This is a genomic window from Halomonas tibetensis (genome assembly GCF_042643535.1).
In the GTDB taxonomy this organism is placed as follows: Bacteria; Pseudomonadota; Gammaproteobacteria; order Pseudomonadales; family Halomonadaceae; genus Halomonas; species Halomonas tibetensis.
The window spans coordinates 55,096-108,977 of the sequence record NZ_JBHRSQ010000017.1; the positions used below are offsets into that span (position 1 = coordinate 55,096).

The 53,882-nt window shown below is 59.8% G+C and carries 61 protein-coding genes, 1 tRNA gene and 2 pseudogenes (2 of these 64 only partly in view); 48 read left to right on the plus strand and 16 right to left on the minus strand.

Annotated features, from left to right (window positions below; translation table 11 throughout):
• Positions 1-76, minus strand: the 5' portion of a protein-coding gene (locus ACFODV_RS12880) for an OmpW family outer membrane protein (RefSeq protein WP_379760078.1). The gene continues 329 nt to the left of window position 1, outside the view; only the first 76 of its 405 coding nucleotides appear in the window; its start codon is at positions 74-76; its stop codon lies off the left edge, out of view.
• A 283-nt stretch (positions 77-359) separates the two neighbouring features.
• Between ACFODV_RS12880 and ACFODV_RS12885 the strand changes: the two genes are divergently transcribed.
• Positions 360-656 carry a hypothetical protein gene (locus ACFODV_RS12885; protein ID WP_379760080.1) on the plus strand — a complete coding sequence of 99 codons (297 nt, stop codon included), beginning with the start codon at positions 360-362 and terminating at the stop codon, positions 654-656.
• Positions 657-726: 70 nt separating this feature from the next.
• On the opposite strand, the gene ACFODV_RS12890 is transcribed toward ACFODV_RS12885, so the two are convergent.
• Together ACFODV_RS12890 and ACFODV_RS12895 are read right to left on the minus strand one after the other, a co-directional pair.
• Positions 727-1,101, minus strand: a complete 375-nt coding sequence (locus ACFODV_RS12890) for a hypothetical protein (RefSeq protein ID WP_379760082.1) — start codon at positions 1,099-1,101, stop codon at positions 727-729.
• A gap of 292 nt (positions 1,102-1,393) precedes the next feature.
• Complete coding sequence (locus tag ACFODV_RS12895; RefSeq protein ID WP_379760084.1) at positions 1,394-1,837, minus strand: helix-turn-helix domain-containing protein; 444 nt, start codon at positions 1,835-1,837, stop codon at positions 1,394-1,396.
• Between the two features lie 112 nt (positions 1,838-1,949).
• On the opposite strand from ACFODV_RS12895, the gene ACFODV_RS12900 reads away from it, so the two are divergent.
• Genes ACFODV_RS12900 through ACFODV_RS12940 form a run of 9 tightly spaced genes read left to right on the plus strand, consistent with a single transcriptional unit; the run spans position 1,950 to position 7,463 of the window.
• The gene (locus ACFODV_RS12900; protein WP_379760086.1) at positions 1,950-2,147 is read left to right on the plus strand and encodes a helix-turn-helix domain-containing protein; all 198 of its coding nucleotides are present in this window, start codon (positions 1,950-1,952) and stop codon (positions 2,145-2,147) included.
• Entirely contained in the window at positions 2,147-3,181 is a 1,035-nt protein-coding gene (locus ACFODV_RS12905) for a helix-turn-helix domain-containing protein (RefSeq protein WP_379760088.1), read from the plus strand. The genes ACFODV_RS12900 and ACFODV_RS12905 overlap by 1 nt, the downstream gene beginning before the upstream one ends.
• Entirely contained in the window at positions 3,123-3,440 is a 318-nt protein-coding gene (locus ACFODV_RS12910) for a hypothetical protein (RefSeq protein ID WP_379760090.1), read from the plus strand. Before ACFODV_RS12905 ends, ACFODV_RS12910 begins: the two co-directional genes overlap by 59 nt.
• Positions 3,437-3,937: a VRR-NUC domain-containing protein gene (locus tag ACFODV_RS12915; RefSeq protein ID WP_379760092.1), complete on the plus strand. Its 501-nt coding sequence runs from the start codon at positions 3,437-3,439 to the stop codon at positions 3,935-3,937. Before ACFODV_RS12910 ends, ACFODV_RS12915 begins: the two co-directional genes overlap by 4 nt.
• The gene (locus ACFODV_RS12920; RefSeq protein WP_379760094.1) at positions 3,934-4,212 is read left to right on the plus strand and encodes a hypothetical protein; all 279 of its coding nucleotides are present in this window, start codon (positions 3,934-3,936) and stop codon (positions 4,210-4,212) included. Before ACFODV_RS12915 ends, ACFODV_RS12920 begins: the two co-directional genes overlap by 4 nt.
• Positions 4,209-4,841, plus strand: a complete 633-nt coding sequence (locus ACFODV_RS12925) for a hypothetical protein (protein ID WP_379760096.1) — start codon at positions 4,209-4,211, stop codon at positions 4,839-4,841. The genes ACFODV_RS12920 and ACFODV_RS12925 overlap by 4 nt, the downstream gene beginning before the upstream one ends.
• Complete coding sequence (locus tag ACFODV_RS12930) at positions 4,787-5,728, plus strand: ATP-binding protein (protein WP_379760098.1); 942 nt, start codon at positions 4,787-4,789, stop codon at positions 5,726-5,728. The genes ACFODV_RS12925 and ACFODV_RS12930 overlap by 55 nt, the downstream gene beginning before the upstream one ends.
• Positions 5,728-6,852, plus strand: coding sequence for a metal-dependent hydrolase (locus tag ACFODV_RS12935; protein ID WP_379760100.1), 1,125 nt, complete (start codon positions 5,728-5,730; stop codon positions 6,850-6,852). The genes ACFODV_RS12930 and ACFODV_RS12935 overlap by 1 nt, the downstream gene beginning before the upstream one ends.
• A gap of 5 nt (positions 6,853-6,857) precedes the next feature.
• Positions 6,858-7,463: a thermonuclease family protein gene (locus ACFODV_RS12940; protein ID WP_379760102.1), complete on the plus strand. Its 606-nt coding sequence runs from the start codon at positions 6,858-6,860 to the stop codon at positions 7,461-7,463.
• A gap of 238 nt (positions 7,464-7,701) precedes the next feature.
• On the opposite strand, the pseudogene ACFODV_RS12945 reads toward ACFODV_RS12940, so the two are convergent.
• A pseudogene (locus ACFODV_RS12945) lies at positions 7,702-9,120 on the minus strand (IS1380 family transposase).
• A 453-nt stretch (positions 9,121-9,573) separates the two neighbouring features.
• On the opposite strand from ACFODV_RS12945, the gene ACFODV_RS12950 reads away from it, so the two are divergent.
• The 7 genes from ACFODV_RS12950 (at position 9,574) to ACFODV_RS12980 (ending at position 17,067) form a co-directional block, all read left to right on the plus strand.
• Positions 9,574-10,668, plus strand: a complete 1,095-nt coding sequence (locus ACFODV_RS12950) for a DNA adenine methylase (RefSeq protein ID WP_379760104.1) — start codon at positions 9,574-9,576, stop codon at positions 10,666-10,668.
• The gene (locus tag ACFODV_RS12955) at positions 10,665-12,896 is read left to right on the plus strand and encodes an Eco57I restriction-modification methylase domain-containing protein (protein WP_379760106.1); all 2,232 of its coding nucleotides are present in this window, start codon (positions 10,665-10,667) and stop codon (positions 12,894-12,896) included. The genes ACFODV_RS12950 and ACFODV_RS12955 overlap by 4 nt, the downstream gene beginning before the upstream one ends.
• A complete protein-coding gene (locus ACFODV_RS12960) occupies positions 12,889-13,482 on the plus strand; it encodes a hypothetical protein (RefSeq protein ID WP_379760108.1) in 594 nt (197 codons plus the stop codon). The genes ACFODV_RS12955 and ACFODV_RS12960 overlap by 8 nt, the downstream gene beginning before the upstream one ends.
• Positions 13,472-14,608, plus strand: coding sequence for an AAA family ATPase (locus tag ACFODV_RS12965; RefSeq protein WP_379760110.1), 1,137 nt, complete (start codon positions 13,472-13,474; stop codon positions 14,606-14,608). The genes ACFODV_RS12960 and ACFODV_RS12965 overlap by 11 nt, the downstream gene beginning before the upstream one ends.
• A 3-nt stretch (positions 14,609-14,611) precedes the next feature.
• The gene (locus ACFODV_RS12970) at positions 14,612-15,919 is read left to right on the plus strand and encodes a 5-methylcytosine restriction system specificity protein McrC (RefSeq protein ID WP_379760112.1); all 1,308 of its coding nucleotides are present in this window, start codon (positions 14,612-14,614) and stop codon (positions 15,917-15,919) included.
• 450 nt (positions 15,920-16,369) lie between these two features.
• Complete coding sequence (locus ACFODV_RS12975) at positions 16,370-16,726, plus strand: IS110 family transposase (protein WP_379760114.1); 357 nt, start codon at positions 16,370-16,372, stop codon at positions 16,724-16,726.
• Positions 16,690-17,067: an SOS response-associated peptidase family protein gene (locus ACFODV_RS12980; protein WP_379760116.1), complete on the plus strand. Its 378-nt coding sequence runs from the start codon at positions 16,690-16,692 to the stop codon at positions 17,065-17,067. The genes ACFODV_RS12975 and ACFODV_RS12980 overlap by 37 nt, the downstream gene beginning before the upstream one ends.
• On the opposite strand, the gene ACFODV_RS12985 is transcribed toward ACFODV_RS12980, so the two are convergent.
• Entirely contained in the window at positions 17,040-17,252 is a 213-nt protein-coding gene (locus ACFODV_RS12985; RefSeq protein WP_379760118.1) for a hypothetical protein, read from the minus strand. The two genes, ACFODV_RS12980 and ACFODV_RS12985, sit on opposite strands and share 28 nt — an antisense overlap.
• Positions 17,253-17,394: 142 nt before the next feature.
• On the opposite strand from ACFODV_RS12985, the gene ACFODV_RS12990 reads away from it, so the two are divergent.
• Together ACFODV_RS12990 and ACFODV_RS12995 are read left to right on the plus strand one after the other, a co-directional pair.
• Positions 17,395-18,447: a helix-hairpin-helix domain-containing protein gene (locus ACFODV_RS12990; RefSeq protein ID WP_379760120.1), complete on the plus strand. Its 1,053-nt coding sequence runs from the start codon at positions 17,395-17,397 to the stop codon at positions 18,445-18,447.
• Positions 18,448-18,703: 256 nt separating this feature from the next.
• Entirely contained in the window at positions 18,704-19,117 is a 414-nt protein-coding gene (locus tag ACFODV_RS12995) for a phasin family protein (protein WP_379760122.1), read from the plus strand.
• 140 nt (positions 19,118-19,257) lie between these two features.
• On the opposite strand, the gene ACFODV_RS13000 is transcribed toward ACFODV_RS12995, so the two are convergent.
• Positions 19,258-21,303 (minus strand): sensor domain-containing diguanylate cyclase, encoded by a 2,046-nt coding sequence (locus tag ACFODV_RS13000; RefSeq protein ID WP_379760124.1) that lies wholly within the window; start codon positions 21,301-21,303, stop codon positions 19,258-19,260.
• Between the two features lie 556 nt (positions 21,304-21,859).
• On the opposite strand from ACFODV_RS13000, the gene ACFODV_RS13005 reads away from it, so the two are divergent.
• The 3 genes from ACFODV_RS13005 to ACFODV_RS13015 all read left to right on the plus strand — a co-directional run bounded on the left by ACFODV_RS13005 (position 21,860) and on the right by ACFODV_RS13015 (position 25,242).
• Positions 21,860-22,318: a LexA family protein gene (locus ACFODV_RS13005; protein WP_379760126.1), complete on the plus strand. Its 459-nt coding sequence runs from the start codon at positions 21,860-21,862 to the stop codon at positions 22,316-22,318.
• A complete protein-coding gene (locus tag ACFODV_RS13010) occupies positions 22,315-23,589 on the plus strand; it encodes a Y-family DNA polymerase (RefSeq protein WP_379760128.1) in 1,275 nt (424 codons plus the stop codon). The genes ACFODV_RS13005 and ACFODV_RS13010 overlap by 4 nt, the downstream gene beginning before the upstream one ends.
• A gap of 798 nt (positions 23,590-24,387) precedes the next feature.
• Complete coding sequence (locus ACFODV_RS13015) at positions 24,388-25,242, plus strand: DUF4417 domain-containing protein (protein ID WP_379760130.1); 855 nt, start codon at positions 24,388-24,390, stop codon at positions 25,240-25,242.
• 433 nt (positions 25,243-25,675) lie between these two features.
• Here ACFODV_RS13015 and ACFODV_RS13020 read toward each other — a convergent pair whose 3' ends face one another.
• From ACFODV_RS13020 to ACFODV_RS13035, 4 genes are all read right to left on the minus strand, one after another.
• Entirely contained in the window at positions 25,676-27,982 is a 2,307-nt protein-coding gene (locus tag ACFODV_RS13020; RefSeq protein ID WP_379760132.1) for a hypothetical protein, read from the minus strand.
• 145 nt (positions 27,983-28,127) lie between these two features.
• Positions 28,128-28,433, minus strand: coding sequence for a hypothetical protein (locus tag ACFODV_RS13025; protein WP_379760134.1), 306 nt, complete (start codon positions 28,431-28,433; stop codon positions 28,128-28,130).
• Between the two features lie 179 nt (positions 28,434-28,612).
• Positions 28,613-29,626 (minus strand): helix-turn-helix transcriptional regulator, encoded by a 1,014-nt coding sequence (locus ACFODV_RS13030; RefSeq protein ID WP_379760136.1) that lies wholly within the window; start codon positions 29,624-29,626, stop codon positions 28,613-28,615.
• 65 nt (positions 29,627-29,691) lie between these two features.
• On the minus strand, positions 29,692-30,390 hold the full coding sequence (locus ACFODV_RS13035) for a DUF2201 family putative metallopeptidase (RefSeq protein WP_379760138.1): 699 nt from the start codon (positions 30,388-30,390) through the stop codon (positions 29,692-29,694).
• A gap of 205 nt (positions 30,391-30,595) precedes the next feature.
• Here ACFODV_RS13035 and ACFODV_RS13040 point away from each other — a divergent pair, with 205 nt between their 5' ends.
• The 7 genes and pseudogenes from ACFODV_RS13040 to ACFODV_RS13070 all read left to right on the plus strand — a co-directional run bounded on the left by ACFODV_RS13040 (position 30,596) and on the right by ACFODV_RS13070 (position 35,385).
• Positions 30,596-30,859, plus strand: coding sequence for a hypothetical protein (locus tag ACFODV_RS13040; RefSeq protein WP_379760140.1), 264 nt, complete (start codon positions 30,596-30,598; stop codon positions 30,857-30,859).
• Positions 30,856-31,515 carry a hypothetical protein gene (locus ACFODV_RS13045; protein ID WP_379760142.1) on the plus strand — a complete coding sequence of 220 codons (660 nt, stop codon included), beginning with the start codon at positions 30,856-30,858 and terminating at the stop codon, positions 31,513-31,515. Before ACFODV_RS13040 ends, ACFODV_RS13045 begins: the two co-directional genes overlap by 4 nt.
• A gap of 71 nt (positions 31,516-31,586) precedes the next feature.
• On the plus strand, positions 31,587-32,696 hold the full coding sequence (locus ACFODV_RS13050; RefSeq protein WP_379760144.1) for an ADP-ribosylglycohydrolase family protein: 1,110 nt from the start codon (positions 31,587-31,589) through the stop codon (positions 32,694-32,696).
• A gap of 16 nt (positions 32,697-32,712) precedes the next feature.
• Positions 32,713-33,660, plus strand: coding sequence for a metallophosphoesterase (locus ACFODV_RS13055; protein WP_379760146.1), 948 nt, complete (start codon positions 32,713-32,715; stop codon positions 33,658-33,660).
• A complete protein-coding gene (locus ACFODV_RS13060; protein ID WP_379760148.1) occupies positions 33,660-34,127 on the plus strand; it encodes a DUF1643 domain-containing protein in 468 nt (155 codons plus the stop codon). Before ACFODV_RS13055 ends, ACFODV_RS13060 begins: the two co-directional genes overlap by 1 nt.
• Before the next feature lie 245 nt (positions 34,128-34,372).
• Positions 34,373-34,668: pseudogene (locus ACFODV_RS13065) on the plus strand (transposase); the annotation flags it as partial.
• A gap of 156 nt (positions 34,669-34,824) precedes the next feature.
• Positions 34,825-35,385 (plus strand): YqiA/YcfP family alpha/beta fold hydrolase, encoded by a 561-nt coding sequence (locus ACFODV_RS13070; RefSeq protein ID WP_379760150.1) that lies wholly within the window; start codon positions 34,825-34,827, stop codon positions 35,383-35,385.
• Here ACFODV_RS13070 and ACFODV_RS13075 read toward each other — a convergent pair.
• Positions 35,342-35,689 carry a hypothetical protein gene (locus ACFODV_RS13075; protein WP_379760152.1) on the minus strand — a complete coding sequence of 116 codons (348 nt, stop codon included), beginning with the start codon at positions 35,687-35,689 and terminating at the stop codon, positions 35,342-35,344. The two genes, ACFODV_RS13070 and ACFODV_RS13075, sit on opposite strands and share 44 nt — an antisense overlap.
• Positions 35,690-35,746: 57 nt before the next feature.
• A complete protein-coding gene (locus tag ACFODV_RS13080) occupies positions 35,747-36,040 on the minus strand; it encodes a hypothetical protein (protein ID WP_379760154.1) in 294 nt (97 codons plus the stop codon).
• Positions 36,041-36,132: 92 nt separating this feature from the next.
• On the opposite strand from ACFODV_RS13080, the gene ACFODV_RS13085 reads away from it, so the two are divergent.
• From ACFODV_RS13085 to ACFODV_RS13095, 3 genes are all read left to right on the plus strand, one after another.
• Entirely contained in the window at positions 36,133-36,387 is a 255-nt protein-coding gene (locus ACFODV_RS13085; RefSeq protein ID WP_379760156.1) for a hypothetical protein, read from the plus strand.
• Between the two features lie 604 nt (positions 36,388-36,991).
• Positions 36,992-37,951, plus strand: coding sequence for a hypothetical protein (locus ACFODV_RS13090; protein WP_379760158.1), 960 nt, complete (start codon positions 36,992-36,994; stop codon positions 37,949-37,951).
• Between the two features lie 273 nt (positions 37,952-38,224).
• On the plus strand, positions 38,225-39,166 hold the full coding sequence (locus ACFODV_RS13095; RefSeq protein WP_379760160.1) for an SEL1-like repeat protein: 942 nt from the start codon (positions 38,225-38,227) through the stop codon (positions 39,164-39,166).
• A gap of 241 nt (positions 39,167-39,407) precedes the next feature.
• Here the strand turns inward: ACFODV_RS13095 and ACFODV_RS13100 are convergent, their stop codons facing one another.
• On the minus strand, positions 39,408-40,478 hold the full coding sequence (locus tag ACFODV_RS13100) for a tetratricopeptide repeat protein (protein WP_379760162.1): 1,071 nt from the start codon (positions 40,476-40,478) through the stop codon (positions 39,408-39,410).
• A gap of 305 nt (positions 40,479-40,783) precedes the next feature.
• Here ACFODV_RS13100 and ACFODV_RS13105 point away from each other — a divergent pair, with 305 nt between their 5' ends.
• From ACFODV_RS13105 to ACFODV_RS13165, 13 genes are all read left to right on the plus strand, one after another.
• On the plus strand, positions 40,784-41,428 hold the full coding sequence (locus ACFODV_RS13105; RefSeq protein WP_379760164.1) for a hypothetical protein: 645 nt from the start codon (positions 40,784-40,786) through the stop codon (positions 41,426-41,428).
• A 51-nt stretch (positions 41,429-41,479) separates the two neighbouring features.
• A complete protein-coding gene (locus ACFODV_RS13110; protein ID WP_379760166.1) occupies positions 41,480-42,679 on the plus strand; it encodes a phospholipase D-like domain-containing protein in 1,200 nt (399 codons plus the stop codon).
• 131 nt (positions 42,680-42,810) lie between these two features.
• Positions 42,811-43,566 (plus strand): DUF3883 domain-containing protein, encoded by a 756-nt coding sequence (locus ACFODV_RS13115; protein ID WP_379760168.1) that lies wholly within the window; start codon positions 42,811-42,813, stop codon positions 43,564-43,566.
• A gap of 593 nt (positions 43,567-44,159) precedes the next feature.
• Positions 44,160-44,465 (plus strand): hypothetical protein, encoded by a 306-nt coding sequence (locus tag ACFODV_RS13120; protein ID WP_379760170.1) that lies wholly within the window; start codon positions 44,160-44,162, stop codon positions 44,463-44,465.
• The gene (locus ACFODV_RS13125; RefSeq protein ID WP_379760172.1) at positions 44,450-45,007 is read left to right on the plus strand and encodes a hypothetical protein; all 558 of its coding nucleotides are present in this window, start codon (positions 44,450-44,452) and stop codon (positions 45,005-45,007) included. The genes ACFODV_RS13120 and ACFODV_RS13125 overlap by 16 nt, the downstream gene beginning before the upstream one ends.
• A 207-nt stretch (positions 45,008-45,214) precedes the next feature.
• Positions 45,215-45,424, plus strand: a complete 210-nt coding sequence (locus ACFODV_RS13130) for a hypothetical protein (RefSeq protein ID WP_379760174.1) — start codon at positions 45,215-45,217, stop codon at positions 45,422-45,424.
• A gap of 12 nt (positions 45,425-45,436) precedes the next feature.
• Positions 45,437-45,709 carry a hypothetical protein gene (locus ACFODV_RS13135; RefSeq protein WP_379760176.1) on the plus strand — a complete coding sequence of 91 codons (273 nt, stop codon included), beginning with the start codon at positions 45,437-45,439 and terminating at the stop codon, positions 45,707-45,709.
• A gap of 109 nt (positions 45,710-45,818) precedes the next feature.
• A complete protein-coding gene (locus tag ACFODV_RS13140; protein WP_379760178.1) occupies positions 45,819-45,950 on the plus strand; it encodes a hypothetical protein in 132 nt (43 codons plus the stop codon).
• Positions 45,951-46,014: 64 nt separating this feature from the next.
• Complete coding sequence (locus ACFODV_RS13145; RefSeq protein WP_379760179.1) at positions 46,015-47,112, plus strand: YqaJ viral recombinase family nuclease; 1,098 nt, start codon at positions 46,015-46,017, stop codon at positions 47,110-47,112.
• A complete protein-coding gene (locus ACFODV_RS13150) occupies positions 47,109-48,152 on the plus strand; it encodes a hypothetical protein (protein WP_379760180.1) in 1,044 nt (347 codons plus the stop codon). The genes ACFODV_RS13145 and ACFODV_RS13150 overlap by 4 nt, the downstream gene beginning before the upstream one ends.
• Positions 48,153-48,235: 83 nt before the next feature.
• Positions 48,236-48,745, plus strand: coding sequence for a hypothetical protein (locus tag ACFODV_RS13155; protein ID WP_379760181.1), 510 nt, complete (start codon positions 48,236-48,238; stop codon positions 48,743-48,745).
• A gap of 56 nt (positions 48,746-48,801) precedes the next feature.
• A complete protein-coding gene (locus ACFODV_RS13160) occupies positions 48,802-49,248 on the plus strand; it encodes a hypothetical protein (RefSeq protein WP_379760182.1) in 447 nt (148 codons plus the stop codon).
• 37 nt (positions 49,249-49,285) lie between these two features.
• Complete coding sequence (locus ACFODV_RS13165; RefSeq protein WP_379760183.1) at positions 49,286-49,504, plus strand: helix-turn-helix transcriptional regulator; 219 nt, start codon at positions 49,286-49,288, stop codon at positions 49,502-49,504.
• Here the strand turns inward: ACFODV_RS13165 and ACFODV_RS13170 are convergent.
• The 3 genes from ACFODV_RS13170 to ACFODV_RS13180 form a co-directional block, all read right to left on the minus strand.
• On the minus strand, positions 49,501-50,763 hold the full coding sequence (locus ACFODV_RS13170; protein ID WP_379760184.1) for a tyrosine-type recombinase/integrase: 1,263 nt from the start codon (positions 50,761-50,763) through the stop codon (positions 49,501-49,503). The genes ACFODV_RS13165 and ACFODV_RS13170 overlap by 4 nt on opposite strands.
• A 163-nt stretch (positions 50,764-50,926) precedes the next feature.
• Positions 50,927-51,000 (minus strand) — tRNA-Gly (locus ACFODV_RS13175).
• 376 nt (positions 51,001-51,376) lie between these two features.
• Complete coding sequence (locus ACFODV_RS13180) at positions 51,377-51,793, minus strand: CBS domain-containing protein (RefSeq protein ID WP_379760185.1); 417 nt, start codon at positions 51,791-51,793, stop codon at positions 51,377-51,379.
• 175 nt (positions 51,794-51,968) lie between these two features.
• Between ACFODV_RS13180 and ACFODV_RS13185 the strand changes: the two genes are divergently transcribed.
• The 3 genes from ACFODV_RS13185 to ACFODV_RS13195 all read left to right on the plus strand — a co-directional run.
• Positions 51,969-52,478, plus strand: a complete 510-nt coding sequence (locus ACFODV_RS13185; protein ID WP_379760186.1) for a YqaE/Pmp3 family membrane protein — start codon at positions 51,969-51,971, stop codon at positions 52,476-52,478.
• Between the two features lie 107 nt (positions 52,479-52,585).
• Positions 52,586-53,455 (plus strand): carboxylate/amino acid/amine transporter, encoded by an 870-nt coding sequence (locus ACFODV_RS13190; protein WP_379760187.1) that lies wholly within the window; start codon positions 52,586-52,588, stop codon positions 53,453-53,455.
• 77 nt (positions 53,456-53,532) lie between these two features.
• On the plus strand, positions 53,533-53,882 hold the beginning of the coding sequence (locus tag ACFODV_RS13195) for an NAD(+) kinase (RefSeq protein WP_379760188.1). It continues 571 nt past the right edge of the window; only the first 350 of its 921 coding nucleotides appear in the window; its start codon is at positions 53,533-53,535; its stop codon lies beyond the right edge, outside the window.

Here is a 53,882-nt window from a genome sequence, read left to right on the forward strand (position 1 = left end):
GGGCCAGGGCCATTTGGCTCACGACCACATAGCCGGCGGCGATCACGGTAACGGTCAGGAGGTTGGGCGTTTTCATCAGGGCGTTCCTCTCGTCTATCGTAGCGGACTCGTGGAGCCTAAAGAGGCAAAACTTGTACAAAAAGTACTATATAAACGATATTTGCAAAAGTCTTGTAAAGATTTCCGATGACGCCCATAGCCCTTGCTGCCTGAGATTCCTATAAGGCATTGGCATTTGACCGCAAAAAAAGCCGCGCCTGTCGAGCATGGTGTACAACTGTTAATGCGGTGCAGCGTGAGCAGCTCGCAAGATCGCCAGGAATCGTCTTGACTGAGGGGAACTGACAAGGAGAGCGGAGATGAGACTTGCAATGTCCCTTCGACAGCGGTGGTGGAGCGAGGCCGTGACCCTGCTTGTCGGCGGCGTCCTGGCAATCTGGCTGCTGCTGCAGCCGAACTTGATTCAGGGGCTGCCGTTCACGTTGCGCTTGCCGGCCGTGCTGCTGGGGGTCTGGGCATTGGGCGCCGCCTTCCTTCGGCCGCTGGCGCTGGATCTTCCTCGATCAATGTTGTGTCGGGCACTGTCGCCAGTCTGGAACCACTTGGCCCTTGCTTGCTTTGCCTTGCTGATCGTGGTCCGTGCACTGCTGGCCTGAGGATGGGGCCTGCTTCACTCTATAAGGATAAGGCAACGTGAAAGCGCCTGACTCGACCTAAGGATTTCGGTCATTTGACGTTTTGTTGGCGTTCCTTGATGGCCAGATGTCGGGACAGGTGATCACGCAGGGCAGTAAGCTCTTCCTGGCCGGTGGCGTCGAGCAAAGGCTTGCCGCGAGTGACGCGGCCATGGTTTCCGTGATCGTCTACCAGCCGCTGGGCTCGGCGTCGGATGTCATCAAGGGTATCGTCGTGTCGGATGGGATAGCCGATGATGGCGTTCCACTCGGTTTCGCTGACCTGGCTCTGCAGGGCGCGATCGATCAGCTCGAGCAACTGGGTGGGCTCGGTGCGGTAGCGGGGTGTACTGGATAGCAGCAGCAGGCCTACCATGCCGCCGAATATCAGCAGACAGACAATGAAGACAAGCAGGAAGAGAGCCATGGGCGTAACCAGACAATTGATCCCATGCCAGAACAGGTTCTGGACCCACGTAGAAAATGAAGGAAAGTATTTGGGATACGTGGAGCGGGTGAAGGGAATCGAACCCTCCAATCATTTCAACACGTTACTACCAATATCACGCCTCACCATACATACCACCATACAAGAGATATCACGCTGTACGAGGTTTGAGGTGGGGCCGTGCCCTCCACCGAGGTCCATCAGGCAGCTCTGGTCGGGATCTGAAAGAGACTACATATTCTCCGTACGCTATCAGAGCCCCCTCGACCTGTCATTTGCAGATCGCCCGGAGGGTATACAACAACTGCACGTAACCATCCTTGGTGGCCTCGCCAGGCAGCACGACGGAGGACAACGCATGCCATTCATCCTCGCGGACATTCAGTGCCTGGACAAGCGACTGGTCCATGGCCAGCTCCCGCAAGCCAGCCGGTGTGGCGTAGCTGCCCATGATCTCCTGACGCGAACCACCAGCGGGTTCGGACTGGGCACCATATTTTCCGGTCCTGTCGCCCACGTCGACACCGGCCAGGTACTCCATGGTGACCCCGAGGGCGTCGGCGGCCTTCCTCAGCAGCTCGGGCGACAGCCCGCGCGTACCTCTCTCGACGTGCGAGATATGACTCTGTTCAATGCCGGTGCGCTGGGCGAGCTCTTGCTGGGTCAGCCCCTTGGCGTGCCGCGCAGCCCGGAACCGCGTAGATACCACTGCCATGGATTGGCCATGTCGTTGGATGGATGACACCCATTATGAAGGAGGCGCATTTTTTTGTCTGCGATTATGACTATATGACTTCGGATATGACCCAATGTGCGGAGGATTGGTGATGAATATCAGGAAAGCCCGCAAGGCGGCCGGCCTCACCCAGATCGAACTGGCAGAGCGGGTCGGCTGCGACCAGAGCATGATCAGCCGTATCGAGCAGGGCAAGCGCCCGGTGACGGTGGACATGCTCAAGGTCATCGCTCAGGCGGTTGGTATGCCGCCCCATGCCTTGCTTGCCGACGATCCCGAGGTGGCCTGATGACTGCCCCGGCCTTCGCATGGATGCCGATGTCGGCCTTCACGGACAGGCGACTGGGCGCCAGGGATCTGCGCGTGCTCGGCGTGCTGTATGCCCATGCGGGGGTCGATCGCACGTGCTGGCCGGCGGTGTCGACCCTGGCCGAGTTGACCGGTATCGATCGGCGCGATGTGCAGCGCACGATCCGGCGCCTGGAGGAGTTCGGCTGGCTGACGGTCGAGGTCGGGGGCGGACGCTCCTCCTCCTCGCGCTATCGGCTGTACTCGGGCGCTGCCACCGATCATGCCGAAAGGGCGGGTGATTCCACCGCGGGTGATTTGCCACAAACGGCGGGTGAACCACCCGCGGTAAGCCAGCAAAGGGCGGGTGATTCAACCGCGGGTGATTTACCACAAACGGCGGGTGAATCGCCCGCTGAATCATCGGAAAGGGCGGGTGATTCACCCCCGAAAGGGCGGGTGATTTACCACGAAAAGGCGGGTGATTTACCCGCCCGAACATACCAGAACATACCAGAGAACATAAAACCCCTCTCTTGCGCATCGGCTGCGCCGAGCGCGAGCGGGAACGACACCTGCGATCTGCTCGGTGATCCGGAGGCGAAACCGCAGGCCAGCGGCGAGAGCAGCGAAGCTGCTCGGATGGGGGACTTCGCGGAGTTCTGGGAGGCCTATCCCCGGCGGCGAGGCAAGGCGGATGCGCGGAAGGCGTGGCAGGCACTGAAGCCCGATGCCGCGCTGCGGGAACGGATCCTCGCCGCCCTGGCGCAGGCCCGAGCCTCGCCGGACTGGCGCCGCGAGGGGGGCCGGTTCATTCCGTACCCCGCGACCTGGCTGCGTCGCCGCGGGTGGGAGGACGAGCTGGAACCCGACATCGAACCGCTGCCGGCGGATGGCGCCTCACGCCACGGCGAGGGGCAACGTATCAACGGCACCCTGGCCGCGCTGGATTCCCTGTTTCGAGGAGGACAGGCCCATGCAGAACACGACCTTTCAGACCGGCATGGCGTACCTGTCAGCCGCCTATGGCACTGAGCTGTGCCGGGAGCGACTGGCGGTCTACTGGGATCAGCTCCATCCCCTGGAGGACGACGCGTTCCTGGCGGCCGTGAAAACCCATGTGGCGGTCGGGCAGCGCTTTCCGACCGTAGCCGAGCTGCGCGAGTTGTACCGCCAGCAGTGCCTGCCGCAGTCGCGGGTGCACCGGCTGCCGCCGCCGCGCCGCGCCGATGCCGAGCAGGCCCGCCGGGTGCTGGACGATCTCAAGGGCCAGGTGAGGAGGAAGCAGCCATGACGGTCAGCGAGCACCAGGAGCAGGTTGCGCTGTTCAAGTGGGCCGAGTACGCCGTCGGACGCTGGCCGGTGCTCGAGTTGCTCTACGCGATTCCCAATGGCGGCATGCGACCCGCCAAGGAACGCACCGACAAGCGCGGCCGCCGGGTGCGCTACTCGGTGGAGGCGCAGAAGCTGCGCGCCGAGGGCGTGAAGACCGGCGTACCGGACATCTGCCTGCCGGTGGCGAGCGGTGCGTTCCACGGCCTGTACATCGAGATGAAGACCCGCACCGGCAGCCCGTCGGAGGCTCAGCGTTGCTGGATCGCCGCGCTGATCCGGCAGGGCTATCGCGCCGAGATCTGCCACGGCTGGGAGCAGGCGCGAGCCGTCATCGAAGACTATCTGGGGTCGGCGTCAAGCGCCGTCCCCCCCACACCGCCGGGTGACCCGGCGGATTATCCCGCCCCGCGCCCCGAGCGACTGGGCGCCCGCGAAGCCGAGAGGATGACACCATGACCACCCACACCACCCCCGATGCCGCCCGTGGCGACGCCGCCATGATCCACATCAGCGCCGACGGCCAGACGCTCCCGGTCGACGCCCGGGTCGAAGACCTGACCACCAAGGTTAAGAAGATCACCACCACCGACGAAGGCAAGCTGCAGATCGTCCTCGAGGCCGAGGGCATGGACCACGATGCCCTGGCCCAGGTGAAGGAGCTGCTGGTCCTGCAGCAGTCCTCCCTGGTGCTGGTGAGCATGATGCCGGTGCAACGGGAGCTGTTCGGATGATCCGGTGCGCGGCGCTGGCCGCCGCCGTCACCCTGTGCGCCCCGAGTGCCGTGCTGGCCGCACCGCTCGATGACGCCATCGCCCTGGTCCAGCGCGCCCACCCGGTGCTGCAGGCCCAGCAGGCGCAGTACCGCGAGACGACGCGGCAACGCGACTGGTCGAGCGACATCACACTGGGCTGGACGCAGCGCGGCACCGCCGAGGGCGGCGCCGCCGGACCCAACGCCGGTATCCGGGTGTCGATTCCGCTGTTCGACCGCAGCCATGAACTGCGCTCCGCCGAGGCGCGCAGTGGCTGGATGCTTTCCCGGGATGGCGTGCTCACCGGCTTCCTGGCCAGCGTGGCGGAGCTGGAGGCGTTGATGTTCGAGCGTCACGAGGCCGAGCGCATGCGTGACTTCCGACGCGATCGGCTGGAGTACCAGCAGCGCCAGGTCGAGGAGGGCATCGCCGAGCCGGACACCCTGTGGCCGGTGGCCGAGGCCATGGAGCAGGCCGACCTGGCCTACGCCGAGCGTCACCGCCGAGGTGACGCCCTGCGCGAGCGCATCGCACGCGAGTTCGGAGGTGGCCAGTGGACGACGTTACGGGATTTGTTGGCCGATCACGCGAATCGGATGCGGCCCTGACGGCGATCCGGCGCGGCGCCAATGTGCTGATCCATGGCCGCGCCGGCATCGGCAAGTCAGCTTTCCTGCGCCACCTGCGTGGCCAGCTGGCAGATAGCGAGCCCCCGGTGGTGTTCGTGCCCGCCGGCACCACCAAGTCATCGTTGCTCGAACTGGCCCGGCAGATCCACGAACGCTGCGGCCTGGCGGTGCCCGAGGCGCTTCTGCCACCGAGGACCCTGGCCCGCGCCCGGCGCGAGGGCAGCCTGCCGTGGAACGATCTGGTGCGCCCGCTACGTCGGCTGCCGGTGACCGACACAGTGGCGCTGCTGGAGAACAGCCTGCGACGACGACGCTTCCTGGTGCTGCTGGAGACCCTGGAGGTGCCGCCTAGCCAGGCCGAGCTGTTCGCGGTGATCCTCGACTGCGCCCAGGTGGTCGCCTGCATGGACGACAGCAACCGCCGGGTGCGCATCGACCGGCTGCTGTGGCGCTTCCAGGCACAGGTGGAGCTCAAGCCGCTGCCGCTGGAGGAGAGCCGCACCCTGGCCGAACGCTGGATCGCCGACAACCCGCTGCGCTTCGCCGACGAGGCCACCCGCGACCGCTTCCTGCGCCACATCGCCCAGGCCAGTGGCGGCGTGCCGGCGGCGATCCGCGGCATGCTCGAGGAGGCCGGCAAGGAACGCGAGATCACCCCGGCCAAGGCGCGCAGCCTCTACCACAGCGCAGCGCTGCAGTACGTCGACATGACCCCGCTGGTGGTGGTGCTGCTGGTGATCGCCATTGCCGGCCGCTACATCAGCCGCGGCCTGGGCGACACCGAGATGCTCGTGCTCTCCGGCGTGGCCACCGCGATCTTCATGGGCCTGCGGTTCTTCTTCTTCCAGATGCGGAGCCGGCGCTGATGCTGGCACCCACGCATCTAATCGCAGGTCAGGCGGCGTTCATCGCCGTGAGCCTGAGCGTGGGTCACGCGCCGACACTGCCCGAGGCCTGGTTGGCCGCCGCCGCCGCGCTGCTGCCCGATCTCGACATGCGTCACGGCGTCGTCGGGCGGCTGTTTCCGTGGCTCTCCGAGCCGCTGGAGTACCGCTTCGGCCACCGCACCCTGACCCACTCCCTGCTGGTGTGCGTGGCCCTGGCGCTGCTGCTGTGGCCGCTCCTGCCGCACGGGATCTGGCTGGCCCTGGTCGCCGGGTATGCCTCGCATCCGGTGGCCGACATGATGACGCCGGCCGGGGTGGAGTGGTTCTGGCCGGCGCGGTGGCGATGCGTGCTGCCCGGCAACGAGCGCTTCCGTATGCGGGCGATGGGCTGGGGAGAACTGATCTTCGCGGCACTGCTGGGGGCGGCGACGATTCCGCTGCTGGGCATGGCCCAGGCCAAACCCGGCACCGGCAGCGTGATCGCCGCTGCCATCGGCGACATCGGTGCCGCGCGTGCCCGCTACGACGCCGAGAAAGGTACCAACCGCTGGATGCTGCGCCTCGAGGGGCGCGACAACCTCACCCATGCCGATGTCAGCGGCGACTACCCGATCATCGGCCCCTGGCAGGCGAGCGGCTTTCTGATCGACACACCGGCGGGGCCGCAAAGCGTCTGCCGCACCGGCGACTGCGGCTGGTACGCCGACAGTGCCGTGGCCGTGAAACAGGAAGCGCTGGCCACTACTACCCGCCACATCAACACGCCCCACACCTCCCCGGCGGCGCTCAGCGCCGCCCTGGTGGAGATGCAGGCCATGGGCGAGACCTACCTGATCGGCAGCCTCACCGCCCGCGGCATTGCCCCGCAGGCCCCTACCGTTTCTGTCAGCGGCGACACCGTGAGCCTGACCTACGCCAGCCCCGAGGTCCTAGAGGCCTGGGGGCATCGCGCGCTGCGCGACCTGCTGCTGACCGTGCAGGTGCGCCATGCCCCGGATGAGCCGGTACCTGCCATCGAGCTGAACCAGGCAACCGGCAGCGTGATACCCGCAGAGATCCGCCCCTGGCTGCACGAACATGACAGGATTTCTCGTCATAGGTAGGGAAGATGAAAATAACGCAAGTAATATCGAGAGTGGTCGCCTCCCTGGCCTGGCGGGAGGTGAGTCGTGGGCTGAGCCGGCTAATCCGCAAAGCGCGCCACAACCGGATGTCGCTGTTCTGGCTGATGGCAATGGTGGCGTTATTCCTGCCCTGGATGTGGACCGGCATCGGCGGGTTCGGCTGGCCGGGCCAGTCAGCCAGTGGGCAAAGAGGGGAGGTGTGCCGCGTACTCAATATCTACGACGGTGATACCGTCACCGTGAACTGCAGCGGACAGCGCGAGCGGGTGCGGCTGTACTGCATCGACGCCCCGGAGATGGATCAGGAGCCATGGGGCCGTCAGAGCCGCGACTACCTGCGACGCATCACACCGGCCCAGGTCAGCATCGTCACCCATGACCGTGACCGCTATGGCCGTGTGATCGGTGAGCTGTTCGACGGCCATCGCAGCCTCAACCTGGCCCTGGTCGAGGCGGGGGAAGCGGTGGTCTACCCGCAGTACTGCAGCGAGCGGCGTTACTCGCATGCAGAGCGGATGGCGCGGCAGGCAGGGCAGGGCGTGTGGGCACAGCCGGGGCTGCAGCAGAGGCCGTGGGAGTGGCGGCGCTAGGGTTATCCCGCCTCATTCACGAGGGCCCTGATCGGGCGGCTTGAAGTGGCTGGCCGTTGGCTTTTCTCATCAGGATCGATATCTACGCCGTGAAGGCCCGCCGGGTCATGCCCAAATGTTGCTCTTCTGCCGTCTGTCTATAACGTTAAGGAATCAATCGCCGCCGTTAAAGCAGCCGTGATCGTCCGCCGCCACTGCGGTCGCTCTATTCTTGGTGCTGTGGTGGTCTTACCGAGTGTCAGCTCAGGGCGATTTGTCTCGACAGCCCCTTCAGCAACGTCGGCCACCACGTATCGACGGCAGCGCCGTGGTGAACGATGATGCGCCTTGCGTGCAGTGGCAGCGTGGCGGCAACCTTGAATACCTGCTCGCGTATCCGGCTGAGGATCCAATCTTGTCGGGTTTGCCTCTCCAGGAGGCAGCGAAGGCCATGCAGGATCTGATAGGCGTAGAGGCGAAGCAGCAGGCTCACCACGTTGAGAGCCATCACGTCCTGGACGGTAGAGTCGCCGCGATCCGACGAGAAAAGGTACACATCGAGCGCCGACTTCACCTAGCCCATGTGGGCTTCGGCTCTGCCGCGCTTGCGGTATAGCTCCAAGACCTTCTCCGATGGCCAGTCGGCCTTACCGAGATGGGTGTCCAGGAAAAAGGCATGCAGCAGCAGGTCATCCGGACGTTCCTGTACGACCAACACCACACGCTGCGGTGTTGGCCATGAGCCCGCCTGATAGGTCAGGTTGTGGCACCATACCTGCGGCTGGTCCGGCGGGCGGCCCGGTTGGCCCTTCAGGTACGGTGCTGCCAGCTTTTGCAGACCCGCGTGGTTGCGCAGGCGCCCCAGGTATTCGATGCCGCTGTCTTCCAGGGCTTCCAGGGTGGCGTTGTCGGTGAAGCCAGCATCGATGCGCACGCGAACCTCGGCACCGGTGCCTTCGTTGAGCCGTCGCACCAGGTGCGGAATACAGGTGTCGGCGTTCTCGGCCGGGCCGGCATTGCCCTCGCGTAGCAGACCGCCCACCATATCGCCGGTCTCGGCTAGAGAGGCGATCAGTGGTTAGTAGATGCGGGCGCCGACATGGCCGTGGTTGGCTGAGCCCCCATGGTGGCCATGCTCCTCGATCGGCAGACCGTCGATGTCCAGCGTCAGGCTCTCTGGCCGTTCGCCACCGTTCGGCGAGCTCAACCGCCAGATTGCCAACCAAATCAGGTCCTCATGCACGGTATCGAGGTTGTCATCGTGCCCTAGGTAGGGCAGCAACCGAGACAGCGTGGAGGGCGACGGACGATCCTGGACCAGCGGCGTTATTTCGCGCGCATCGCTGCCGGCTAGTCGCTAGAGTGGATCACGCCGCAAAGATTGGGTGTCACTCAGGCCGATCCAGCCAATCGACCGCTGCAAGACCAATGTTCGAAGCTGACGGGCCAGCGAGTGGCGGATACGCAGGGGGTAGCGTTAATCGACAAGATTGACTTCGAGCGCCTCGATCCTACCGCTTTTATCGAGGGCTTCTCGCAGCAGCAATGCGCCGCTGTCGCTGGTGGTGCGGCGTCCGCTCAGCTCGTCACGGACAGGGCTATTGCAGGAAGGCGACCAGGTCATTAGGGTTTCACCCATGGCGAGTGGTCCTCTTGAATCGTGCTCTGGCAGGAACAGTTTGATTCTACAAAAGAAAACTACTCGCCATCTTCGTTTTCAGGCTGCCTTCATGAATTAGTCGGGATTAAATGATGCCGAAGCCACAGAGCCACGAGTAGTCACTGCGGACCCGGTCTATGCCACATGGTGGATGACGGCCCTCCCCGAAAGGGTTTTCAGAAACCCCTGTATGTCCGTACACTAGATTCCTGTGCGGTCACATGCAGGGCACCATCATGCAATTCATTGACATCAAGGCCGAGATGTTGAACATGCGATCCTCACCAGACCTCAAGAAAGCCTTGAAAGAGGCCGCTGGCGAGGAGCAGCATAGTATGGTGAACATGTTCGAAGTGCTGCTGATGAATTATTGTGCATGTAAGGGTATCGTACCGGTGGGCACCAGGCTTCGACGTACCACGTTCACAAAAAATAAAATTGTGACCGTGGAGTTCATAAGGGAGTAGAGGTATGAGTTTTCGCTATATTGGATCGAAGTCTAGGCTTGTCGAAAAGATCATCACTTTCATTGGCCCCCCCAAGGAAGGTGCTTTCTTTATAGATGCTTTATGCGGGACAGGTGTGGTGGCTGAGGCAGCCGCGAAGCTTGGCTGGAACATAAGGATTAACGATAATCTACAATCAGCAGTAATCTCTGCCGGGGCACGACTAATTAGCCAGGAACAGGCCTCCTTTAATAAGCTTGGTGGCTACGCTAAAGCTATTGATAAACTCAATGCAGCGACGCCAAACAGAGGCTCTATGTGGAGCATGTATAGTCCTGCTTCATTTGATTTGTGTGGAATTGAACGAAGGTACTTTACCGAAGATAATGCGGCTCGGATCGACGCCATGAGAACTCTAATTTCAGGATGGAGAGAAGCGAACCTTATTGATGAGATCGAAGAGAGACTGTTGATCGCAGATCTCTTTGGTGCCTTGAACCGTGTGGCCAACATTGCAGGGACTTTTGGCTGCTTCCTCTCCAAGTGGACCAGCCAGTCCCAAGAGAAAATCGCTATGCGATGTAGGGAGCTAAAAGCAACAAGCGTATGCGTGCAGGCCACAGTGGGTGATGTGTTCGATGTGCATAATAGCCCCCAAGACTTAGTCTACCTAGATCCCCCATATACCAAGCGTCAGTACGCTAGTTATTACCATATTCTTGAAACAGTAGCATTAGACGATGAGCCAAGGGTGGAAGGTGTTGCAGGCCTACGGCCCTGGAAAGATCGAGCCTCAGATTTCTGCTATAAGACCCGGGCCCTTAAAACGCTATCGCAACTGGTAAGTAATCTTGAGGCACAAAAAATTTTGCTGTCGTATAGCAGTGAAGGGCATATTTGTATGGAGGAAATGAAAGCCGAGCTCTCGAAGATCAGTGATTTCACTATTCATCCCATGGGAGAGATTGGCCGCTATAGGCCCAACAAGGCTGCCAGCAAAACTGGTTCGGATGTAAGCGAGTTTTTGGTGGAATTAGAGAAGCCTGTGGACCGGCTATCAATTGTTCAGAATAAAAACTTCATGGCTGCTAACCCCCTCATAGTGGAAAACTACGCATGAGTGCCCCTAGGCCTTTTGAACTAGAGTGCTTGGCTTTAGCTGAGGCAGCTTTAACTGAAGCTGTCGCTAATGAGAGTGAATCGGCACGCTTTGAGCTACGAATGCAAGTTTTGGAGGCAGCTTCGGCTCGCTTCGGCGGATTTGATCTAGATGCCTTTCACAAGGCCTTTGGGGTGGAGAGAAAGAAACCTTCAAACGAACTGCTAGAACTAGCTGCCCCTGTAGTAAGCGCTATCGAACAATCATCCATTCACCAAGCTTTGGCTTTGAGCGCCCTAGCAAGAGAAACTTTGCAGGAGCACGACAGAAAAAGTACAGGGGCATATCATACAGATTTTCGCCTTGCCACACGCTTGGCACAGCTTGCTGCGCAGAACCTGGACTATAAGTGCAAAGTAATTGATGCCGCCAGTGGAGCGGGAATCTTATTGGCTGCTTTAACTCACACTGTCTGTGGCTTGGACCGTGCCAAGGTTAGCTACTGGCTTGCTCATGGGGTGTGTGCTGCGGACTTATCAATAAATTCTTTACGTGCTGCCCTGCTGAGCTTGGCTTCGTTTACCGACGACTTGGAAGCCCTCAAAAAAATGAGAGCCCGATGGTATTGCGGTGACAGCCTCATGGCGGATCACAAAATCTGGACCAAAATGGCTCCTGACGGATTTGACGCCGTAATTGGCAATCCTCCTTGGGAAAAGGTAAAGCTCTCTCGGCACGAGTTCTTGAAGTCCACTGGGACTCAGCGACATTACGGAACAAAGATTAATGGACTTGATGAAATGCAGTATTCTATTCGGCGAAATCAGGTAGCTAGCTACTCGCGTAGGCTACTTTCTCGCTATCCAGATCTTAGTAATGGAGAACCCGACCTTTACATTGCCTTTACAGACCTCTTCTTCGAGCTTTGTAAAAAACAAGGCATAGTGGCGGTCCTCCTTCCTGGTGGCCTGATCCGCTCCCAAGGGACTAAGTCGATACGTAAAAAAATCTTCGAAGCTAGCCAAAGTGTTTCAATTTCAATTATTGACAACCGTGCCAAGTTTTTTGCTATTGATTCACGATTTAAATTCTTGGCCGTAGCTATAGTGAAGTCTGGATCTAAAAAGGAGATGCGCGAGCCAATCCAGCTGCTACATGAACGCGGCACGTCCAAGGGTTTGGAGATCACCGGTAATGCAATGATTGGCCGCGCTGAGCTAGGTGCCGTTAGGCAAGACTTGAGCTTGCCTGAAGTACGCAGCATTGAAGAATGGAAGCTTTACTCTAAGATCGCTATCGCGGGTATTCCATGGGATAAATCTGGTTACTGCTGGATGCCTAAATTCTGTCGTGAAGTTGATATGACTAAGGAACGACCCAGGTTTCTAGGCTTTCCTGCTCCTGGTGCCTTGCCATTAGTAGAAGGCCGAATGGTGCAGTCGTATCGCTTTGGTGTGAAGGGTTATGTCTCTGGGGCAGGCCGCAGTGCTCTGTGGGAGACCTACCTCATAGGAGGCTCACGGCTTAGGCCACAATTCTGGATTCACGCCTCTGATGTGCCTCGAAAAAACCAGCATCGAACAAGTGAGCTTCGTGTAGGGTTTTGCGACATCGCTGGGCAAACTAACGAGCGATCACTCATGGCTTCTTTGATACCGCCAAATGTGGTCTGTGGGAATAAGGTGCCTACAATTTTATTTCCTGAGGATCCCAGCGAGGAACGCCTTCTTGTCTGGACTGCCATTGCTAATAGCTTTGTCTTTGACTGGATGCTTAGGCGGGTACTCACCACCACAGTAAACTATTTTTTATTGCAAAGCGTCCCTTTGCCTAAGCTAACAAAAGACGGTCTGCCTTGGAAAAAATTAGCGGCTTCCGCGCGCGAGTTGCATAAGCTCGATGAAGCAGGTGTCACTCGCCGTACCCTTGAGCGTATGGCCCAGCTTCGGAGCGAAATTGATGCTGAGGTAGCTGTTGCTTATGGGCTAGATATGAAAGATATGGAATTAGTGCTCCAAGACTTTCCGATCATGGATCGGGGACAGGTGAAAATATTTAATGAGGAGAAATCCACGATCACTCGTGACACCGCTTTGGCTGCCATGGCAAAAAGAACAGAAGATCGTACCACTACCTGGATTCATCGTGCTGAGGAAGCGCGCGCGTTGGGAGCAAAGGCATATGTGCCCTCTGAGATTGCAATGAGTTGCAAAGAGATCGAAAATAAAGGAACCAAAATTTATGGCTAACGGGATGGGTTCGGTGGCGCGTATCCTCTACAAAGAACTTGTAAGGGGCGATTTGCGTAAGCTTAAAGCTGAGTCAAATGATTCAGATAGTGGTGGGGGGGCACGAGACTTTCGTTTCCGTTCTTTTGATGTCCTGCTGCCTGTGATCCAGAAAATGTTTCCTCAAAGCAGTCAGGAAAAGCGTAGAAGAAATGGTCAGTCAGTTGTGATTGATATTTATAAGGGAAGGTTCTTCTGGCGCGACTCTGGGAATAACGTTGTTAGTAAAGAGTCCTTCTTTGAGCCGCCCACTTCTGCACGGCCTGGAGAAGGTCGAATAGCCAAGGTTCATGAGTACCCCTGCTTTGACGCGAGCAACGTGAATGTTGGTTTTGGCAATAGAGTCTTATTGTTACTAATCCAGCTAGATGATGGAGCCGTGTGGCCGTATTACGCCGAAGAAACCACTCTTCGTACTCCTGGGGTTTGGCATCCTGACGTTGCCCGGGAGCTTCTTGATTGTCTTGATGCTATCCGTCCTGCAAGCCAGGCTACCCTTGGTTTCCGAGACTTCACCAACTCAGGTAGATACTGTAATGGCAGGTGAAGAGTGTAAGGTAGCGTTGAAGCTATTGGCCCGGTCTCGAAACGTGCTGGTCTCTGGGCCACCAGGAACAGGCAAGTCAAAATTGCTAGCGGAGGTTGCGTTAGCGTTTGAGACTGCTTCTGGGATTGTGCCCACGGGCAGCCCGCCCCGACACAACCCTGTAGGGAAAATTCCGATTCCACCTATTGCAGGACATATCGATAAAGATCTCCCTGCTCCGAGCAAGAGGGATCGCAAGGTCTTTCGCACAGTGTTTCATCAGAACTCGAAGAATCGCGACTTCGTCTCGGGTATCACTCCTGCGGTAAACAAGGCATCAGGTGATCCGGACTTCATCGTGGTCAAGGGCACGCTGTATAGAGCCAGCGAGCACGCAAAAATGGCTGATGGAGCTGCCTTGCTAATTATTGATGAAATCAACCGCGGGCCTGCTGTACAGGTCTTCGGTGGAGCTATCGTGGCCATTGAATCCGACAAACGCCTGGCATCCGATGGGAGTAAGCGTACCGAGACTCAGTACTTTGAGATGCTTGATCCTGAAAGTGGGGAAGTAGTCGAGTACGCCTTGCCACATGACCTCTATATCTTGGCTGCTATGAACCAGGCAGATGCTTCGGTAGAGCCATTGGATGTAGCCTTTTTGAGACGTTGGGAGCCCTTGCGGTTGGAGCCTAATGAAAAGGCTCTCAGGGACTTCTATGGTCTTCATGCTAGGAGCGCCAATCCCCTGCCTGAAGCCCCCGCTACAACTGGCGATGCCCTTGAGGCTTCTGTTAGGGCTTGGTTGGCTATCAATGAGCAAATTGCTTTAGGTCGTGGGCCAGAGTTCCAGATTGGTCATGGTGTACTCATGTCAGATGTGAAGCCTCAAGTTATGGAGCTATCTGAAACTCTGAGTACACTTTGTGTTGGCTGGGCTAAAGTGCGTGCACACGTGGAAGAAGTATTCTTTGGGGACGCCCGTGGCATTGCGGCTACCCTTAATGCTTTGGATGGTCCTCATTATAACCCTTTTAAACTCACCGATACGACCTTTGCAGACGACCTCCGGTTTAGATTGGAAGGACCTGTAAATTTTAACGAACATAATATCTATGCTGCTCTTAAGGCCTTTGCCAAGGAGTAGTGAATGTCTAACAAACGAACACGTTTATCGCTTGTCGAGTACGGCGCACGCATTGACCTAAGCCATGATATTATTGCAATGGTTGGGCTGGATCGAACAAAGGCCAACAACCTTTTAATCGAAGCAGGAAGGCGTGCTGCAACAAGTCTGGGGCTTAGCTATAACCCCATTAGTGTCGACGGCAAAGGAGTGCGGGCGATCGACTTTGCGGGTCTCATTCGATTGGCTCCATCGCTCGAACTGGAAGTTGCACCAAAGTTCCTAGGCCTCGATGATAGGGATTCTGCCTGGCGAGAAGATTTCTTCTTCCTCTCTACGCTTTCCCGACACGGACAGCTCTTGGCGTCGGAGAAGCTGTTAGCCTCTGGTGGTACGCCACGGGACCTCCCCACTTTGGTGGCTCGATCCATGACGAGTATGTACGAGGCTCGCAAACGTCGGCCATTACGTAGCTATCGAAGGGTCCGGGAGGCAGACTTCTTCATCGACGGGGACCCCGACCCCTTAGATCTGATCTTTCCCTCCCCTGATGGCTTCGTGCAGGATCTTGTCCGATTTGATCGTCGTAATATATGGAATGCAGATATCCTCGCAGCAGCTAAAGAGCTGTTGCCTGAGGTGCGCGATCCTTTGGTTGCTAGGTCTTTAGTGCGACTCATAGAAGATCTTTCGCCACAAAATGCACCTGCTAGACGGCGAAAACCTATCCCAGCTAGGCATAGGTCTTGGACACCTTTGCACGAACTCTCCTTGGACGTTCTCGGCGGATTAGGCCTCAATTACAAACAGGGTCAAGCCCATGCTCCAGGCTATTTAGTGGTAACCTGGCGGGTGTGGGAAGATTTATTGACAGTAGCCTTACGGCTAGGAATTGGACGCTCTGCGGTAGTGCCTCAAAAGGGATTCGTGCTAGGTAGCAAGACCAAGGTGAGCACAGGGGTATCAAGCAGCCTATCGGTGTTCCCCGACTGCGTAATCGAAGCTGAAGGCACAAGGCCAAGGATGCTCTTAGACGCTAAATATAAGGGGCACGTAGAGAAGGGTCAGCTTCGTATTTCTGAGGCAGATATATACGAGTCTTTAGCCTTTTCCAAAGCGGCCAATTGTAATTTAGTGGTGCTTGCTTACCCAGCATTGCCCGGAAACGAAGTACTGCCTGTAGGAACATGCATGATGTTTCAAAAGGTACAGGTGGATGCAGTTAAAATTATAGGGGTTCAGATTGAGAGTCGGCACATCTCGAAAAGTGGTGCTCTAAGCAAATTTGCTTCGACCTTGGCCGAATACCTCTCAACAATTTGGCTTAGCTAACAAGGATTATGACCTGTTGAATATCAGCCTTTCTGAAAGTTCTTAAATCTAGAGCTTTGGAATTTTTTATAATCTACTGGCTCGTTAAGTGGTGTGATTATTCTGAATCCTTGAAGACTGCGCCGACACCTTCCCTATCACCGCTAGCGAGCATTGTTTGATCACCTGACCCGCCAACTGCGGTAAGCAATGGGATGGAGTCCTCCCCACCCTACCCCGGCGTCGTTGGGCCACACTGGTGGGTGAGTGCATCACTGACCAGCTTGAGAGTGATGAGAACTCCCCATGAACATTAGTCGGGTCGGCGTCGATATCGAAAAGTCAGTTTTTCACGCCACGGCGTGGATCGCCATGACCAGGTGAAGTGGCGTGGCAAGTACTCACGGGACAAGTGGCTGGATGCCATTGCCAATCGCGTCCCTGTCGGTGCCGAGATCGGCATGGAGGCGTGTGCCTCCGCCCACCACTGGGCGCGTGAGCTGCAGGCGCGCGGCTATCACCGTCAAGCTGATTGCTGCCCAGTTCGTCAAGCCCTACGTCAAGAGCAACAAGAATGACCGTGTCGATGCCGAAGCCATTTATGAAGCCATGAGCCGGCCGAACATGCGCTTCGTGGCGGTCAAGACGGTAGATCAGCAGGATGTCCAGGCGGCATATCGGATCCGTGAAGAGCTGGTTCATCAACGGACGGCCAAGGCCAATCAAATCCGCGGCCTGGTCGGCGAATACGGGATATTGGCGCCCGTCGGTATCGGCAAGCTTCGGGCTGCGTGCCCGGTTGGCTGGAAGATGCCGAGAATGGGCTGACTGATGCCTTCCATATGCTGCTGGCCGGTCTTGCCGAGGATCTCCGTCACCTGGATGATCGCATTGATACGGTTACGGCTAATATCGAAAATCAGGTGCAGACTGACGCCGGTGGCGAAGCGCTTGATGACATCGCCAGGGAGATCTACGACCGCATGCCGCTGGTGCTGGATGACCAGAGCCTCGAGGCATGGCTGGATCCCGTACTCACCGAACGTGAAGCCATCCGCGCTGCCCTAAACCATCTGGAGGCCGAGGCATTGGCGGCCTGGCCAGTGTCGACGCGGGTCAACCGGTCGAATCAGGAGGGGGCCTACTTGGTGGAGCGTGTAATCCCGTAGATCAGCCGGTGTTCCATGCAGCGGCCGCAGGCCGTGCAGCAGACCCGATACCGATGATTCGGCAGTATTGTCGGTTTGAATTTCCGCCACGCCCTCAGGCCGAGCCCGCGGCGTTCGGCCTGTCCGCACGGGCAGACCATGATCCAGGTGCCATTTGGCTCGGGCATCATCTCGATCTCGACCATGATCGTTCTCCCGCCATGTCAGCTCAACGTAGTCCGATTGTCACCTACCTGCCGTAAGCCAGTGCCGACAGTGGCTGTACGATTCGATTGATCCCGAGCCGCCCAGAGGCCACCATGCCTCCTCTTTTATGAGGAGGTGCGAATGCGCGCACGCGGGTTTCTCTTGCTGATGGTCGTCGTTCCGGGGCTGGTACAGGCAGACGTGCTGATCGGCAGCTGGAACATCAAGCATCTCGGCTGGAACAACGACAAGGCGTTCGAGCAGGTGGCCCACGTGGCCAACCACTTCGACCTGCTGGCGATCCAGGAGCTGATGGATACGTCGGCCCTGGCGCGGCTGGAACGCAAGGTGGAAGCTCTCTCGGGCGAGGCGTGGTCGTCCATGGCCAGTCGTGATCTGGGCCGCTCCAGCTACACCGAGCATTATGCGTTCCTGTGGCGCGAGAGCGAGGTCGCCTACGCGGATGGCGCAGTGGTGTTCCTGGACCATGGCGATGTCTTCAGCCGTGAGCCCTATGCGGCACGTTTTCGCGATGTGGAGACAGGTGATCTGTTCACCGCGGCCACGGTGCACGTCGTCTTCGGCGACAGCGTCGGTGACCGCTTGCCGGAGATCGCGGCCCTGGCCGATTACTGGGAATGGCTGGACGCGATTGCCCAGGGCACGCCACGGGTGCTGATGGGTGACTTCAACCTCGCGCCACACCACGAGGGCTGGGCCGCCCTGCGCGCGTTGGGCGCTCAGCCGGCCATCACCAGCGGCCACTCCACGCTGTCCACCACGGCAGGCGACTATGCCAACCTGTACGACAACCTCTGGTACGACGCCGGCGACCTCGAGCCGAGTGATCGCGGCATCCTGCGTTTCCCGGATCTGCTGGCGTTGGATCACCAGGCGTCGCGCGCCCATGTCTCCGACCATGCGCCGGTCTACCTCGGCCTTCATGGCGCCCGGCTCGCGCTTCGGCATGTCGACGGCGGAGAGGCCCTGGCCGGCATCGCATCTCCGGTCTGCATCGACCTGAATGCCGCCACAGTGTTGCGGCTCGAGGACCTGCCGCACGTCGGGCCTGCCCGGGCCGAGGCCATCGTGAAAGGACGCCCCTGGGCGACGCCAGAAGAGCTCGCCATGGTGAACGGCATCGGCGGCGGTCGCCTGGAAGCGATCCAGGCGAGCGGCCTGCTGTGCGGGTGAGCGGTGAAAACGGATCTTCGGTCGCGCGTGACGCTGTCTCGATCAGAGCTGTATGCGGATGGGGCTGCATAAAGGCCAAGTTGCCCATAGCGTTATCACGGGAGCGGATGCGGGGTTCTTGAAGGCCGTCGATCTGCCCCGTCGGTGTCGGGAGGCGACCACCGTGCGCTATGTTGCACTGCACAATAATCCCTGTTAATCTGTACAACATCAGAGCGGGGATCTCCCGTTCGTTATGAACCCGGGGGTTCTTCAGATGAGCAACGTTAACTTCGACACCAAGCAGTTCGAGACCATGATGTTCGGCCCGGCACGCGCCTTCGCTGCCCTCTCCGTCGACTTCACCGAGAAGCTGGTCAACGCTCAGCTTGACGCCGCCAAGTCCTACACCGACACCAACCTGGCGCAGCTGCGCAGCCTGATGGAAGTCAAGGATGCCGAAGGCCTCAAGAGCTACATGGAAGGCCAGCAGAAGGTCGCCACGGAACTGACCGAGCGCCTTAAGGCAGACACCGATAAGGTTGTCGCCCTGCAGCAGGACTTCGCCAAGGACAGCCAGAAGCTGACCGAAGAGAACGTCCAGAAGGCCCAGGAAGGCATCAAGGAAGCCACCGAGACTGCCACCAAGGCCGTCAAGGAAGCGGCGCCCAAGGCTGCCAAGACCGCCTAATAAGGCACCCGCCGGCCTACATAGGCAGGACGCGATACCCGAGGCCACCGATCCATGATCGGTGGCCTTTCGCATGCAGGGAGGGCGAAGGCTGTACGGGGTCTGTGATGCCGTGAATCAAGGGGGAGGAGCAACGAGGCTCACGCTTCGGCTTGCACCTGGTTGCGGCCTCCTTCCTTGGCCCCGTACATGGCCTGGTCGGCGCGTGTGACCAGCGCCTTGCGAGTGTCGCCCGATCGCCAGGTGGCCACGCCGACGCTAATGGTCACGCCTCCCAGCTTACCCAGGTCCAGTGCCTCGGCGCTCTGCCTGAGGCGTTCGGCGAGATGCATGCCGCCGACCAGATCGCAATCGCTGGCCAGCACGATGAACTCTTCGCCGCCCCAGCGGCTCAGGTGGTCGGTGGGGCGCAGGAGGTTCTGCAGAACACTGCACAGCGTTATCAACACCTCATCGCCGGCTTCGTGTCCCTGGGTATCGTTGAAGTGCTTGAAGTGATCGATGTCAAAGAGCAGCACGGCGAAGGATCTGCCGTGACGTTCGGTGGCATTGAGCGCGGCATCGATCGCCTTCTCCATGCGGTAGCGGTTCCAGGTGCCGGTCAGGCCGTCGCTGTAGGCCAGGCTCTTGAGCTTTTCATTGAGCTTCATGATCTCGTGGCTGGAGGTCAGCACGGCCAGGTTCTTGGCGAGGTCACCGGCGGCACGGCACTCGATGGCGCGCCAGGCGAGGCTGCGCCCCCTCACCTCTTCCTGCCACTGGGCAAAGGAGCGGCGGGGCGTCAGGACCAGCTGCCCGTCGCGGATCATGCGGGTATCCTCGGGCTTGCCGGCCCAGCGCTTGCTGTGGCGTTGCTCGGGGCGAAAGAACATCAGCCACTGGACCGACTCGGTGGGCAGGGGCACGGCCAGCAGGCCGCAGAGGTCACCCTCCTGCCAAGGTGCCAGGGATGTCGTCGCCAGCGATTGGGTGTACCAAGGGATGTCGTGAGGCTGGTGGCGGCTCAGCCAGCCGGCCATGGCGAACAGGTTCTCCTTGGCCGGCAGAATTCCCATCCCACTGCTCTCTTTCCCGGTGACCAGGGCGATGCCACTGGCCTCCAGCAGTTCCATCCATTGCGCGCCGTGACGCTGGATCAGGTCATCCGGTCCGAGAAGACGACCGCTCTCATCAGAGAGAATCTCGTTGCTGTCGTGGATGCCGTGAAGGAGCTGGGTGTCCGCTCGGGTGCGCAATACCCTCAGCCGCTGCATGGCGATCTGGACCAGGGTGCACAGCGCATCACGCAGGTCGGCCTCCAGAACCCTGGGCGCCAGGCCCTGACAGGCCAGCAGGCCCCAGAGCGTCTCCTCCTCGTACATGGCGATCGACAGCGAGGAGCCGACGCCCATGTTGGTGAGGTACTCCTGGTGAATCGGCGCGACGGCACGCAACACCCCGCGCGACATGTCCAGTGGTGCGGCCTCATCAGGGCCACAGGGCGGCACAACGGGAACCGCCGGCGCCAGGGCGTCCGGAATGCTACGCACCCGGTTCATGTCGTAGAGCCGGCGCACTTGGGGAGGAATGTCACTGGCTGGAAAATAGTGATCGAGGTAGCTCTCCGCCACGGGCAGACACGTCTCGGCGATCACGCGGCCGTTCCACTGCTCGTCGAAACGGTAGACCATCACCCGCTCATGGCCGGTCCACGCCTGTACCCGCCGCGTCAGGGCATCGAGAAGGGTATCGGTGTCGTTGATTCTCCTGACTTCGACCAGCCAATCGTTCACCTTGTCCATCAAGAGATGCCCATCCGGGCACATCTGGAATTCCATTTCCACGACGACAGCATCGCCACTAGGATAGGCCACTACATGGTAACGGCGGCGCTTGCCCTGCACATCGCCCTGGGCGGTGGCGGTGAGAACGGAAGCAGAGCTGTCCTTCTTCACCAGTTTAGTTTCCAGGAAATCCATCAACTCGTCGCCCAGTACCGTCCTTGGCTCGCCGGCCAGGACATCCGCCACGCTGATACCTAGGAAATCCTCGACATTGGCACTGACCTGACGAATTCGGCCCAGGTCGGCATCCATGCTCACCAGGCAGCCCATCGGCTGGATAGCGCCGGGGATATGTACTGGCTCACGGGCACAGGCCTCAAGGGCAGCAGCGATCTCGGCATCGCTGTAATGGGTGTTGGGCACGCGCAAGCTCCATGCGGTGGGGGTCAGAGGATGGCCAGGGTAGTGACGGGTCGCGAAGGGTGAGGCTCTAACTTGACTTCGCGAAGGCCTGATGCGCCATGCTGACAGTGGCAGTCTCGCCCTGTCCAGCGCGCCTCTCGATCATTTCCCAGTGATGCCGTACATGTACCCTCTGGGACGTCCGGCGGGCGGACCATCCTGACGCTATGGGGGTGATCGTCTGGAGCGGCTTCAGGTGAGCGGCCTGCTGTGCGGTGGATGAACCACGACCCTCACGGTGTAAGAGATCGCTTACACCGAACGACAGCGATGTCTTCTGTCGCTCACGCCGCCATTGCACCATGTTGAAGGTGGCGTATGAGTCACGTTGCGTTGACCAACTGCCTTCATAGTCGCCAGGGAGGGTGGGCCCAGGGACGGGCTTTTTGGATTTTGCGTACCGCTGGAATTTCCCCCATCGCCCCGGTCAAGACCGGGGCGATGTCGTGTCGGTTCTTGCATGCGCGCGACTGCCTGCTGATACTGTACGTCTGTACAGTACAAAAGGATCGCCCGCATGTCGAGTCGCCAGACCCTCTCCGCCACGCTGATCGGCCGCGCCCAGAGCGTGACAGCCACGCACCACCAACCCCTGTTCGGCAGCCGCGTGCGTGCCGGGTTTCCCAGCCCCGCCGATGACCACCTCGACACCGACATCGATCTTCATGCCCATGTCGTGAAGCACCCGGCGGCGACCTTCTTCGTCCGCGCCGAGGGCGACTCCATGCGCGGCGACGGCATCCACGACGGCGATCTGCTGGTGGTGGATCGCAGCCTGGAGCCTGCCCCGGGTCGCGTGCTGATTGTGGCGCTGAACGGTGAGTTGACCGTCAAGCGCCTCGAGCACATCGGCCAGCGGCCCCACCTCACCGCCAGCAATCCGCGCTATCCGCCGATCCCGCTGATGGGGCAGGAGGCCCAGGTGTGGGGCGTGGTGACCCACGTCGTCCATGCGCTGGGGGGAGGGCGCCCATGATCGCCCTGGTGGACTGCAACAACTTCTATGTCAGCTGCGAGCGGGTCTTCGATCCGCGGCTGGAAGGCCGTGCGGTGGGGGTGCTCTCCAACAACGACGGCTGCGTGGTCGCCCGCTCCAACGAGCTCAAGGCCCTGGGCGTGGAGATGGGCGCCGCCCTGCACCTGTTGCCGCCCCACATACGCCGCCAGGCCGTGCTTCTTTCCAGCAACTACGCGCTCTACGGCGACATGAGCCGCCGTGTCACCGAGACGCTGGGCCAGTTCTCGCCTCACGTCGAGGTCTACTCCATCGACGAGAGCTTCGTCGGCTTCCAGGGCTTCGCCCCGGCCACGCTGGAGGCGCGAGGCCATGCCCTGCGCCAGACCGTGCGCCAGTGGACCGGCATTCCTGTCTGCGTGGGCTTCGCGCCGACCCGTGTGCTGGCCAAGCTGGCCAACCGGGCGGCCAAGAAGATCCCCGCCTACGAGGGTGTCTGCAAGCTCGAGGCGGACGGCCCCGACACCCGGTCGCTGCTGCAACAGTTGCCCGTCACCGAGCTGTGGGGAGTAGCGAGGCGCACCGGCGAGCGCCTGGCCCTGATGGATATCAAGTCCGCATGGGAGCTGCGTGAGGCCGACCCCAAGCGGATCCGCCGCGCCTTTTCGGTGGTGATGGAGCGCATCGTCTGGGAGCTGCGCGGGCGGTCCGCCATCCAGCTCGACGACATGGCCGCACCGAAGAAACAGATCATGGTGTCGCGCTCCTTCGGTCGCATGACCAGCGACCCCGCCGACCTGCGCGAAGCCGTCCGCCAGCACGCCGCCAGGGCAGGGGAGAAGCTGCGCCGGCAGGGCGGCGTGACCAGCGCCGTAATGGTGTTCGTGCGCACCAACTCCTTCCAGCTCGATCAACAGCAGTACCGCAACAGCGTGGTAGTGCCGCTGATACGGCCCACCGACGACACCCGCGAGATCGCCCAGGCCGCGGCCCACGGCCTGCAGGCCATCTTCCTCAAGGGCTACCGCTACCAGAAAGCCGGCGTGATGCTGCTCGACCTCAGCGCTGATGCCAGCCGCCAGCTCTCGCTCGATGAGACACCGCAGAGCGAGGCCGACCGGCAACGCAGCCAGCGGCTGATGGCCACCATGGACAAGCTGAACAGTGAGCTGGGCCGCGATGCCGTCAGGCTAGGTTTACCGAGACAAGGCAACGCCTGGACGTTAAGGTGTGATCGGAGGACACCGAGGTACACGACGCGGTGGGATGAATTGGTCAGGGTGAGGGGATGAAGGAGCGAATGGCAGCGATCGACCCAAAATCGACACGCGGGGAAAGGCAGCTTGCGCGTTCATCCGATATCAGGCCGGGCGGTCTAATACCTGTTATGCGTAATCGCCTAGCGTATAGATTAAATAAACATGTGGCATGGAGATATCAAATGAAGAAAGTAGTATTGTTGTTCGTGACATCATTTGTTTTTTGGTCTGCACTTAGTTTTGCATCACCTTTGATCAACCAGTGGACAGGTACAGGTGCAGATGCAGATAAGATCTTTTGTGAATACGGTGACGGTGAGGTGAAGGTTGTATACGGGAATCAAAACTGTCCTATGTCTAATTAATTATCGTCTGCGCATGACAAGTCAAAGCACTCGGACGCAGCATAGCTGCGCCGGTGTTTTAGGTTTTATATTAGGGAATTATGAAAGACTGCTTTTGGCCGATACCTGACTTATAGCTAGATATTGGTTCAATGAGTTATCCACTGTTGGCAGTGCGCACCAGCCGTCTTTAACAGAGCCTCCTCATGGGTGGTTGTCATCAAGCTCGCTTGCCTTGAATCTTCACGCCCGAAGGTCAGTTGGAACGTGTAAAAGCCGTTGGTCTGATCGGTTACCAGATCGGTGGTCATGCCACCGAGATCAAACAGCTTGAGCGAGCTGCCCCTGACCTCATCATGAAATATCTTCTTCTTTGAAAAATTCTCCTATACTTTCATTCAAGCTCTTGCTCAGGAGATCTCACATGGCACCCAGTCAGAAAGGCGGCCGCGGCAACGACGCCAAGCCCAAGAAGTGAGGTGGTCCTATGCCACGCTCCTTCAATCAGCCACCAGCCTGGTCGAGCAAGCCCGGCGGCTGGGACACCACCGGCACCCGCGAGGTGTTCCCCAGCACCTCGCCCCTCGGCATCCCCGATCTGATGCCGCAGAGCTTCTCGACCCTACCCGAGAGCTTCCGTCTCCAGCCCTACCGCACCAAGCGCGTCGATGAGGATCGCGACATCTGCCACTTCTACCTTGATGACTACCGCTTCGAGACAACATGGAACAAGCCCAACGCCGCGCTGGTCCACCTGCGCCGCTACTGGGCCGTGATGACGCCGGATTTTAGCCTATACCCGCAGTGGCCCACGGTGGTGAATCAGTGGAACACCTACCGCAGCCGCTGGCTGGGTCGCTGGTGGCAGAGTAAGGGGTTGAGGGTGATCCCTACCGTGAACTGGAGCGATGAAGCTAGCCACGCCTACTGCTTCGACGGAATTCCGCCGGGCCAGATCGTCACCATCGGCGTGCCCGATGCCCGCCGCTCGCATGTGATGGAGCGCTACCGCGCCGGCGTTGAAGCCATGTGCGAGCGTCTGCGACCGCGGATGGTGATCGTGTATGGCTGCTCGCCTGTGGAGATAGACGCCCCGACGCTGGAGGTCGCGCCTGACTGGCATCGACTGCGAAGCGTGAGCCGCAAGCCGAAGGCGAAGCGCAGCAAAGCTGCTCAGATGGGGGAGGGCGCGTTAGTCCACCGACAATGCGGAGACGCCCAACGGGGACACAGCCGCCCCCGCGCTGACGCGCCGGGGCATTTGAAGCACCCGCGCTCAGCAGTGCAGTCCTTTCGCGATTGTTTGGAAAACCACATTTCCGGCCTCAACCCTAAACTGTAGGTATTCAATGTTCTCAGGCGAGAATCGTATATTGACGTGCCTGCCTAGCGGCCTTGTTGGCGCCAGCAGGCGTCCTGATATCCAATCCGCAGGGATTGGGCTTTGCATGATTTGGCGCTTCCCCTCCAGCGCCACCAAGTAGAGCTGGTTATTCACGACCTCCCAGGTGGCGATATATTGGCGGTAACAGGCTGTAGTGTTAGTGATATCGCAGTATTCATCCAAAGGGTGGGTATACTGTGGCTCATATCGCTCTATCAGGTGGTGATGTTTTGGTAGCCCGGGGGTCTCTTCAAGGAGGAAGGTTTTGCCTTGCCAGATGAGCTCATCCTTTATTTGCTTAGTCATTGGTCTTGCCCCTATTCTGCGTCGAGCCTGGACGCCTGAAGGTTGAGTGTAAGATGGGCAGTGTGACGTAGACTTTTTTATGATCTCAAGACTCACCTAACCTAAGACTTCTCAGACGGCTTATTTTTCGCAGTTCTGACTTGGTGACCTTGGTAGGCTTCAAATATTGAGTAGTCTCGATGGGGTTCGAGCTTGCCACTGCGTGCTCGGCATCTGCCTCAGGCGGTAACGGCATGATAACCGCCGAGCTAATTTCACCTGCAGCATGTGCACATTGTATCCGGTCCAGCGCCGACTGCGGCGACTCCCGGCCTATGAGCACTCGGCTAGCGACGTCTCTCAGCCCTGAGAGCCGCTTTCGCGGCGACACATCAATACGACTCATCCACGATGAAAGTATGGGTTCTGTGGTTAGCTTATAAAATCCTCCCCAGCCTTCGATTATCACCTCGGCCACTGAGTCGCCTTCATCTGCCCATGCTAAAAATATGTCAATCAGCTGATCCTGAGCTCTATCTGGACACCAGCCAAGGCAGTCCATTGAATTTTCAAAATCCCTCAACAGTTCCTCAATAAAATGCTTCCTGGCGTGCATATCAGTCGCTTTCGCCTCGACATACTCTGATAAAGGTTTTTTTTCTGCTGTCGAGAGTGGCTCTGTGCGAGGCTTCAGATTCTGGGTAGGCTCGACGAGGTTGGAGCCGGCCCCTGCGGGCTCGGCATCTGCCTCAGGCGGTAATGTCTCCTCAACCATGTTTCGATCATGCCCGGCGCCAAAACCGTCACGCTGCGGGTCGTCGGTCGCCTTCGAGGTTTCCTCTTCATTCGAAGGCTCACTGTCGCCACTGCTGAACAGGTATGCGCTCAAGCGGTGAAAGCCTTCGTCTTGGGCTTTCTCCAAGTTAATTCGCTCACGCTCACTACGAACTAATGCCTCGAGGGGAGCAACACCTTCAGCCAGAGTGCGATCCAGTGTGCCTATGATGCTTTTTATCCAATCGCGGGGCAGGGTGTGCTGACCGGCCACCCAATCCCTGAAAAGGCGGCACCGCAGTAGCTCGCGAATCTCATCAGCCGCCCCGGCCACCGCCATGCCCGTGGGATCTCCGCTATAGGCAGCCGATTCATAGAGTCCAAGGAGTTCCTCTACGAGAGTTCCTGGTATCCAGGGGGAACCATCAGCAAGGTTCCAAGTGACCGAGGTGAGGGCAGGCTTGCTGATAGGGTTCTTGAGCCGTTCATGCAGAGCTGGGTAGCTGCGCAGCGTGTTAGCCCCTTGCTCAGTGCCCAGCAGGAAAAGGGCTCCAGTGGTTGCGCTGACTCCGTCGATTACATCACGAAAGAACCCTAGCGAGACCTGTTGCCGCGCATGCGAAAGCGATGCTACGGGCTCTACCCCATCAAATATCCAGACCGGATAACACCCTGCCATCTGGTAGAAGCGCAGAAAGTCACCAAGTACATCACGCAGCATCCGGCTCGCGCTGAATTTGCCGATGAAAATCTCCTCGCCAGAGTAGTCGCGAACAAGCGCTTTAACTGGTCGAGTCTGAGAGGCTTCCCGTACCATCCATCGAGAGAGGGCTGCCTCAAAACGGCGCGCTAAATCCCAGGCCTCTGACCGAGTTGATAATACTTCGGCACTGCCTACGATATGCTGAAAGATAGGCTCCATGATATGAAACAGCGAAGAGTTGGTCCAGATATCGCAAAACTCTCCTAGCCTTTCGTCTTTTTTGAGCATGACGGATTCGGCAAGGCGACTAAATGCCGTGGTTAATAGGTCTACGTCCAGCAACATGCTGCGTAGCCATCCGACTTGGTCGAACGTCTGGGCGTGTGGCAATGTCAGGTAAATGGGGGATGCGCCAACCTCATGGGAAAGCGATTGGATATTACGCGCTAACGTAGTCTTGCCTTGCCCCGACTCGCCCACCACTAACCGCACCAGTGGCTGCTTCTTTTGAAACGTCCGGCGGAGAAATTCAATGGTTTGGCGTGCCCCTTTCGAGTGGACAAGCATCAGCTCTGGGTCCGGCTGTCCGAGGCGCAGGCGGTCGAGGCGTGTGCTGGCCGCCTGCGATTGCGCGAGGCGAGACGCTTCTTCGGAAGTTTTGATAAGAGCCGGAAGCTCGGGTAGTGCCAGGATCAACGTGAGGGCGTGCGAGAGCAGCGAGCGCTCATCGATCGTAATGTGCGTAAAAGGCTGGCCGTCGAGCCGTCTCAACAGGGACCATGCAGATATCCATCTGCGAGCATCCTTTACGTCAGCATCCCTCGGTAATTGCTCAAAGGAAGAAAGCGCACTTACATCTATGCAACCGTTCGATACGATGGCGTCAAGAGCGTTGAGATGGATGTCTTGTAGCTTCCTCGGCGCACTGGGTTGCATGACAGTCTCCAGTTGTGCATGAGATAGTTGAATTGAGCGTAAGTGGAGGAAAAATGCAGTTTTCCAGCGCAATAAATCACGGCAGTATAAACTATCATCCACTAGATGGGCTATTGCTAATACTGCTCTATAGGCCTTGGCGAAGCTAGGCGCCGGCCGTACTCCCCGCCCGCAGCTCAACCGCGTCGCCGAGCTGTATACCCGGGACAATGGGATCGACCTCCGCCGGAAAGCCGAATTCGTTGAGGTAGATGTCGATCGGGCCGAGCGCATCGCTAAGACTTATGCCGAGATTGAACACGCACCCCAGAATCCGCGGATCAAGGAGGCCTTCGCTAACTTGATCCGCCAAACCCTGGTGCAATTTGAAGCCCAGGTGGATGCGGGATACGAGTTCTACCTGTTCGACGGCGACCAGGCTCCCGCGCTGAAGCGCGGGGGCAAACCCCATTCCCGCACGGCTGACGCCATGCTACCTCGGTGGCAGCCTTCACCGCTCGCGCCGTCCTGGCCTCGCCTCGCCCCCCTCCTCGCCTTGCTCGGACCGTACTGAATTTCGCTGGCTTGGTATACGCCGAGAGCGGAACTTTGCGGCTCGTTACAGCTCGCTGGAGTGCGCGTCACCCTAGGTCAATCGCCTTTATCCCTTGCGATGATCGCCTGGGCAGTGTTGAAAATCTCCTGCCGCCAGGCGGGAGGCTCCAGCACATCCACGTTCGCTCCCATGCCCATCAGCCACCACAGGGTCTGCTGGTCGTTGGGCACCTCTGCCACGAGTTGTTGCCAGTCGCTGTCGGGCAGTGGTGAGAGGGTTTGCTGCGCTGAAAGCCGTGTCTCGTCGAGCAGCCAGGCCACCTTAGGGTGCACGTTGGCGACTAGCGTCACATCCTCTTTGCCCTGCAGGTAGCCGAAGGCACCGCTGCGGATGTAAGCATCCAGGTCGAAGTTCTCGACTTCCCGCCAGGGGCTGTCACTGATTCGTGGTTCGCGAATCCGGTGCAGGGCGAACTGGCGGATGTCGGTGTAGTCGTTCACCGTGGCCACCAGGTAGGTGACGCTGTGCCGGCTGACCAGCCCTTGGGGGTGCAGGGTGAAGGCCTTTTCCTCCTCGGTGCTGCGCGATAGGTACTGGACGTCCAGCGCTTTCTGTTCAAGAAGGGCCTGGGTTACCGCCTGCCAGGTGCTTTCCTCCAGCGTCGCGGGTATCAGGGCCTTGCCGTTGGGAATGGCACGGACGCGCTTAGCCCATTGGCTCAAGCCATTGCTCTCCAGATCGTCGAGCAGTCGGCGAGCGTCTGTGAACTGGGGCGTCAACTGACCCACCACGACTGGCGGCAACAATCCCTTCAGATACTCCTCGGCCAGCACCAGCGTCAGGGCGCTGGGAACGTCCAGCGCCGGCAGGTTGCAGTGGAACTCGCGATCGAAGTACCAACGGTAAGGTTTTTGGGTATCGTCACAGCCCAGCGGGAAGTGCAGGGCGATCTTGTCGCGAAGGTCGCGCTGCAGGGAGCGGGAGTCAATCTGGAAGCCGCGCTCGCGGAGTTTTTCCTGCAACACCGGCGTGGCAATGCGCCCGGGGTGGCGAGGAATCAGCTGCAGCATCGTCAGGTAGCGGAAGAGTGTCTCGCGGATTTCGGCCATAGGACGTCCTTGTCGGTGGTTCGAAGGTATTGTATTCACCATACCCGATAAGTCAGATCCTTGATTCACTGTCGCGTCACCAGTAATGCCGCGACATGACTAGGAAGGTTCGGCGTGCCCAGATGCCGCTTGGCGACCTCCAGGGCTCTTCCTTGCCAGCGGCGGAGGATCGTTTCGTCAGCAGGGTGGGGGCTGCCGCCGGCAGCGTCCGTGACACTCACCGGCGGCGTGTCCCAACTGGTCGGTGTCATGTCCAGACTCCTCTCCCTCTCCAGCCCGGGGAAATGGTCGAGCCAGTCATACACCGCGGGCAAAGGCTGGCCGATGCAGGCAGGGAAGAGCACCGCGTCATCAGGCAGTGGAATGCCCAGCAGCAACAGCAACGCATTGACCTCGTGATCGCAGGCCAGGTGCCAGCGACGCCTCTCCCAGTCTCGCGATAGTCTCAGATGCCCGGCCACGCAGTGCCAGGCCAAGTGCGCTTGTAGAAACTGGCGTGTCTGGGCATCGAGCCCGGCACTCCAGGCAGAATTGAACAGGAGGTGGCGTCCATCGGTGGTCGCGGTAGGCAGGCGGGCATCGCAGACTGGCATCAGCGACAGGTGAGATGCCAGCCAGGCGGTGACGGGTTGGTCACGACCCCATGCGTCACGGTCGGCTTGCCAGAGGGCAAGCTGCTCCTCCTCGAGCGAGAGGTCTTTCTGAGCAACAACATGACAGACCTTCTTGCCGTCCCCCTGGAAATTCCCTTGTCCGCTGCCCATGACGATCTCCGTTTTTGTCATGAATATGGGAGGAGAGTGCTATCAACCAGCGACATTCCATGTCGCACTCAGCGGGCGTCCATTCGACCTAAATTAGGTTGTCCGGTCGAAACATCATGATGCGACGCGGGATGTCGCAACGCCTACTTATCGTCGGGGTATGACATGACCTCTGCCCGAGGTCAGTGCTTCGTAAGGGACTACCATGCCAACACCCAGTGAACTCTCCGCCCTGATGTTCCATGCCGACCCAATGGGCACCTGCTGCCGCGAGAACGATGCCTTCGACGAGTACGATCGTATCGCCTTTGAGCTGGCCGAGCGCCTGGAGGAGGGCGAGATATCTGATGTTGCGTTGCATGCGGTGTTGAGTGAGTGGTTCGACGACGACCTTGTCGAGCGAGCTGACCTGGCGGGGGTGATCGAAGCCCTAGAGAGCGTTAGCACTCGAACAGGAGAATCCCCATGACCGATATCTCACAGGTCGTCCAACAACGCGCCGCCGAAGTAACCGCTGACGAATTGCTCACGCGGATGGGCTATCGCAACGTGGGCACCAAAGCGCGCGATCGACTGTCGCGCGTGGTCGCCGACCAGCAGCTGGGGCTGGCCACACCGGAATACGACTTCCATTTTGCCAGCCGGGCCTTCAGCGAGGCGCTCTGTCAGGCTCTGGCAATGGAGCCAGACGACTATCTCCCGGCGCTGGATGCCATCGAGGCGCACCTGGAGGAAGAGCTTCAGGCCTACAAGCCCTGGCTCTTCGTCGACACCGGCTTCAAACGTGCGGATCGCCCGGGAACAGCGATCTTCATCCTGGCCATGATTGAATCGAAACGCCGACTCCGGCTGCCCCCGGATACCTTCCGGTTGCCCTGGGAGCAGCAACTGCAGCGTGCCCAGCAGTTGGTGCGTCAGCACATGGCCGATACCGGGGGCGAGTTGAAGATCTGGGGACGCATCCAGCGCTACCTGTTCTGTTACGCCGAGGACCAGACGCTGGAGCTCTCGCCGAACCTTGACGTGGTGGGGGACGCCTCGTGGACGGGGATCTCCCAGGCCAGCGTCACGCTGAAGGGCAAGCCACTGCCGCTACCGACCCCGGAGGGTGAGGATGCGACATGATTTGTCGCATGGCGCCCTCATACTGAAGGTACAAGCTTCCCAGCTTCGCCTTAACGACAAGGAACCAGGCCATGACTGACATCCCGACCCTGCAGGAACGTTTCACCGGCTGTCTGCTGGGAGGCGCCGTGGGCGATGCCCTGGGCGCGCCGGTAGAGTTCATGAGCCGCCAACGGATTCTCGAACGCTTCGGCCCACAGGGCATCAGCGAGTACTCGCCGGCTTTCGGGGGACTCGGGCGAATCACCGACGACACCCAGATGACGCTGTTCACCGCCGAGGGGCTGTTGCGCGCCGATGTGCGTGGCAGCATGCGCGGCATGTGCCATCCACCTTCCATCATTGCCCATGCCTACCTGCGCTGGCTGGTGACACAAGGGGGAGAGCCTAGCGCAGAGATGCGCCGCCTCCTGGACTCCAGTCTCGAGGACGCGCCAGGCTGGCTGATCCAGCATCGCGACCTGCACCATCGTCGTGCCCCGGGGAATACCTGCCTATCGGCGCTTCAATCTATGCAAAGCCTCGGGGACAAAGCGGTCAACAACAGCAAGGGCTGCGGTGGGGTGATGCGGGTCGCGCCGGTGGGCCTGTACCTCTGGCCCATGAGCGACGTCGGGCGCGCCTTCGACCTGGCGTGCGAAGCGGCTGCCATTACCCATTGTCACCCCTCGGGGATCCTGCCGACCGGTGTGCTGGCGGAAGTGATCCTCCAGCTACTCCACGGCGAAACGCTGCCCAAAGCCCTTGAGCTCGCTAAAGCTGAACTGCTGAATCATGACGACCATCTGGAAACCCTGCAGTTTCTCGCCACCGCCATCGAACTGGCCCATTCAGACCTTTCTCCCGAACAGGCCATCACCTTTCTCGGTAAGGGCTGGGTAGCCGAGGAAGCACTGGCTATCGCTGTCTACTGCGCCCTCGTTGCCGAGGACTTCCGCCATGGTGTGATGTTGGCCGTCAACCACGATGGCGACTCCGATTCCACCGGCGCGATCGCCGGCAACCTCCTGGGTGTGATGCACGGGGTTAACGCCATCCCCACTTCCTGGCTGGAACCGCTGGAACTGCGCGAAGTGATCACCGAGGTGGCCCAGGATCTACTGGCCGTCAACAAATGGGATGTCGATGAGATGGGCGGTGAGGACAACGACTGGGTATGTGAGAAATACCCGGGATTCTGAGCGAAAGGAGACTTGCATGTATGATCTTATCGGCGATATCCACGGCCACGCGACGCCGCTGAAGCAGCTGCTTGAAACCCTTGGCTATCGGGAGGTAAGCGGCATCTTTTCACATCCCGAGCAGCGCCATGTGATCTTCCTCGGCGACTTCATCGACCGGGGACCAGACCAGGTCGAGACGGTGCGGATCGCCCGCGCCATGGTCGACGCCGGCACGGCGCTGGCCGTGATGGGGAACCACGAGTTCAATGCCGTGGCCTGGGCTAGCGAGGACCTTGAGCGCCCCGGTGAGCCCTTGCGCGCCCACAGTGACAAGAACCGCAATCAGCACCAGGCCTATCTTGACCAGGTGGGGGAGGGTAGTGCTCTACACCGCGAGCACATCGCCTGGTTCAAGACACTACCGCTTTACCTGGATCTCGATGGCCTGCGCGTCGTGCACGCCTGCTGGGACCCGAAGTCCCTTGAGGCGCTGTATGAACACCTTGATGACCAGCAGTGCATCCTGCCGGATGCCTGGCCGGAATTGACCCGCAAGAGCACCCTCGCTTACGATGCCTTGGAAACGTTGATCAAGGGTCTGGAGATATCCCTGCCGGCCGGCAACGAGTTTCTCGACAAGGACGGCACACCTCGCCGCAACATCCGTGCCCGCTGGTGGGAACTGGATGGCATCACCTACCGTGATCTGGCTATGGTGCCGGCCGACGTTATCCATCAGATCCCCCACGTTCCCATTCCCGAGGATCTGATGCCCGGCTATCAAGGGGACAAACCTCTCTTCGTCGGCCACTACTGGCTCGACGGCAGACCCAAGCCGCTGACCCCGCATATTGCCTGCCTCGACTACAGCATTGCCGGCTTGGAATTTGGCCCCGGGGACTTCCCTAAGTTGTGTGCCTATCAATGGGATGGGGAGCAGGAGCTGATCGCCGACAAAATGATCTGGATGGAGGGTAAGTGATGGAACGTTCTGCCGAAATTTCGCCATGTGGTTATTACCGTTACACGTTATCAAGGATTTGGAATCCAGCCTTGCCTTACGTGGCTTTTATAGGACTGAACCCTTCAACCGCTGATGCTGAAAAGGATGACTCCACCCTGATTCGTTGCATTCAGTACGCAAAGGACTGGGGGTATGGTGGTGTCTGGATGGTTAACCTATTTGCATTTCGAGCGACCAACCCAGCCGATATGAAGGCCGCGCATGACCCGGTAGGACCCCACAATGACAGCGCATTGCAATCTGTTTGTGATGATGCTGGGCTGGTTGTGGCGGCATGGGGTAATCATGGTGTTTTCCAAAAGCGCTCTCAGCAAGTAAGGGAAATATTGGGTGCAATGCATTGTTTGAAAATAAATAAAACCGGCGAGCCCACGCATCCGCTTTATCAGGCAAAAAATACTAATCCATTGATTCTGAGAAGTTAATGTTTTAATTATTAAAGCGGGGTGGGTGGTTTGCTCCTCCTCCTGCAATATGTAGTAGTGGACGCTTCATTCGATGACACCGCGCTGACAGCATTAGTGGCCGGCCGTGACGGAAGCGCAAGTGACCCATGACTATGACTGGTGACCACAAGATGTGGGGGTGGAGGAGCAAGCCGTCCACCCGGCTTATTAAAAATAATTATTGAAAATGTAAATGAGGGCGGTCTCAAGTTCCAAGCGCAACGCTATTGAAGCATGCCGGGATAAACCAAAAGACCGGTACGGCGATTTATTTCGCTGACTCGCATAGCCCATAGCAGCGGGTCTCCAGGCGGATGGCCGCCCCCTCAACACCAACGGGCTTTTACAGCAGTACCTGTCGAAGAGCACTGACCTCTCCGTCTACAGCCAAGAAGAATTCGACGCCATCGCCGACTCACTGAACACGCGGCCTCGCAAGACACTGGACTGGCGAAAGCCGCTGGAAGCCTTCGTCGAGGTGCTCAAGAAGTCAGTCACCGGCCCGAGCACCCTTCAATAGCGCTGCGCTTGGAACTTGAGACCGCTGTCGCTGATCGAAGAATTATTTAATTACAACATCAGCTTATAAGGAAAATCCTACAATGAAAACACTTATAGAATGGCTAGATAAATCTAGTCAGATGGGTGAATCTAAGAGTCCAATAGGAGATATATTATGAAGATCGCATACTTCCACGGATTTGGTAGTAAGTTTGATCCAAATAACCCAAAGGTCGTAGCATTGTCTAAACTCGGTGAGGTTGTTGGTGTTGACGTTGACTATACAAATTATGCTGCTGACGTTGTAGAAATAGCGACAATGTGGGTAATTAAGACTTCTCCAGATTTGATTGTTGGAACCTCTATGGGAGGTTGGTTGGCTGCTGATGTTGGGACGTTATGCGGAGTGCCGTTTGTTGCTATTAACCCATCTATCAAGCCTAGTTTGACACTTGCTAAGCACCCAAGCCATGGTATTGATTATGCTGGTCGGGAATACGAACTGCCTGTAGAGGTTGTTCTGTCCTATAGTGATATAACAATCGGCGGGTTCGGCTTGGTAATCGTTGACCGTGGTGATGATGTAATAGACTCTTACGAAACCACTCTTCATATGGAGCCTTCTCATTATATTTTGGCATTTGAGGGGGGTAGCCATCGTTTCGATCACATCGAAGAGTCGTTGGGTGCGATTAAGAGGTTCTACAATAAAGCACAAGTTTCTTATGGTTCTTAGTGTTGGATGATCCTCGCAAAAATAAGACAATATATTTATTAAAGCAATACACATTGATCAGAGTCGGCGGTCTCAATGTATGGCGGAAGCCGGCGTGCACCAGCTTGCGTTGCAGTATGACGTCCTCGAGCCCCGGTGCATGATCGATGCACAGGGACTCCAGCCGTTCCGCCTCGGGTGATACCTCCAGGCGCTGCAGCTGATGACAACCGATCACCAGCAGTTGCCACAGGTTCGGTGAGCAGACCTGGGCGCTCCCGGCCGATGGCGGCCGGGAAACGTATTCCCCCATCACGATCTGCATGTCGGCCTCCTCGCCGTGTCGTTTCACGAAAACGGCATCGCCGATGACCGAGTTCTGTCACGGGGCGAGATCCTCGAAGTCCGCCTTAAAGCGCCCCTCCCGCCAGCAGATATCGATGTGCTCGAGCCCACCCATCACCCGCAGAGAGGGCGGTTCCCGACCCGCATCCAGGTGCACGGTGACCCGAGCGAGATCCGGCAAAGTGATCACCTCCAACGCCGTGCAGTCCTGAACGGTCAGGTGATGCAGGCTGGGGGCATTTTGCAGGACTAGCGTGATGAGCGCAGGGTAATCCGCCAGATCCAGGCTGCGCAGTTCGGCATGCGAGCACTGCCAACGCGTATCCCTCACTCCTGGCACACGGGCCCCCAGTGTCAGGATGACTGTCGTGCCCTCTAATACCCTGTTCTTATAAACCTACCAGGGGGCGATAGGAGACACTCATGCTTCGTTACTCAGAAGAGCGCTGGCAAGCCGCGGTAGCCAAGCTGCTGCCTCCCCACAACCTCCTTTCACAGGCGATCGCGGAACAGGAAGAGATCTCGCTGAGCTCCGTTTATAAGTGGCGCAAGGAAGCCTGTACCGAGGGGCGTTGCCTACCCGATGCGCAGAGTAAGGGCGCCGGTGGCTGGTCGTCCAAGGACAAGTTCAACGCCGTACTTGAGGCCGCCTCGATGAACGCTCAGGAGACCGCTTAGTAATGCCGCCGTCGGGGGATCTATCCCGAGCAGCTGGAGCGGTGGCGCAATGACTGCGAGCAGGCCGCCAGACTCTCGCACTCGGAACGTTAAAGTGAGGCTGACGAGGCCAAGCAGCAGAGCAAGCGCACGACAATGAGCCAAGCAATGCGATTCCCCGACCCTGCAGGGGAATCGTTCCTGAATTTAAATAATAAGCAAAGCATCGGCGGTGCCCAGGCTCCTGCGCGTTCTTCCTGGAACAACTTTGTCGATGCCAACCTTCGCCGCTCGCGTCGTCCTGGCTGTCGCCACGCCAACCCCAGCCTGGCTCGGCCCGTCCGGCACGTCGCTGGGCATGGCGTTCTTACCACACTTGGCCCGCGCACGACGCTTGCGGCCTCGGTCGTGGCGGCTCGCCCAACCCCCGGCCAGCCGACCACGCCTCGGCCACGGCGCTGTGTTGGCGTGCGGGTCGCGCTTCGCGCCACCCTTGCTGCGGACGGGTGCTATCTGACGTTGCCTCCCAACCCGCCCCCGGCTGACGCCGGCGGCTACCTGGGTGCCCATCCCCGCCAATGCTGATGTACCCTGACGCCATCGCTTCCGACTCGTCGAGCCACCCATGCACCAGGCCACCTACCGTCACTACCCCAGCTTCACCCGACGCTACGTCCGCTCCGTGATGAAGATGATGGGCCTGCCCAGGAAGCCCAGCGTCGAGGCCGAGATCTTCGGTCAGATGGTGCAAGACGAGCAGGTTGTGCACTCCATCAACGGCGAGATCCTGATGCTCGAATGGCACCATGGCCGCGAGGGCAGGGTGGTGGTGCCCGAGTCTTCGCTGTCGGAATGGCTGCAGACGGTGCAACTCAGCAAGGTGCAGGGCGATGCCTGGTCGTGGCCCTGGGAGTTCAGCACCCTGTCTTTCCCGGCCAAGCAGACCTTCCATGGCCATCACGTCGATGGCGCCCTGGTCGCCTGGGTGGACTCGACCACGTTGCCCGATCGCTACGAGAGCTTCCTGAGCGCCCACGGGAATCCGCACGGAGTGGACATGGCGGGGCTGAGTGATCCCTGGCTGATCGTGGCGATCCACAATCCGCTGGACACGCAGCCGAGCCTCAACCCCACCATGCTGCGCGGTGCCTTCAAGCCCAGCCAGATCACCGACTTCATCAACCGCGAGGCCATCGAGCACGCCGGCGGTCGGGCGCAAAAGCTGGACGATGAGGAGGGGATGATCCTGCGCGAGGTGGTGCGTTATGTGCTGTCCCTCGGCATGTACCTCTCCGCCTACCCGGAGGCGCTGTCGAGTGGTGTGCCGAACTGGATGAAGAACAAGCATCCCGAGGGCAAGAAGGGCGTGCCCTTCACCCACATCGGTATCGATCGTGAGGACCGCGAACTGAGCCTTGCGATGACCGCACCGCGGTCGGTATCGCCCTACTGGCGGCAGCTGCGCGACGATCGCTTCTACCGCGGCAAGTGGGCCAACCACCGACGGGGTAGCCGCTATGTGCTGGTCAGTGGGTATGAGGTTGGGGCGGGCAGAACCGTTGGGGTGGTGCCAGTAGACCTATGAGCGGTGCTGGCTGACTGTCGCGCTGGGAAGCAGTAGGCAGTAGACCGATGATACCGCCGCCATGGCGCTATGCTTGGCGGACAGTCTGCTCTTCAGCGGTGGCTTCGAGGCTGCTGACCAGATGGCCCGCTACTGGGGTCGGCAGCCTCTTAATCCTGACTTTTTGCCTAGATCCGCTGCTATAAGCAGTAAGTATATTGCCCGACTCGCACCCCCGTTCGTCAACAAGGTGGGGTAAGGTGGAGGCTCACGGACGAAACCAGGACCCCGACAATGCGCCTCTTCACCGCCGCCACACTCTTTGCCCTTTTCGCTTTATCGGGGCCAACAGCCTTCGCCCAGTCGTTTGAGGAAGGTCTGTCCGCTTTCCAACGAGAGGACTTCACGACCGCGCTACAACACTTTGAGCCACTCGCCGAGCAAGGCGATGCCGTTGCGCAGTTCAACCTGGGAGTCATATACGAAAACGGTTTTGGTGTTGCCCAAGACTATGCGGAGGCAGTCGCGTGGTACCGGCGTGCCGCTGAGCAGGGCGATGTCGATGCGCAGTTTAACCTGGGTGTCATGTCCGCCAACGGTCGGGGCGTCGCCCAGAATGATTCCGAGGCCGTCTCCTGGTACCGGCGTGCCGCTGAGCAAGGCGATGCCGTTGCGCAGTTCAACCTGGGCGTCATGTACAACAACGGTCGGGGCGTCGCCCAGAATTATTCAGAGGCCGTCTCCTGGTACCGGCGTTCCGCTGAGCAGGGCGATGTCGATGCGCAGTTTAACCTGGGCTTCATGTACAAAAACGGTCGGGGCGTCGCCCAGAATTACTCAGAGGCCGTCTCCTGGTACCGGCGTGCCGCTGAGCAGGGCGATGTCGATGCGCAGTACAACCTGGGCTTCATGTACAACAACGGTTGGGGCGTCGCCCAGAATTATTCAGAGGCCGTCTCCTGGTACCGGCGTTCCGCCGAGCAGGGCGATGCCGTTGCGCAGTTCAACCTGGGCGTCATGTACGACCGAGGTTTGGGTGTCTCCAGAAACCTTGTCCTCGCTTATGTGCTTGAGAATCTGGCAGCGGCACAGGGCAATGAACATGCCCGTAAAAACCGCGACATCAGTCTCAATAACCTGTCTTCCGAGCAGGTCACCGAAGGCCAGCGCCTCGCATCCGGGTGGCAGGTAGGCACCCCCCTACCCACCTCCAGCGACGTCACCACCTGGCCCTAGCCTCCCTCAGCTATCGGCACGGGCATCCGCTACCCTGGAAGATCAGGAAAGGCTCATTTTCTTTACACGCATTGATACCCCTCCAAGAGACTCTGGAGGGGTATTTGCGTACATAAATCGGTCACCGGCTCGAGTACCCTTCAATAGCCTTGCGCTTGGTACTTGAAGCCTCGGGTGGTTGTGGGGGAGCGTGATGCTACCCAGCGGCCGGGAAGGCTGACCTCCCGGCCGTTCTGGTGGTTTACTTGCCGGTCATTTTCCTGGCGGCGTCGTACTCGGCATCCAGGCCTGACTGGGTGTCGAGGGAGGGATCGATGGTCTTCAGGCCGACATGCATCATCGACAGCAGCTGCATGCCGGAGAAGTCGCCGTCGAGGGATTTCAGCGAGTAGCGCGTGTCCGGGTCGTTGATGGAGAGGCCGCTCTCGCCCAGCTTGGCGATCTCGAACACGGCCTTGGCGATTTCCTGCTTATCCATCTTGGCGAAGGTCTCGAATGCCCCGGTCATGTACATGACGGCGTCCATGCGCAGGCCGCCATCGGCCTTGGCCTTCATGGTGTCTTGGGCGAGGCGGCTGAGCGCCTTCCTGGCCTCGGTGGCGATCGGTGACGACGGTTCCAGCTCGACGATCCGCTTGTAGATGCCGGTGGCCTGCTCGGCGTTCTGGGGGCCCATCTCTTCCAGGCTCAGCGCCAGGCCGTAGAGGGTGGCGACATCCTGAGGATTTGCCGCCAGCGCACGCTCGAAGAACGGCTTGGCGTCCTGGTGCTTCCCGCGCTTGGCGAGCAGACCCGCTAGGTTACGGTTGATCCAGAGGTCGTCGGGGTGCTGCTTGGCCGCGTTACGCAGCACTGTCTCCGCCTTGTCCAGCTGACCGAGCTTGATGTGCGAGAAGCCCAGCGCCGCGTGGGCATGGGCATAGTCCGGCTCCGCCTCGACGCACGCCTGCAAGGGGGCGACCGACTCCTCGACCCGTCCCATTTCGGAGAGGCAGACACCGAGGTTGTATAGGATCTCGGGGTCGTGAGTCATCTCGGCCAGGATCTCGAGCGCGGGCAGTGCATCATCGAGAAAGCGATGCTCGAGCAGGCCCAGGATGTACTGCTTGGGCTCGACGCCCTCCTGTGGCACCGCGACCCCCATGACATGCCCGTCCTGGATGACGATGGCCGCCGTGTAGCCCTTGGTGGCGTAATGCGTCGTGAGGGTGAACAGCACCGCATCCTCGAAGCCCGGGGCATCTCGCGGCGGCAGGCCATCGAGCTGGATGTCGTCGAGGCTGCGTTTGAAGATCTCTGGGGCTTGCGGCATTGCTTCACCTGCGGGCGTTGAAAAGTTGATGAGCCATGTTACCAAGGATTCACCACCGAAATGGAGGATGAGCCTTGAGAGCCCCGACACGTTCGACAACCTCGTCGAACAACCCATCTGAATTTGCTAGCTCGCGATCCGTTCCAAGTGTTGTTCGAGCAAGCAGACGCTCAGTTGTTTAGCTACAAGGATTCCCTGCGAAGAGCACCGGTAGACAACCGGCGGTACGGCCTACGTGTCTCGTACTGCGGCCAGCGAGTCTCTGACCCATACTGATGAGACTTCATCTCAGGGAGGAGAGCTAGATGTTGACCCACGCCCATCTCAAGGAACGCCAGCGCGCCGAGCGCGAGAACCATGCCGAGGGCATCGCCCTGCGTATCCACCGTGCGCTGAGCTGGTTGAATCGTGCCGAGCTTTGCGACGACGAGGATGGCCGCTTTATCTTCCTGTGGATCGCCTTCAATGCCGCCTACGCCAACGATCTGGGTGAGATGCGCATGGCAGAAAGCCGCCTGCTGGGTGAGTTCCTGCAGCGCCTGAGCCGCCTGGATGGCCAGGATCGTCTGTACGGGCTGGCCTGGCGGCGCTACCCCTCGGCAATCCGCTTGCTGCTCAGCAATCGCTATGTCTTCCAGCCTTATTGGGACCACCAGAATGGCTTGTCCGGCAGCGACGACTGGGAATCGCGATTCGCCTCGGCCAAGCGTGCGGCGAACACCGCCCTGGCGAATCAGGATACCGGCACCGTGTTGAGTATCGTCTTTCAGCGCCTCTACACACTGCGCAACCAGCTGATCCACGGCGGCGCGACCTGGAACGGTGCGGTGAACCGGGACCAGCTGCGAGACGCCAATGGGATACTGGGTGATGTGGTACCAGTCATAATCGAGATCATGCTGGATAATGCCGGCGAGCATTGGGGCGATGCCTGCTATCCGGTAAAATGATAAAACTGTAAGAAAATAAAGACTTATAAACAATATTGATTAGGGAAAATTATGAAGATTGAATTAATTAAAAGTGGTGCTGTGAAAGAAAAGGCATTGAAACTTCTCGAAGAGTGCCAGAATTTTGATATTGCAGTTGCATGGGCAGGAGAAAATGATTTTTGTGATGAGATTGTGAGGTTTGGAGAAAAGATGAGGCGGGTTGTTATCGGCACGCACTTGTACCATACAGCCCCTTCTGTAATAAAGAGGTTGATGAAGTTTGGTGTAAAGGTTAAGCCCCCAGTGGGCGATCTATTTCATCCAAAAATATATTATTTCGACTGTGGCGAAAGAGTAGTGGTAATAATTGGTAGTCACAACATGACTAAAGCTGCGTTTGAAGATAAAAATATTGAGGCTAGCATTCTAATTGATGGGTTAAAGAAAGACAAGGAATTGAAAGATATTCGTCACTTTATAAATAAAGAGTGGTCTAGTTCAAGCAGTGTGACGGATGAGTTTTTATTCTCATATGAAACCCAGTATGAAGCTAAGAAAGTTCATAAACAAGAGCTTGAGAAATATATCCCTCTAAAAAAACCCAAGAAACAATATCATGGCGCTTCTCCAATGGAAATGACATGGATCGATTATATAGAAGGGTTGAAAAGAAAGGAAATAGGTAGCCCTTATGAGCGACTGCACTTATTAGAAGAGGCCCGTATGCTGTTTGAAGAAAAGCGACATTTTGAAGAAATGGAAAAAGATGAAAGGAAGGCGATAGCAGGGACGTTTGCGCCTAGTGAGAAAGGATATAAGGAAATAGAATGGGCAGCATTTGGTACAATGGCGAGCGTAGGAGTTTTTAAAAATGTTGTGAATAATTCTCCATATTATATTTCCAAAGCACTCGACGAAATACCTCTTAAAGGCGAGGTGGTCAAGTCTGACTATGATAGATTTTGCAAGTTTTTCTTTAAAGCATTCGAAAAAAAGGCGAGGAAAGGAGGGGTTCCTGTTGCATCTAGGTTGCTTGCAATGAAGCGTCCAGATATTTTTATTCCCTTTAACGGTAAAAGCAGTCGCGCTATGGCTGCTGCATTCGGGATTGCGAAAAGCAGGGTGAATTTGGAAACATATTGGGATTGCATAGTAGTCCCTACTTCATTATCTAAGTGGTGGCTGCACCCTAGGCCGGTGGGTCTTACTGAGCAAAGAATATGGGACAACCGTGCGGCTATGATAGATGCTCACTTTTATGAGGAATAATGTTTGGCGTGATCAAAGCTATTTTACAGTTTCAGTGGTAAACCCCGGGGTAACGTGTTGGCCGCCTTCATACTGCAAGCCCAACTTGGTGCCTGCTGGCTTACACGGGTTCCACTAACCAAGGGGAATACATGGCAATCATCGACACGAAGACGCTGGCGGACAGGTTGGCAGGCAGCGACTCCTTCATTCGTACCAAAAATGGCGAGGTCAAGGGGTTGGCAGTCACGACCCGGGACAACCCCGAAGCGCCAGAGATAATCGTTGTCGGCAAGGGGCCTCAAATCGAGGCAAGAGCCGAACTCTTCCTGAAGAGTGAAACAACTGTGCCTCTCTACATTAAGCAGGGAACCAATGCCTGGGCCTACCGTAGTGAATATCGCGCGACGTATTTCTCCCGTGATCCTGCAGTGATTGAACAATACCGACGCCATCGGTCACTTGAAGACCTCGCCGGCATTTTGTTTCTCGCGGAAGAAGATGACCTTGACGCCCCTGTTGGGGCAGGTTGCTGGAGTGTGGATCCACAAGTACGCAAGGCCGTGGAGGACGCGGCTGTTCAGCGCGTGATAACCTATCTGGAGCAACAGACTCCGCAGTTCAAGATTCAGGTCAGGCAGAAAGACAATTGTGGCTACGATCTGCTCGCCACTCGAAACGACAAAGCATTGCGCATCGAGGTCAAGGGAACCGCAGGCACAGCGGCGGCTTTCTGGCTGACTCGCAACGAGCGTGCTGGCTCCGTGCATCCCGACTGGCGATTGGCCCTGGTGCCCAATGCTCTGGCTGATAAGCCGAACGAGCCAGAGTTTTTCACAGCGCTTGAAATGGAGTCGGCCTTTGAGCTGGAACCCTACAAGTGGAGGGCTACCCTTAAGACCCGTTAAAGATCTCTGTCAGGCACCCCCGCCGGCTCGTTCCTCGCCCGCGGTCGGGCTGCTCCGGGCTTCGGCCCTTCGGGCTGGCTTCGCCACCCTACGCATCCCTGGCGCTCTTGCGCTCCGCGCGCTGACGGCTCCGCCTGTTCGTGCCTCACACGCTCCGCCTTGAAGGGGCCGGCTCGTTCCTCGCCCGCCCCTCGAGCCGCAACCCCCTGTGCCGGCTGACGCCCGCACAGCGTCACTCGGCCAGCGCTTCGCGCACGCCTCCCTGACCCCATGCTCCGGCGCAAGCTCGTTCCTCGCACGCGCCTGCGCTGAACCCCTGAACCCCAACCCCCTTGTCGCCTCGCCGGCTTGGCATCAGGGGCCGGTCGCATACCCCCGCGTCCGGCCCCTGTGCGGGGCAGGGTGGGCGCTACGCTGCGGCAAGGCAAAAATCGGAACCCCGCGCCAACTGCCGCGCGGGGCCCCCGCGATTTTGTGCCTTGTCCTGCGCTCTCGCGCGGTGGCAATTCATGGTTAAGCTACTGTTTTTGATGGAAAAAATCCTGATAATATACTATACTTTTATACAGTAAACAGGCAAAAGGAGAGGGGTCATGTCGTTTGTCAGCGGGGGTGTCAGTTACGGGGCTGGGGTGGTGCAGCAGGTCTGCGCCGGCGGGTGGGTATGGGCGCAGCGCATGGCGCGGCGGGGCAACAATCCGGCCCCGGCCTGCGTGTGCATTCCGGTCGGTTCGCGGGCCCAGGCGGTTGCCGCCTGGTGGCTGCTGCGCCGCCAGGGCTGGCAGGCCTGGCCGCGGCCGGGCAAACGCACCGGGGCACCGGCCGAACTCAAGGTGGTCATTCCGCCGGGCTGGTCGCTGTCCCAGGTGCGCGGGGCGCTGGCGTGGCTGGCCTCGTAGCCATCATCGGCGGGCGGCAGCTGTCTCCGGCGGCTGCCGCCCATGTCCAGGCCCTGGCCGCGCAGCTCGCCGGCCGGGGCTTCACCCTGGTCACCGGGTGCTGCACCGGCGCCGATCAGGCGGTCATCGCGGCCGCACTCGTCGGCACGGTACCGGTTGAGGCGCTCCAGGTGCTTGCCGCCTTCGGCCCGGGCGGGCAGGGCGCCTGCCCGGTGTCGGCGGTTGCTGCGGTCGAGGCCTTCGCCGCCGGGGGCGGTGCCGTCTCCTGGTGGGCGGGGGGTGGTCCTGGCGTGCCGCTGCGGGCGCGCCTTGCTGGTCGCGCCGCTCAGGTCATCAACTCCGCCGCCTCGGTGGTGGCCATGCATCCCGGCCGTGGCAGCTGGCGGGCCTGCCGGCTGGCCGCGGCGCGAGGGCTGCCGGTGGTGGTCTTCTCGGCCTCCCCGGTTTCGCTGGGCGCCGGCCACTGGCAGCCGGTATGCGCCGGCAGCCTCTGGTCATCGGCACAGCGCTGGATGCCTCGCCAGGCAGCATTTTCTCTCTAACCAATTGAATAAAAACACCATTGTTAGTCCAAAAAAATATGACTTTGAGTCATAAAATGACTTGAAATATGACTCAGCGGGTCTATTATGACTATATGGAGTCATATATGACTTGGAGTGTCAGTGACGTCCATCGCGCTGTTTCCCCGGTCGGCTCGGGCGCGTTAAACGGAGAAACCGGGTTTTCGTCATCGTCTGGAGGTCGTCATGCAACACAAGTTCTTGAGCGACAACGCCGCCGCCCACCGCGCCTATCTGCGTCGTGAGCTGGCCGAGTACGAAGGCCAGGTCGTCGAGCAGGCGCGTCGCATCGTCGGCGGCGAGTCTAGCACCGCGCCCAGCGAGGAGCATCTGCGCGTGCTGCTGCAATGGCTGGATGGCCGGGCCACCGGGGCCGGCCCTCGGGTCACCCACTGAGGAGGCGCCGTCATGGCTAATCCGCATCTTTTCGACAGCGACATCGACTACCAGCGTGCGGGCATGAACGCCGCGGCGCTCAAGGTCGAGGCACTGGAGGAGGGCGACGAAACCGCCCTGGAAAGCTTCACCGCCTACCTGGAAGCCAAGGGGGTGCTGACCGAGATCGTCCACGAGTGGGCCGCCGGCCATCGGCGCCTGCTCAAGGAGTGGGCGAAGGCGGCGGCCTGGGCCGATGAGGTCGAGGCGGGGGAAGCGAAGGCCGAACGGCTCGGCCTGATGTGAGAACGCTACGGTGTGAGCGCACCGGGGTCACCGCGTGAGCCGCGAGAGAGCCCGCACGATCAGTCGGGGCTTTCCGCGGGGGCACGCAAGGCATGGGAGGAGAGGAGCGATGGGCAGAACCTGGAAGAAACGGCCGGAAACCCGCGCCAAGGTACGCCGCAAGATCGAGTATCAGCAGCGTGCCCGGCAGGCGCGGCGCAAGGCCACCGCCGGCAAGGCCGAACGGCTCGGCCTGAAATGAAAACGCCCCGGTGTGAGGGCACCGGGGCGAGAACAGCATGATCCGACTGAAGAGGACCAACATCATGAAGATTAGCACCTTTGAAGACGCCAAGCAGCAGCTGATGGACACGCACCGCGTGTCAACGCTGGAGATGCCGGAGGCAATCTGGCTGCAGCTGCGCGGGCTGGGCATCGGGGCCAGCGAAGCGGCCGCTGCCGTGGGGGCCAGCGAATACCGCACCCCCTTCGAGATCGCCGAACGCAAGCTGGGCCTGGCCAGCGACGACGCCGACGCCAACTACCGGCGGCGGATGAAGATGGCCATGGGCCATGTGATGGAGCCGGTCACGGCGGCCCGCTTCGCCGAGGCCACCGGGCTCAACGTGCAGAATTACAACGCCATGCTCGCGCATCCCGATCACCCTTTCATGCTGGCCAACATCGACCGGCGCATCGTCGGTGTCAGCGAGGCGCAGGCCACCTGGCTCGAGGAAATCATGGGCCAGACCGTGACGGGCCCCGGCGTGGCCGAGCTGAAGAACGTCGAGTTCGCCAAGGGCTGGGGCAAGCCCGACAACGTCCACGCCACCGCCGGGCTGTGCACCAGTGGCGAGGTGCCGGGCGATTATTACCTCCAGCTGCAGCAGCAGCTGGCCGTCACCGGTTACGCATGGGGCTTCCTGGTGGTGACCATCGCCGGCTGGGAAACCCGCTGGTATCCCATCCTGCGCGACGATGAGCTGATCGATGACCTGATCGCCCTGGAAGGCGATCTGTGGCAAACGATCCAGCGCGGCGAGCTGCCGGCAATCGACCTCGAGCATCCCAAGGCCGTGGAACTGCTCAAGCGGCTCCACCCGGGTACCGATGGCCGTGTGGTCTCCCTGGCCGGGCTCGAGCACTGGAAGCGGGTCGAGGAGAGCGTCAGGGAAGAGATCAAGGCGCTGGATACCACCGCCAGGGTCGCACGGGCCCACATCCTCGAGGCCATGGGCAGTGCCGCCGTGGGGGCGTTCGATGACGGTACCTGTTACCGCCGCAAGGAGATCGAGCGCGCCGGCTACGAGGTCCAGTCGTCCCGCTACATCGACTGCCGGGTCGCCAAGCTGAGCAAGGTCGAGAAAGAGCAGCTGGAGGCCGCTACCGTCACCGAGTCACAGCCGCAAGGAGATGCCGCATGAACACTGCCACTCTCAACCAGGCCGCCGCGGCAGAGCCGCCGGCAACCATTCGGATGCCAGAGATGCCGGTGCCGGCAGCAGACGATGATCTGTCACTGGCCACCGACGAGGTACGCCACCAGTTCATGAAGGCCATGACACCGCGCAACTTCGACGACGTGTGGCGCATGTCCGACCTGATCGCCCAGAGCGACCTGGCGCCGAAGGACTACAAGGGCAAGCCCGGCAATGTGATGATCGCCTGGCAGACCGGTGTCGAGCTGGGGATCACCAGCCCGCTGCAGGCCATCCAGAACATCGCCGTGATCAACGGCCGGCCGACCATCTGGGGCGACATGATGCTGGCCATCTGTCGCGCGTCACCGGCCTGGTCGGAGGCCGATTTCGATGAATGGATCGAGGGCGAGGGCATGGCCGCGGTGGCCTACTGCAGCGTTCGCCGCCGCCCCAGCGGCAACCGCCATGTCGCCGAGTTCAGCATGCAGAACGCCAAGGATGCCGGCCTGGTGGGCAAGCAGGGCCCTTGGCAGCAGTACCCGAAACGCATGCTGCAGATGCGTGCCCGCTCCTTCGCCCTTCGAGACACCTTCACCCCAGAGCTGAAGGGGATCCGCATGGCCGAGGAGGAGCGCGACATCACTCAGGAGGCCATCGGCACGCCCGAATCGCCGCCTGCCGCCGACCAGCCGGCGCGTGCCGGTACCGCCGGCAGGGTCGGCAACACGCTGGCCCGGCGCCGTGAGCAGGCCCGGCAACAGCACAAGGCGCGCGAGATCTATGACGCCACGGCACAGGTCCAGGGCGAGCCCGACGCCGCCCAGGCCGATGCCGGTGCGGCCACCGAGACCGAGGGCATCGGTCCCGGCGGCGAGATCACCTGCGCCTATGTCTGCGAGCAGATCAACCAGGCCACCACCCGCGACGAGATGGCCGTGGCCATCGATCTGGCCCGGCATGTGCCGGAGTCCGACCAGGGCGTCGTCAACGAGGCCTACAAGGCGCGCCTGGCCGCGCTCAAGAAGGCAGCCGCCAAGGGCTGACACCACCGGGGCCGGCCAGGGCCTTGGAGGGCTGGCCGGCCCTTTTCAAGGCAGAATAAGCAGATCTTCACCAGGAGCACGACATGGAAGCCTACGAGTTCAACACCACCCTCCGGCAGATCCGCGACGGCGTCGACGAGGCGCAGCTGCAGGCTTGGCTGGGCGAGATGACGGAGGAGCAGCGCTGCACCACCGCGCTGACCATCGACCGTTTCGACCTGATTCCAGAGGGCAGGGGTAATCCCATCGAGGCCTGGTTCAGCCTGGATGCCAACAAGCAGCGCGGCATCTGCAGCGCCCATGGATGGTCGCCGTTCTGGGCCCAGACCCTGGTGGACATCAACAGCCTCCGGCGCACGCTGGACCAGGCCAATGTTCCCGCAGTGGTCCAGGGGCGAGGGGATGGCCTTGTCGATCAGGTGGAGCGCGTGCGCTTCATCGCCGAACAGCGTGACCTGCTGCGGCTGTGGGTGGGCCAGTACGGCGACCACGAATCCGAATGCGCCGCCCGTCGTGGCGGCGAGTGTGACTGCGGCTGGGCCGGCGTCTGCGTCCGACTGCGCGAGATGCCATTCAGCGAAGACCTCGACTGAGGCATGTGAATCACGATTTGACGAGCGCGGGCGGCTCCCGCGCAAGGAGACACGACATGAACGCCCGACTCGAAGGCATCGTCGACACCCTCCGCCGAGGCGTCAGCCCCGAGCAGGAGGCCGAGCTGGTCGGCGTGCTCAGCACCGGCGAACGCTGCTTTGTCGCCCTGGCCGCCCGCCGCGCCGACCTGCTGCCCGCGGCGTACCACCATCCCGTCGAGGCCTGGCACCGGCTCAACGCGGACTGGCAGCGCGCCGTATGCCGCCACAACGACTGGCCGGACTCCTGGGCCAGCACCACGCGTCTCGAGATCGCTATCGACCTCCATCGTCTGCGGATCGCCCTGGATGACGCCGGCATCCCTGCGAGCACGCTGCAGGGCGCGGACGCCATCGCCGAACGGCTTCAGTGCCTCATCGAGGAGCGGGACGGGCTGCAGATGCAGGTGGAGAGTCTTTTCACAGGGGGTGGCACCACGGTGCGATCAGCAAACCCTCGCTGAGACTGAGTCCAACAATAACAACAGGGAGGAAGTCGTGATGCTTCCCGAGAAAGAAGACCTTGGCATCGTGTTCCTGACGACCAGCAAGGTGGCCGAGAAGGTCGGGCGTACCCGTCAGGCGCTGTATACCCTGCGCCAGGCGGACCCGACGTTCCCGAAGCCGATCACCATGACCGAAGGGCGGCAGGCGCGGCTCTATTGGGTCAAGCAGGAGGTGGATGCATGGCAGGATCGGCAGATGGCACGGCGGCACTAGCGATGAACGACTTTCGCATCGAAGGCCGCTCGTCGCCCCTGGGTCATGCCGGCCGTCAGCGCATCGAGATAGTCGCAGTACCACTGCATCATCACCTGACGCTGGGCCAGGTAACCGGCCTGGTTGTAGATGCCCTCCATCCCCGCTGGCTTGTGGGCCAGCTGCATCTCGGTCCAGATGGTCGGCCAGCCATGCTCCGACAGCAGGGTCTTGGCGGTGTGGCGGGCGCCGTGCCCCGTCATACGGCCCCGATAGCCGATGTTGGCGAAGCACTTGTTGATGGTCGAGTCCGAGATGACGGGGCTCTTGGGGCCCTCGCTGGGAAACAGGTAGCGATGTTCTCCGGTGAGACGCTGCAGGGCGCGCAGGCTGGCGACGACCTGGCGGGAGAGGGGAGCGACGTGATCGCGCCGCGCCTTCATCCGGGCAGCGGGGATTTCCCAGAGGCCCTTGTCGAGGTCGATTTCCCGCCACTCGGCGAATCGCACCATGCCCGGCCTCGACGCGGTCCTCACCACCATCCACGACGCCGTGAGCACGATCGGCTTGCAGGTGGAGGTGGACAGCGCCCTCAGGAAATCCGGCAGCTGATCCTCGAGCAGGTGAGGGTAGGGTTTCTCCTCGGGGGGCGCTGCAGCGACATCGGCAAGGTTGCTGGCCGGATTGTTCTCGGTGCGGCCATGCGCGATGGCGTAGCCGAAGATCTGATTCAGCCAGGTCCTCGCCTTCTCCGCCGTGTTGAAGGCGCCGCGCGCCTCGATCTGCTCCTGCAGTTCACGGCACTTGGTGCGACTGATCCTGTCCAGCGGCAGGTTCCCCAGGGCCGGCAGGGCATCGCCGTCGAGCCAGTAGCGGATGCCCCTGAGTGTCTTGTCTGCCCGCCCCATCTGCTGCTTGCGCTGATACCACTCCTCCGCCGATACGCTGAACAGCTTGTCGTTGGACGCATCCTCGGCCTGTTGCCGGGCCTTGCGCTGTTTCACCGGGTCGATGCCCTGCTGAACCAGGGCGAAGGCCTCGTCGGCACGCTGACGGGCAAGCTTGGCGGTCACCTCGGGGTAGGTGCCGAGGCCCATCCAGCCCCAGCGGCCGGTCTCCGGCTTCTTGTAGCGCATCTCCCAGCGCTTGCGGCCACTCGGGTTGACCACGAAGTACAGACGGTCACGGCCGTAGGACTCGCGATATTCCTTCTCTTCAGGCTCGAGGCTGGCGAGTACGGTATCCGCCAGAGGGCGGCGTTTGATGGCTGTTCGCTTCATTCTTGTATGGTGAGTCGGGGATATGTCATGAACATACACGATCCCATACACGAAACCCAGCCGTATACGATTGCGCTTATTGACGCTCTACGACAGGATGTTGAGGAAAATCAGGGGATTGAAGAAGGGGATAGTCGTTCGTTGACGCTTGATGACACTGTGTTGGAGCGGGTGAAGGGAATCGAACCCTCGTCTTAAGCTTGGGAAGCTTCTGCTCTACCATTGAGCTACACCCGCTGGGCCGATTCGATAGTAAAACCAACCGCTTAGCCATGCAAGCGGCGTCGGGGGGCTTTTTCGCGATACCGGTGCAAGTTGCTGTTTCCATGGTGTGTTGCCCGGCGACTGCGTGGGAGATCCAGAGGCGGGGAGCGGCAACGACGAGAAATTTTCTGTCCGAGGCGAACTTTTCCTCACTACAGTGTCTGAATAAGTACAGCAACATAGCGATAGCAGTCGCTAACACTGTTGTTCTGACTTGCAGAATCGATCGACACTTGGCCGCTTCCCCACGGAGGCGGCCTTCTTTTTGGGTGCAATTCCTGTCGCTGAGCCAGACACGACAATCCCCGCCGGCTAGCCGGCGGGGGGCAGGGGCCGCTAAATGGGCAGGTCAGTGATTATGTTTCATGCGCATACTGAGGATGGCATTCAGCACATCGCGACGGGTCACGATGCCGACCAGTCGTTCCTGTTCCACCACCGGATAGACCTTGGGCTTATTGCTCAACATTTCTTGAGCCAGGTCGGTGAGGCTCTTGTTGGGCGTGACGGTGAGCACCTCATGGCGCATCAATTCCCGAACCAGCGGCGGTTCATCATTGAGGTAGGTGCTTTCCAGCACCTTCCCCAGGACGTCTTGCTCCGAAATAAAGCCAATCAGATGATCGCGTTCGTCGACCACCGGGACGCCGGGTAGCCTGTGCAACGACAACCCTTCGGCAAGAGTGGAAACCGAGGTCTTGCCGGTGACTCGGTAGCAGTCACGGGACATGATCTCGCGTACGGTGGTGGGGGCCTTGTTGGGCATGGCATATCTCCTTGTGCCGGTTCATCGTCAGCCCGGTCAGCGTACAGCATAGCCGACCTAAGGCCAGTGCCGAGCCCGACAGGCGTTAAACCGTCAACGGTGGTTAGGCAGCCTCGGAACCCTGCCGTCGGCTTGCTCTCCAAAAGACAACCTTCTCGATGACACAGGAGCTTCCATGGATGCCCGCGAATACCTGGCTAGGAAAGGCTTGGATGGCGACCGCGACGCCGAGCGACCCACTACCCTTGAGGAGAAGTCCTGGGCCAGAGCCCGTGAGGCCGGTGACCACCGGCCACGCGCTGGTACGCCCCACGACTGGGAGGACTGGGAGCGCCACCATGACGATTTGGCCGACGGCGCCGAGACGTTGCAGCAGAAGATCAACCGTGATGCTCATCTCCGGCTGTTGGAACATCCTGATCCCGACGTCGCCAAGGATCACCCAGAGCGCAAAACCATCAATCTTGGCCGTGATGTTAGCGGCACCGCCGCCCCATCTGCCACGGCGGCATCGCCGGAGCCCCGCACAGCACTTCTTATACTGGCTGTGCTGGTGCCGCCATTGGCAGTGGGTCTGAACCGCCAGCCATCCAAGCGTGTCTGGCTCTGTCTGCTTTTGACACTGCTGGGCTGGGTGCCAGGTGTGCTTTACGCCTGGCGACAGGTGTCTAGTCGCTCCCGCTGAATTCGCGCGGGTGACCGGTCTGATTGTGTGAGCGGAGCCTCTGGGCTTGGCAGGACGACCTGGAGAGGTATAATCGCCGTCAACCTTTATTGATACTGGAGTTGACTGTGGGCTATCTCGTTGGCGTCACCGTACTGTGGGCCTTTTCGTTTTCGCTGATTGGCGTTTATCTGGCCGGTCAGGTGGATAGCTATTTTGCCGTAGCGATGCGGGTGGTCCTGGCGGCTCTGGTTTTCCTGCCCTTCCTCCGCCCGGGGCTGCTGCGTGGCCGCCAGCGCTTGGCGCTGATGGGGCTGGGCGCGGTGCAGCTAGGTGTGATGTATATCTTCTTCTATCAGTCCTTTCTGCTGCTCTCGGTACCCGAGGTGCTGCTTTTCACCATCTTCACGCCGCTTTATATCACTCTGCTTGATGACGCCCTGTTCGGCCGCTTTACCCCCTTCTACCTGCTGACCGCGGCGCTGGCCGTCCTCGGGGCCGGAGTCATCCGCTACGACGGCCTGGACAGCGGCTTTTTGTTGGGCTTCCTGGTAGTGCAGGGTGCCAACCTTTGCTTCGCCTTGGGTCAGGTCGGCTATCGTCGGCTTTCCGCGGAACTGCCCGAGTCATTACCGCGACATAGTGTCTTCGCCTGGTTCTATCTGGGAGCGCTGGGCGTTGTCCTGCCGGCCTTTGCCCTGCTGGGTAACACCAGCGCGTTGCCGACTACTGGCCTGCAGTGGGGTGTGCTGCTCTGGCTGGGCCTGGTTGCCTCTGGAGTGGGGTATTTTCTTTGGAATCTGGGCGCCACCCGGGTCGACGCCGGGGCATTGGCGATCATGAACAACGCTCTGATTCCCGCCGGTCTGGTGGTCAATCTGGTGATCTGGAACCGCGATGCTGATCTCGTCCGCCTGGTGCTGGGCGGGGCGATCATCGCCGGATCGCTATGGCTAAATGAACGCTGGATCAAGCGCCGCGCGTTGCAAGCCGTCTGAGGCGTGCCACCCGCGAGCGTTTGCCGGGGGGCAGAGCAGTGGCCATAATGAGCCGCTGCGATGCTAGAGGCCTGTGCATGCCACCCGAACAGAGTTCTACCCAGGGACCCGAAGAGCGGACGTCCTTCCGAAATATTGGATTGATCGGTCGCCTGGGCAGCCCCAAGGTGGTCGATACCCTGAAGCGACTAATCCGCTTTCTGGCGGAACGTGGCCACCATGTGATCATCGAGGACCGCACCGCTACGGTGCTGCTCAATCATGGCCACGTCGAGGCCAGCCGCCGCACCATGGGTCAGCTCTGTGATCTGGTGATCGTCGTGGGAGGCGACGGCAGCCTGTTGGGCGCCGCCCGAACCCTGTGTCACAGCGGCACTCTAGTGCTGGGCGTTAACCGTGGCCGTCTAGGCTTTCTCACCGATATCTC

What these genes read in the sequence shown, in the direction of transcription:
- ACFODV_RS12885 (WP_379760080.1), top strand. Translation starts at nt 360, where the DNA reads ATGAGACTTGCAATGTCCCTTCGACAGCGGTGGTGGAGCGAGGCCGTG.
- ACFODV_RS12890 (WP_379760082.1), bottom strand. Translation starts at nt 1,101, where the DNA reads ATGGCTCTCTTCCTGCTTGTCTTCATTGTCTGTCTGCTGATATTCGGC.
- ACFODV_RS12895 (WP_379760084.1), bottom strand. Translation starts at nt 1,837, where the DNA reads ATGGCAGTGGTATCTACGCGGTTCCGGGCTGCGCGGCACGCCAAGGGG.
- ACFODV_RS12900 (WP_379760086.1), top strand. Translation starts at nt 1,950, where the DNA reads ATGAATATCAGGAAAGCCCGCAAGGCGGCCGGCCTCACCCAGATCGAA.
- ACFODV_RS12905 (WP_379760088.1), top strand. Translation starts at nt 2,147, where the DNA reads ATGACTGCCCCGGCCTTCGCATGGATGCCGATGTCGGCCTTCACGGAC.
- ACFODV_RS12910 (WP_379760090.1), top strand. Translation starts at nt 3,123, where the DNA reads ATGCAGAACACGACCTTTCAGACCGGCATGGCGTACCTGTCAGCCGCC.
- ACFODV_RS12915 (WP_379760092.1), top strand. Translation starts at nt 3,437, where the DNA reads ATGACGGTCAGCGAGCACCAGGAGCAGGTTGCGCTGTTCAAGTGGGCC.
- ACFODV_RS12920 (WP_379760094.1), top strand. Translation starts at nt 3,934, where the DNA reads ATGACCACCCACACCACCCCCGATGCCGCCCGTGGCGACGCCGCCATG.
- ACFODV_RS12925 (WP_379760096.1), top strand. Translation starts at nt 4,209, where the DNA reads ATGATCCGGTGCGCGGCGCTGGCCGCCGCCGTCACCCTGTGCGCCCCG.
- ACFODV_RS12935 (WP_379760100.1), top strand. Translation starts at nt 5,728, where the DNA reads ATGCTGGCACCCACGCATCTAATCGCAGGTCAGGCGGCGTTCATCGCC.
- ACFODV_RS12940 (WP_379760102.1), top strand. Translation starts at nt 6,858, where the DNA reads ATGAAAATAACGCAAGTAATATCGAGAGTGGTCGCCTCCCTGGCCTGG.
- ACFODV_RS12950 (WP_379760104.1), top strand. Translation starts at nt 9,574, where the DNA reads ATGAGTTTTCGCTATATTGGATCGAAGTCTAGGCTTGTCGAAAAGATC.
- ACFODV_RS12955 (WP_379760106.1), top strand. Translation starts at nt 10,665, where the DNA reads ATGAGTGCCCCTAGGCCTTTTGAACTAGAGTGCTTGGCTTTAGCTGAG.
- ACFODV_RS12960 (WP_379760108.1), top strand. Translation starts at nt 12,889, where the DNA reads ATGGCTAACGGGATGGGTTCGGTGGCGCGTATCCTCTACAAAGAACTT.
- ACFODV_RS12965 (WP_379760110.1), top strand. Translation starts at nt 13,472, where the DNA reads ATGGCAGGTGAAGAGTGTAAGGTAGCGTTGAAGCTATTGGCCCGGTCT.
- ACFODV_RS12970 (WP_379760112.1), top strand. Translation starts at nt 14,612, where the DNA reads ATGTCTAACAAACGAACACGTTTATCGCTTGTCGAGTACGGCGCACGC.
- ACFODV_RS12985 (WP_379760118.1), bottom strand. Translation starts at nt 17,252, where the DNA reads ATGGTCGAGATCGAGATGATGCCCGAGCCAAATGGCACCTGGATCATG.
- ACFODV_RS12990 (WP_379760120.1), top strand. Translation starts at nt 17,395, where the DNA reads ATGCGCGCACGCGGGTTTCTCTTGCTGATGGTCGTCGTTCCGGGGCTG.
- ACFODV_RS12995 (WP_379760122.1), top strand. Translation starts at nt 18,704, where the DNA reads ATGAGCAACGTTAACTTCGACACCAAGCAGTTCGAGACCATGATGTTC.
- ACFODV_RS13005 (WP_379760126.1), top strand. Translation starts at nt 21,860, where the DNA reads ATGTCGAGTCGCCAGACCCTCTCCGCCACGCTGATCGGCCGCGCCCAG.
- ACFODV_RS13010 (WP_379760128.1), top strand. Translation starts at nt 22,315, where the DNA reads ATGATCGCCCTGGTGGACTGCAACAACTTCTATGTCAGCTGCGAGCGG.
- ACFODV_RS13015 (WP_379760130.1), top strand. Translation starts at nt 24,388, where the DNA reads ATGCCACGCTCCTTCAATCAGCCACCAGCCTGGTCGAGCAAGCCCGGC.
- ACFODV_RS13020 (WP_379760132.1), bottom strand. Translation starts at nt 27,982, where the DNA reads ATGCAACCCAGTGCGCCGAGGAAGCTACAAGACATCCATCTCAACGCT.
- ACFODV_RS13025 (WP_379760134.1), bottom strand. Translation starts at nt 28,433, where the DNA reads ATGGGGTTTGCCCCCGCGCTTCAGCGCGGGAGCCTGGTCGCCGTCGAA.
- ACFODV_RS13030 (WP_379760136.1), bottom strand. Translation starts at nt 29,626, where the DNA reads ATGGCCGAAATCCGCGAGACACTCTTCCGCTACCTGACGATGCTGCAG.
- ACFODV_RS13035 (WP_379760138.1), bottom strand. Translation starts at nt 30,390, where the DNA reads ATGGGCAGCGGACAAGGGAATTTCCAGGGGGACGGCAAGAAGGTCTGT.
- ACFODV_RS13040 (WP_379760140.1), top strand. Translation starts at nt 30,596, where the DNA reads ATGCCAACACCCAGTGAACTCTCCGCCCTGATGTTCCATGCCGACCCA.
- ACFODV_RS13045 (WP_379760142.1), top strand. Translation starts at nt 30,856, where the DNA reads ATGACCGATATCTCACAGGTCGTCCAACAACGCGCCGCCGAAGTAACC.
- ACFODV_RS13050 (WP_379760144.1), top strand. Translation starts at nt 31,587, where the DNA reads ATGACTGACATCCCGACCCTGCAGGAACGTTTCACCGGCTGTCTGCTG.
- ACFODV_RS13055 (WP_379760146.1), top strand. Translation starts at nt 32,713, where the DNA reads ATGTATGATCTTATCGGCGATATCCACGGCCACGCGACGCCGCTGAAG.
- ACFODV_RS13060 (WP_379760148.1), top strand. Translation starts at nt 33,660, where the DNA reads ATGGAACGTTCTGCCGAAATTTCGCCATGTGGTTATTACCGTTACACG.
- ACFODV_RS13070 (WP_379760150.1), top strand. Translation starts at nt 34,825, where the DNA reads ATGAAGATCGCATACTTCCACGGATTTGGTAGTAAGTTTGATCCAAAT.
- ACFODV_RS13075 (WP_379760152.1), bottom strand. Translation starts at nt 35,689, where the DNA reads ATGCAGATCGTGATGGGGGAATACGTTTCCCGGCCGCCATCGGCCGGG.
- ACFODV_RS13085 (WP_379760156.1), top strand. Translation starts at nt 36,133, where the DNA reads ATGCTTCGTTACTCAGAAGAGCGCTGGCAAGCCGCGGTAGCCAAGCTG.
- ACFODV_RS13090 (WP_379760158.1), top strand. Translation starts at nt 36,992, where the DNA reads ATGCACCAGGCCACCTACCGTCACTACCCCAGCTTCACCCGACGCTAC.
- ACFODV_RS13095 (WP_379760160.1), top strand. Translation starts at nt 38,225, where the DNA reads ATGCGCCTCTTCACCGCCGCCACACTCTTTGCCCTTTTCGCTTTATCG.
- ACFODV_RS13100 (WP_379760162.1), bottom strand. Translation starts at nt 40,478, where the DNA reads ATGCCGCAAGCCCCAGAGATCTTCAAACGCAGCCTCGACGACATCCAG.
- ACFODV_RS13105 (WP_379760164.1), top strand. Translation starts at nt 40,784, where the DNA reads ATGTTGACCCACGCCCATCTCAAGGAACGCCAGCGCGCCGAGCGCGAG.
- ACFODV_RS13110 (WP_379760166.1), top strand. Translation starts at nt 41,480, where the DNA reads ATGAAGATTGAATTAATTAAAAGTGGTGCTGTGAAAGAAAAGGCATTG.
- ACFODV_RS13115 (WP_379760168.1), top strand. Translation starts at nt 42,811, where the DNA reads ATGGCAATCATCGACACGAAGACGCTGGCGGACAGGTTGGCAGGCAGC.
- ACFODV_RS13120 (WP_379760170.1), top strand. Translation starts at nt 44,160, where the DNA reads ATGTCGTTTGTCAGCGGGGGTGTCAGTTACGGGGCTGGGGTGGTGCAG.
- ACFODV_RS13130 (WP_379760174.1), top strand. Translation starts at nt 45,215, where the DNA reads ATGCAACACAAGTTCTTGAGCGACAACGCCGCCGCCCACCGCGCCTAT.
- ACFODV_RS13135 (WP_379760176.1), top strand. Translation starts at nt 45,437, where the DNA reads ATGGCTAATCCGCATCTTTTCGACAGCGACATCGACTACCAGCGTGCG.
- ACFODV_RS13140 (WP_379760178.1), top strand. Translation starts at nt 45,819, where the DNA reads ATGGGCAGAACCTGGAAGAAACGGCCGGAAACCCGCGCCAAGGTACGC.
- ACFODV_RS13145 (WP_379760179.1), top strand. Translation starts at nt 46,015, where the DNA reads ATGAAGATTAGCACCTTTGAAGACGCCAAGCAGCAGCTGATGGACACG.
- ACFODV_RS13150 (WP_379760180.1), top strand. Translation starts at nt 47,109, where the DNA reads ATGAACACTGCCACTCTCAACCAGGCCGCCGCGGCAGAGCCGCCGGCA.
- ACFODV_RS13155 (WP_379760181.1), top strand. Translation starts at nt 48,236, where the DNA reads ATGGAAGCCTACGAGTTCAACACCACCCTCCGGCAGATCCGCGACGGC.
- ACFODV_RS13160 (WP_379760182.1), top strand. Translation starts at nt 48,802, where the DNA reads ATGAACGCCCGACTCGAAGGCATCGTCGACACCCTCCGCCGAGGCGTC.
- ACFODV_RS13165 (WP_379760183.1), top strand. Translation starts at nt 49,286, where the DNA reads ATGCTTCCCGAGAAAGAAGACCTTGGCATCGTGTTCCTGACGACCAGC.
- ACFODV_RS13170 (WP_379760184.1), bottom strand. Translation starts at nt 50,763, where the DNA reads ATGAAGCGAACAGCCATCAAACGCCGCCCTCTGGCGGATACCGTACTC.
- ACFODV_RS13180 (WP_379760185.1), bottom strand. Translation starts at nt 51,793, where the DNA reads ATGCCCAACAAGGCCCCCACCACCGTACGCGAGATCATGTCCCGTGAC.
- ACFODV_RS13185 (WP_379760186.1), top strand. Translation starts at nt 51,969, where the DNA reads ATGGATGCCCGCGAATACCTGGCTAGGAAAGGCTTGGATGGCGACCGC.